The sequence below is a fragment of the Mesorhizobium sp. LEGMi-168a genome, assembly GCF_058312955.1.
Genome location: NZ_JBZEGV010000005.1, coordinates 110,001 through 167,671 on the forward strand (window position 1 = coordinate 110,001; position 57,671 = coordinate 167,671).

Here is a 57,671-nt window from a genome sequence, read left to right on the forward strand (position 1 = left end):
GTCGCGGCGCGATCAGCGAGATTGCTGCATTGGTGTTGAGTGGAGATGGTGAGAAAAGTCATTCGAAAATGAGTTTGCGTCGAGCCTAGTGCTTTGCGCCTGTTCTGTTTGACATCGTAAAGAGAAGATTTGTTCGAACTTCATGAGCCGGAAGGCTTCATGATTTGTCGCAAGGGACGCTCAATCCCTTGCATATGATGGGTTTGCCTAACCGCGCCCTCGAACCGATCTCGAGAAGCTGGTCTTTTTGTGCCAATTCCATTGAGATCAAGTCCCGCACAGGATTTGGTTTAAGCGACAATCCCTTCGGGATTGCGCGTGAGCGAGGATCTCTTCGAGATCGCGCGATGGGTATTGGCAATGAGAACGATCAAGTGTCTTAAGGGCAATTGGTGGATGCCTTGGCATGCACAGGCGATGAAGGACGTGATACGCTGCGATAAGCTACGGGGAGGTGCGAATACCCTTTGATCCGTAGATTTCCGAATGGGGAAACCCACCTAAGGTACTTGGAAAATCAGAGCGGCAGGGCAGCCGATGCGAAATCCCAAAAGGATTGAGCGTGAGGCGACGATCTCTTTGAGATCGCGCTGTTGCCGCTGTGGTTTCCAAGTATCGATAATAGGTAACTTACCCTGAATACATAGGGGTAAAGTGGCGAACGCGGGGAACTGAAACATCTAAGTACCCGTAGGAAAGGACATCAACCGAGACTCCGGAAGTAGTGGCGAGCGAACCCGGACCAGGCCAGTGGCGATTGAGAGACAAGCGGAACCTTCTGGAAAGTTGGGCCATAGCGGGTGACAGCCCCGTACGCGTAATGCGATCAATCGTCCTTGAGTAAGGCGGGACACGTGAAATCCTGTCTGAAATTGGGAGGACCACCTTCCAAGCCTAAGTACTCGTGCATGACCGATAGCGAACTAGTACCGTGAGGGAAAGGTGAAAAGCACCCCGACAAGGGGAGTGAAAGAGTACCTGAAACCGATTGCCTACAAACAGTGGGAGCCCGCAAGGGTGACCACGTACCTTTTGTATAATGGGTCAGCGACTTAGTGTGACGAGCAAGCTTAAACCGATAGGTGTAGGCGCAGCGAAAGCGAGTCTGAACAGGGCGTTCAGTTCGTCGCATTAGACCCGAAACCGAGTGATCTAGCCATGAGCAGGCTGAAGGTAAGGTAACACTTACTGGAGGGCCGAACCCATAACTGTTGCAATAGTTCGGGATGACTTGTGGCTAGGGGTGAAAGGCCAATCAAACTCGGAAATAGCTGGTTCTCCGCGAAATCTATTTAGGTAGAGCGTCGACCGAATACCCCAGGGGGTAGAGCACTGGATGGGCTAGGGGTCCTCACCGGATTACCAAACCTAACCAAACTCCGAATACCTGGGAGTACTAGTCGGCAGACACACGGCGGGTGCTAACGTCCGTCGTGAAAAGGGAAACAACCCTGACCTACAGCTAAGGTCCCCAAGTTATGGCTAAGTGGGAAAGGATGTGAGGATCCCAAAACAACCAGGATGTTGGCTTAGAAGCAGCCATCATTTAAAGAAAGCGTAACAGCTCACTGGTCTAAATAAGGGTCTTTGCGCCGAAAATGTAACGGGGCTAAAGCCATACACCGAAGCTTAGGGTTCGTGAGCAATCACGAGCGGTAGCGGAGCGTTCTGTAAGCTGATGAAGCCGTACCCGCGAGGGGCGGTGGAGGTATCAGAAGTGCGAATGCTGACATGAGTAACGTAAGGGGAGTGAGAGACTCCCCCGCCGAAAGACCAAGGGTTCCTGCTTAAAGTTAATCTGAGCAGGGTTAGCCGGCCCCTAAGACGAGGCGGAAACGCGTAGTCGATGGGAACCACGTTAATATTCGTGGGCCTGGAGGTAGTGACGGATCACACAAGTTGTCCAATCTTATCGGATTGAAAGGGCAGCGGAGTGGTTCCAGGAAATAGCTCCTCCTTATAGACCGTACCCGAAACCGACACTGGTGGTCAGGTAGAGTATACCAAGGCGCTTGAGAGAACTATGCTGAAGGAACTCGGCAAATTGCACGCGTAACTTCGGAAGAAGCGTGACCCTTTTCTGCGCAAGCAGAGGAGGGTGGCACAGACCAGGGGGTAGCGACTGTTTATCAAAAACACAGGGCTCTGCGAAGCCGCAAGGCGACGTATAGGGTCTGACGCCTGCCCGGTGCTGGAAGGTTAAGAGGAGGGGTGCAAGCTCTGAATCGAAGCCCCAGTAAACGGCGGCCGTAACTATAACGGTCCTAAGGTAGCGAAATTCCTTGTCGGGTAAGTTCCGACCTGCACGAATGGCGTAACGACTTCCCCGCTGTCTCCAGCATAGACTCAGTGAAATTGAATTCCCCGTGAAGATGCGGGGTTCCTGCGGTTAGACGGAAAGACCCCGTGCACCTTTACTATAGCTTTACATTGGCATTCGTAGTGGCATGTGTAGGATAGGTGGTAGGCTTTGAAGCCTGGGCGCCAGCTCAGGTGGAGCCACCCTTGAAATACCACCCTTATTACTATGGATGTCTAACCGCGGCCCGTTATCCGGGTCCGGGACAATGTATGGTGGGTAGTTTGACTGGGGCGGTCGCCTCCTAAAGAGTAACGGAGGCGCGCGATGGTGGGCTCAGAACGGTCGGAAATCGTTCGCTGAGTGCAATGGCATAAGCCTGCCTGACTGCGAGACTGACAAGTCGAGCAGAGACGAAAGTCGGTCATAGTGATCCGGTGGTCCCGCGTGGAAGGGCCATCGCTCAACGGATAAAAGGTACGCCGGGGATAACAGGCTGATGACCCCCAAGAGTCCATATCGACGGGGTTGTTTGGCACCTCGATGTCGACTCATCGCATCCTGGGGCTGGAGCAGGTCCCAAGGGTATGGCTGTTCGCCATTTAAAGCGGTACGTGAGTTGGGTTCAGAACGTCGTGAGACAGTTCGGTCCCTATCTGCCGTGGGTGTAGGAATATTGAAAGGATCTGTCCCTAGTACGAGAGGACCGGGATGGACGGATCTCTGGTGGACCTGTTGTGGCGCCAGCCGCATTGCAGGGTAGCTATATCCGGACGGGATAACCGCTGAAGGCATCTAAGCGGGAAACCCACCTTGAAACGAGTATTCCCTGAGAACCGTGGAAGACGACCACGTTGATAGGCCGGGTGTGGAAGAGCGGCAACGCTTGAAGCTTACCGGTACTAATAGTTCGATCGGCTTGATCGTTCTCATTCCTAATATCCATCTTGTTCTCACTCACGCTTGTTCCGCCCTTCGGGCGGCGCTACGTGGGTGCGGCGCATCGGCGCCGACGGTCGGTCGACCTTGCGAAGCTTCGCTTCGAAAGGCGCCGGGCTGAAAGAACATCCAAGGCACAAAGGCGACGATCCTTGGATCGCGCTTGAACAGCTTCTCGATTTGAACGTGCGTTTTGCCGACCTGGTGGTTATGGCGGAGCGGCTGCACCCGATCCCATTCCGAACTCGGCCGTGAAACGCTCCAGCGCTGATGGTACTTCGTCTCAAGACGCGGGAGAGTAGGTCGCTGCCAGGTCTGCCAAGCGCACGTTCATCTCAACATCCGGATCAAAGGATCCGGATGCAGACCAATCTTCTCGTTACGATAGTTGTGATGCATGTCGTTGCCCATTTTTGGGCGATATGCATAAGGCCCGCCAAACGGGATCCTGGGCCGCGCAAGCGGCCCTTTCATTTGGCGGTCTCTTGAATTCGGTAAGGTCAAACTTACCTTTATGGTTGGCGCGGGGTGGAGCAGCCCGGTAGCTCGTCAGGCTCATAACCTGAAGGTCACAGGTTCAAATCCTGTCCCCGCAACCAAATACAAAAACGGCCCGCCTCGCGCGGGCCGTTTTGGTATGCGGCTGTGGCGGCCGGTTGATTTCAGCTCTCATCAGGCGTTTTTACAGCTTCTCGATCTTTGCTTTGAGCGAAAGGGGAGGCACGCCAGTGCAAATAGCGTTGATGGCCTTCTCCAATTCGCGCCCGGTCACAATCCGGTTGGCACGGTGATCGTCAGCGAGGCCGGCACGAAGGTGTTCATCGCGTCGTTGTGTCAGCCAAGCACCGCGGGAGCGACCGCGATGTCGCCTAACCCGCCTGTCGCGCAAGATCCGGGCGAGCTCGCGAGAGATTCATTTCTCGAACGGAAAGACTGTTTCCCAGTCCTGTTTCATGTCGACCACAGTCCAGCCTCGCCCGGCTGCTTCGTCCAGGGCCTTGTCCAGCTTGCCGACCGGCGAATTGCGATCGTAGGCGTATTCTCGCTCGGCATCGGTGTGGCGCACCAGACCCATGAAGCGCGGGCCGGTTCCGGACGCGGTCCATTCCAGCATCTGTTGATCCCCGTCCGAATTGCCGAAGGCAAGTATGGGTTTGCGGCCGATGAACTTGCTGATGCCGACCGGCTTGCCCGGACCGTCGTCGACGAAATCGATTCCGGCTTCCTTGATCAAGGCCGGCTGGCCATCCGGCTGGATCACGAATTTGGTGGTCCCTGACGAGCCGACAATCCGTTCAGGTGGAATGCCGTAGACCTGCTCCATCCAGGGACGCATGAAATCAACGCCGCCTCCCGAAACGACGAATGTCTTGAATTCATTTTGCCGGAGGTATTCCAGCAGTTCCAGCATCGGCAGGTAGACCAGCTCGGTATAGGGACGGTCAAAGCGGGGATGCCGAGCGCTCTTTGTCCAATCGACAACCGCCTTGGCAAACTCATCCGTCGTCATGCCGGCATGCGTCACCGCCAGGATCTCGAGAATCCCCTTCTCGCCCGAAGCCATCAGAGCCTTCGGGTCGTTGGAAATCACGGATCTGAACGGTTCCTGCGTCTGCCATTGCGGATGCATAGGGGCGAGCGCCTTCACCCGGTCGAGGGCAAAGGCCAGTTGCGAATAGAATGGCTGCTCGGTCCACAACGTCCCGTCATTGTCGAAGGTGGCGATGCGCTCGTCCGCGGGGACGAAATCCGGCCCATCCGGTTTCGTCACGCGTGCGACGAAGTCGGTTATCGACTTCTTCGTATCACCATCGCGCCAGGACGGAAGCGCACCGGCTTCCGCTCGTGCGGTTCCGCTGGCCGGAATTGGCAGGCCGGCGGCCAGCAGGCCGCCGAGCACCGTTCGTCGGTCAACCACGGGTGCCATCGGCGGCAACAGGGCTGTTCATCGAACCACGACTTCGACGTAGACCCCGCCTGTTCTTGCGTAATAGACACCAGCGCAATTGTAGTAGTAAGCGCCGTAGTAGAGGCCATACACGCAGCCGGCCGGAAGCATGGCGATCTGCCTGCCGATGACGCGCCGCGTCGTGCGCCGGGCAGTGCGTCGGGCAACGCCGGCGTAGGAGAGCGGCGTCAGCGGCCGCCCTATCCTGGCCTGCGCCGATGAGACGGGATCAAGCAGCCCGAGCATTGGTATGTCCGAGGCCGGGCCCAACTCCGAGAGCAGGAAGGTTCCGAACAGCGAAACGGCCATCAACTTGCCGAATTTCCTCATTGGTCCTCTCCCGTATCCGCAGGGCTTGGCACTTCATCGATCTGGGCAATCTCGCTGAGGTCGACCTTTTTCGCGTCGGCTGGCGGCTGGAACTTGAAGTCGGCTCCTGCAACGTCGGCTCCGACCTTCCAGTCTCTCGTCTGCATGGTGTATTGCGGCGCCTGCGCGACATGCTTGCTGGTGATCACGTAGCGCCGGGGCACCGGCTGGTCTCCAGCTTGGATCCATATCTCCCAGTCGACGTCATGGCCCCGGAAAGCAAGATATTCGCACTCGACGCCGTCGACATAGGCGCTCGATATGTGCCTGGCGTCGGTCACGCCGTCCATCAGCGTATCGAACACGTTCGAGCTCAAAATGTCGGCTCCGGGAGGCTCGATGCCCGCGCTTGCAAGCCGTTCGCCGAGCTCGTCCAGGCTGCCTTTGGCCTCGACCTGACTATAGACGTTCAAATTCTTACCGAGGATCGACAAGGTCGTGCCGTCGAAGACCGTGTTGAGGTCGGCAAAGCCGCCGGTTCTGGTCACGCTGATCTTGTCGGGACGGGCGAGCGAGACGGTGCCGGAGCTCGCGAATTGGAGCTTCTGGAATTCGGGCGTTACGACTTCGATGGAGGAATCGTAGCTGAATGAGAGCGTCTGCTGCTTGGCCATGTAATCGGACATGGCCTTCAACAGATCGCGCGCATCATCGCCGGCGAAAGCACTCATCGGCGACAGGCAAGCGAGAAGCGAGCCCGTCGCCAGCAGCGTTGTGATCCGGGTTTTCTTCCTCATTTCGACCTCCATTCCGAATGCCCATGCGGCGTCATTTTCAGAAGGGCGCGCAAGGGCTTCAGCCTATGGCGCACACCTGTGATATCGAACGAACTCTTCCGGGAATTGCGGGTCGAACCGCTCAATAGTCTTGCCGTCGACTATCCTGAAGGAGACCGAGACACTGCTGAACATGATCGCGTCGCCGCAACTCAGCGACGCCGAGAATCCATCCTTGGTGCTGCGGATCTTCTGCGTTTTGCACACCGCGTTGGGCCCGACGACCTTGTTGCCCTCGACGATGATCCCGGTCGTCACCGATGCGGCGCGGTCCCGGAAATGGACCCGACCGCCTCTGTTTTCGAATGTCGCTGAACACTCGGTCCCATTCATCGTCCATGCGCCCTGGACGGCTTCCATCGAAGCAGCGATAGCCTGCTGGTTGACCATCTGCGCCGGCATGAGGACTGCGCAGATGGAGGCAATCGTGAAGATGCGGGCAAACGATCGTTCCATATTTTCTCGATCCCCGTTCGTTCGTATGCAAGCGAGCTTTCCTGGCCTCCAGCAAGAAACCGTACGGCTACGTTACTGTTACGCCGGTCGCTGCATAAGACTACGCCAAGCCGCGCAGACCACGGGAAGCTGGCCGCAACAGTAAAGTACTGGTGCATTCGGTTGATCGACGCCACGCTTCAGGCGCGGGTATTGGCGTGAATGGACTTCGCCATCCGCAACATGACTGCGGTGCACCCTCGCCGCTGTCCGCGTGCTTCGCATGATCCGAACCACATTGGGCCGGCCTATGCAGAACGACCTGGATCGTCGCGGGTTGATAAGACTGATGCTGAGGTTGCCTGCCTTGCGCGGCAGGCTGCAGATCCTGTGCGTGACGAAACCGGAAATGCTCAGTCTCTGCGGCGCATTCGAAGACGCCAGCAGCATGCTGGAGCGGCTCAGAAAGGAAGAGAGGTCCGACCGAGCCACGATCGCGGAATATGAAGACCTTTGCGCCGAGCTGGAAAACGACATCATCCGGATGTGCCAATAGGCGGCACGTAACGACTGCGGTCTCGGCCTGGCCTCACCCTCGCGGGACCGCAGAAGCCCGCATTGTAACTGTTACGTACTTTGCGCAGCGGTGTCGCCGTTCAAAGCTGTCGGCAAAGCGTGGATGATTCAGCGGAGAGGATCGCCCGGGGATGCCAATGAAACGCCTTCATCTCGTTGCCGCAGCGGCAATCCTGGCGACATGCTGCATGTCGCCTTCTGCTTTCGCCACCGAAGCCGCGATGGGGCGCTACATCACCGGCGTGTTCGCGACACCGTTGGCCGGCATCCTGCCGCCTGAGCCCGGCTTCTACTGGAACAGCTCCAACATCTATTATAGCGCGAATGCAGGCCGCGACCTGCAGGTGCCGGTCGGCAATCAGATACGTGCGGGCATGGAGGCAACAATCGTCGGCACTAGCTTCACTGGGCTCTGGGTGCCAGGTGTGGAGATAGCGCAGAACACGACACTGGCGCTTAGCCTGACAATTCCAGTCCAGTATATGGAGGCAAAGGCCTCGATCGGATTGATCGAGAGCAGGGACCACGACACCGCGATTGGCGACATCATGTTCGCGCCGACGATCGGCTGGCATTCGGGCAAGAATTTCCTTTCCGCCAGTCTACGCATCTACGCGCCGACAGGCCCCTATGAAGTGGGCCGCCTGACAAACATCGGCATGAATTACTGGACGTTCTCGCCGACCCTTTCCTACACCTATTTCGACATGGCGAAGGGCCTCGATTTCTCGGTGGTTGCCGGCGTCGACATCAACACCAGGAACCCGGACACCGACTACCACAGCGGCGCGATGGCGCATGTCGACGCCTCGCTGATGCAGTATTTCAACACCAAATTCGCCGTCGGCGTGTTTGCTTCCATCCTCTATCAGTTCCAGGACGACACGGGCGGCCTGGCCGACCAACTGAACGGCTTCAAGGGCCAATCCTACGCCATCGGTCCGATCGTCAAATACAATTTCGGCAGCGACAAGAATCCGGTCACCGCCTCGCTGAGCTGGGCGCCGGAATTCGGCACCAAGAACCGGCTGAAGAACGGCAACGGCGTTTACCTTAGCATCTCGGGCGCCTTCTAGGGCGTCATCCCGCGCGAAGGAGAGCATGTTGGCCAGGGGCGCTTTCATTGGAATTGTCCCGGTAGCTGTCCTCGGTCTCGCCGGTGGGGCCGCGGCGGACGATGCGGATGAGTTGGCCAAGAAGCTTTCCAATCCGATCGCCAACATGATCAGCCTGCCGCTGCAGAGCAATTTCGACTTCGGCGCCGGGCCGAAAGACCATGGCTTCGGCTATACGTTGAATGTGCAGCCTGTCATCCCGTTTTCGCTGAACGATCAATGGAATGTGGTGACGCGCACCGTCATCCCGATTGTCTACCGCAACTATATCCCAGGCGAGGACGACACCTTTGGCCTGGGCGACATAGAGGCGAGCCTGTTCTTCTCGCCCAAAACCGTCGGTCCCAGCGGCTTGATCTGGGGCATCGGACCGGTCTTCCTGCTGCCGACGGCGACAAGCGACTTTACCGGGACCGGGAAATTCGGGCTTGGCCCGACGGCAATCGCCCTGAAGCAATCCGGACCATGGACCGTCGGCGGACTGACCAATCATCTCTGGTCGGTGGCCGGCCAAGACGATCGCGAGGATGTCAGCCAGACGTTCCTGCAGCCCTTCGTCTCCTACAGCCTGGGCAAGGGGCGAACGGTTTCACTCAATACCGAGGCGAGTTACGACTGGATCGCGCATGAGTGGACGGTGCCGCTCAACATAGGCGTCTCCCAGGTGTTCAAGGTCGGCAGCCAGGCCATGAGCTTCCAGATCGGCGCCAAATACTATGCCGTGGCGCCGGAGGGCGCGCCCGAATGGGGCATCCGCACCACTCTGACGTTTTTGTTCCCCAAGAAATAACAGCTCAACAAGAAGCACGGCATTCGCGTGCCGTGACCGACGCCTCCATCGGAGAGCGTCGGCGACGTGCGGCCGACGGGCCCGAAGGCAGGGGCACCGAACTGCACCGTTACTGTTACGTACTTCGAATTCCTGCGCTCCACTTCACAGTATTCGGGCCGTGCCATTCGAACGTTCCATCGGTCAGGAGGTTGTTTATGAGCGCCGAGACCGTCACCAGCGCCTCCAATTCGGACAAGATCAGCGTCGAACTGTCGTCAAGACGGACCGGGATGTCGTTCCAGCGCACCCGCATGAGCGCCGACCGCACGCTGATGTCGGTCATCCGCACGGCCTTGTCGCTGATCAGCTTCGGCTTCACCATCTATCAGGTCTTCCAGAAGCTCAGGGACGCCGGCACGCTGGCCCATGCGGCGGCGCCGCGCAATTTCGGCGTCACCCTGGTGCTGCTCGGCATCCTGATGCTGGTCGTCGGCATCATCTACCATCTCCAGTTCATGATCGGCCTGCGCCACGAGCGTGACGCAATGCGCGATGCCGGGCTGATCCACGCGCAGAGCCGCTACCCCGTCTCCTTCACACTGATCACCGCCGTGATCCTGCTTCTGGTCGGCCTCGTGGCGATCAGCAGCATGGTCTTCAACATCGGCCCCTTCACCGATGGAACAGGCGGCTGAAGGGATCGCCGGACGCATCCTGACTTGATCAGAAATCCAGGGAGTTACACCGATGGCCAACGCACCCAAGACCGACAAGCCGAACATTCTCCTGATCTTCGCCGACGACATCGGCTGGTTCGACGTCGGCGCCTACAATCGCGGCATGATGGGCGCGCCCACGCCAAACATCGATCGGATCGCGAACGAAGGCGCCTTGATGACCGACCACTACGGTCAGGCGAGCTGCACGGCGGGCCGGGCTGCATTCATCACCGGGCAGATTCCCATGAGAACCGGGCTGACGACCGTCGGCATGCCCGGGGCGAAGCAGGGACTGCAATTCGAAGATCCGACCATCGCCGACCTGCTGAAGTCGCTCGGCTACATGACCTGCCAGACCGGCAAGAACCATCTCGGCGACCGGAACGAATACCTGCCTACCGTGCACGGCTTCGACGAGTTCTACGGCAACCTCTACCATCTGAACGCCGAAGAGGAGCCGGAACAGCCGGACTATCCGAAAGGCAACGAGAAGTTCAAGGAACTGTTCGGGCCGCGCGGCGTGCTCGAATGCAAGGCGACCGACAGGGACGACCCTACGGAAGACTCCCGGTTCGGCCGCGTCGGCAAGCAGACGATCAGGGATACCGGTCCGCTCACACGGGAGCGCATGGCGACGGTCGAGGATGATCTGCTCAATCGTTCGCTGGACTTCATCGATCGGGCCAATGATGCCGGAAAGCCGTTCTTTCTCTGGCACAACACCACCCGCATGCATGTGTGGACCCATCTCTCGAAGAAATGGGACGGCAAGACCGGATTGGGCCTCTACAGCGACGGCATGCAGGAGCTGGATTGGGTCGTCGGCGGACTGTTGAAGAAGCTCGACGACCTGGGCATTGCCGACAACACGCTGGTTGTCTTCTCGACCGACAACGGTGCCGAGCAGTTCACCTGGCCCGACGGCGGCACCACGCCCTTCCGTGGCGAGAAAGGTCTTGGATGGGAGGGAGGGTTCCGCGTGCCGTTCCTCATCCGCTGGCCCGGCAAGATCAGGGCGGGACAGGTATTCAACGGCATAACCTCCCATGAGGACGTGTTGCCGACCGTTCTGGCGGCGGTCGGGGTGCCGGACATCAAGGACAAGCTCCTGCAGGGGCACCAGGCCGGCGAAAAGACCTTCAAGGTCCATTTGGACGGCTACAACCAGCTGCCTTACCTCAGCGGCGAGGTCTCGGAATCACTCCGCCACGAGTTCTTCTACTACGGCGAGTCCAGCCTTTACGCGATCCGCTACAACAATTGGAAAGCGCATTTCATGCTCAAGGACGACTGGTTCGCCGGGCACGCCGAGGCGCCGACCGTGCCCCAGCCGGTCAACCTTCGCGCCGATCCGTTCGAGCATCACATGACCGCGCCCGCTTATCCCAACTACGCCGTCGACAAGCTGTGGACGACGCTTCCGCTTGCCGCGCTGGTCATGCAGCACCTGCAGACCTTCAAGGACTTCCCGCAGCGCCAAGGCGCCGCGGTCATCGATATGGATGCAATCGTCAAGCGCATCATCCAGGCCACGGCAAGCCGGCACGGGAACTAGCTGCGGCGGCCACCACGACAGGAAAAGGCGGACAACAGGGAGCAAGGAAATGGCCACCAACAAGCCCAACATTCTCTTCATCATGGCCGACGACATCGGCTGGTTCAACCTGAGCTGCTACAACCATGGCATCATGGGTTACCGTACGCCCAATCTCGACCGCATCGCGAGAGAAGGCGCGATGTTCACCGATTTCTACGGCCAGCAGAGCTGCACCGCCGGCCGCGCCGCCTTCATTACGGGGCAATCACCCATTCGCACCGGCCTGACCAAAGTCGGCATGCCGGGCGCCACGCTCGGCTTGAGCTTCGAGGACCCCAGCGTCGGCGAGTTCATGAAGCATTTCGGCTACGCCACTGGTCAATTCGGCAAGAACCATCTCGGCGACCGCAACGAGCATCTGCCCACGGTCCACGGTTTCGATGAGTTCTTCGGCAATCTTTACCACCTCAACGCCGAAGAAGAGCCGTACTACGACAACTATCCCAAGGACCCGAATTTCCGGAAGAAATTCGGCCCGCGCGGGGTGTTGAAGTGCAAGGCTACCGACAAGGACGATGCCACCGTCGATCCACAATTCGGCAGGGTCGGCAAACAGACGATCGAGAACACCGGGCCGCTTCCCAAGGAGCGCATGGAGACGGTGGACGAGGAATTCCTGGGGGCGGCGCTCGATTTTATCGATCGCAAGCACAAGGAGGGCTCGCCCTGGTTCTGCTATTTCAATCCGACGCGGATGCATGTCTTCACACATCTGAAGCCAGCGTCGAAGGGCAAAACCGGACTGGGCCTCTATCCCGACGGGATGGTCGAACTGGATGGCTATGTTGGTCAGCTCCTGAAGAAACTGGATGACCTCGGCGTCGCCGACAACACGATCGTCGTCTTCGTCACCGACAACGGCGCCGAGGTCATGACGTGGCCGGATGGCGGCGCCACGCCGTTCCGTGGCGAAAAGGACACCAATTGGGAAGGCGGCTGGCGTGTGCCCTGCGTCGTGCGCTGGCCAGGCGTGATCGAACCTGGCCGCGTCATCAACGACATCTGCTCGCTGCAGGACTTCATCCCGACTTTCGCGGCGGCAAACGGCGAACCCGACCTCGTCGAGAAGGTGAAGCAGGGCTACGCGATGGGCGGCAAGACCTACAAGGTCCATCTGGATGGTTTCAACCTGATGCCATTCCTTTCGGGCAAGGAGGAGAAGTCGCCGCGCGAGGGTTTCATCTACTGGAGCGACGATGGCGACTGCATGGCGATGCGTATGGGACGATATAAGGTCGTCTTTGCCGAGCAGCGGGGGGAAGGAATTGAGGTGTGGCGCGCTCCACTCTCGGCAATGCGCGTTCCTAAATTTTTCGATCTACGTGCCGATCCGTTCGAGCGAGGCGAGGAGAGCATCAGGTACAACGACTGGTTTCTCGAGCAGAATTTCCTGCTCTACATGGCTCCGCCGGTCGTCGCGCACTGGCTGGAAAGCTTCAAGGAGTTTCCGCCTCGAGCCAGAGCGGCCAGTTTCAGCATTGACAAGGTGATGGAGGCGATGCTGCCGAAAAATTGAAGAGGCACGTTCTGCAGCGAAGGGCCAAGAGCGAGGCCGGACGCAAACCAGTGTGACTGGGCAGTGGGACGGCGGGCAATCGCCGCCCCACGGAGGATGAAACTTCGTAAGGATGCAGGAGCAAGACTGTGCTCAAAGTAGTTCTTACCACATTCGTTTTGATCTATGCGTCCGCGGCCGGGACCCAAGGCCAGCCCATCGACAAGATCAACCAACGCCTCATCCAAAGCCGCGCCACGCAGGCGGTGATCTGGGGCATGCCGGCGGTGAACACCGAGCTCATGCGCCAGGAGATGCTGAAGGCCGGCGGCAAGGTCAATCAGATCATCTATTGGGGACGTCCGCTCGACTGGCGCAACCAGACGCTTACGCCCAATCCCGATACGCTCTACTTCATGGGCTTTTACGACACCAAGGCAGCCGGGCCGATGGTCGTCGAGATCCCGCCGGCGGACAGCAAAGGTTCGCTCAACGGCAATTTCGTTACGCTTTGGCAGACCGCAATGGAAGATGCCGGGCTGCTCGGCATCGACAAAGGCGCCGGCGTAAAGTTCGTGATCACGCCGCCGGGCTACAAGGACAAGGTTCCCGACGGCTTCGAAACGCTCGCTTCCGACACTTTCACCGGATACTTCCTGGTGCGGTCCAATCTGAAGAGCCATGGCGATGCCGACGTCCAGCGCTCGATCGACTACGCCAAGCAGGTCAGATTCTACCCACTGTCGAAGATTTCCGACCCTCCGGCGACCGTTTTCACCGACGTCAAGGATGCCAAGTTCGATTCGACGATCAAGTACGACCTGGGCTTCTTCTCCATGCTCGATGGTATCGTGCAAACCGAGCCGTGGATCGACCGCGACCGCGCGATGATCGACCAACTCCGCTCCATCGGCATCGAGAAGGGCAAGCCCTTCAAACCCGACGCCCAATCCTCGAAGCTGCTCGAGGCAGGTATCGATGATGCCCGGACGTTGCTGGCGGCTCGCTATGACGCCGGATTCCCTGCTTTCTTCGAGGGCACGCACTGGACGACGCCCAGCCTGCCCGAAGCCATCAAGGCACAGGCAACCACCTACGCCGATCCGGATGCCTACGCGCTCGACGCGCGCGGCGTCGCCTATACCTATGCCTATATCGGCATCAAACGGCTGGGCGTCGGCCAGTTCTATCTCATCAACATCAAGGACAAGGCCGGCCAAAGCTATGACGGCGGCAAGACGTACCGCCTGCACGTGCCGCCCAACGTCCCGGTCGAGCAATACTGGTCGGTCACCGCCTACGATCGGGAGACGCATGCGCTGATCAAGGGTGTCGACCGCGCCAGCCGTTCGTCGAACAGCGGCGAGTTGAAGGCGAACGCCGACGGATCGGTCGATGTCTATTTCGGCGCCGCGGCTCCCGAGGGCAAGCAATCGAACTGGGTGCCGACCGATCCCAAGCGCAATTTCGAGCTGATGTTCCGGCTTTATGCCCCGACCAAGGCGCTCTTCGACAAGGCCTGGATCCTGCCGGATGTCGAGAAAGTGAATTGAGCGTCCGTCGTTCGGAAACTTTCGAGTGAGGGAGATGCACCATGAAATTGACGTCCATTGCGCGCTTGGCCGTGGCGGCGCTGGCCGTTTTCATCATTCCGCGGGCGTATGCCGAAGGCGATGCCGTGATGGTTACGCCGGACAATTTCGTCCGGGCGGAGAGTGACCTCTATCTCGGCTCGACACTAAAGGATGCCGGTGGCCTTGGACGCTTCCTGCACCGCCGTGAACCCACACCTGTGGACCACCAGCCCGTGATCCGCATGAACCGCGACACGCTCTATTCCGGAGCGGTGTTCGACCTCGATGCAGGTCCGGTGACGATAACACTGCCGGACGCTGGCGACCGCTTCATGTCGATGCAGGTGATCGATGAGGATCAGTACACCCCACAGGTCATCTACGAAAAGGGACCGCACACGCTGACGAAGGAGAAGATAGGCACGCGATATGTTCTCACGGCCGTGCGCATGCTTGTCGATCCCAGCGATCCCGCGGATATGACGAAGGTCCATGCGCTACAGGACGCGATCAAAGCCGAACAGCCCGGCGGTCCCGGCAGGTTCGAGGTGCCGAAGTGGGACGCAGCCAGCCAGAAGAAGGTCCGCGACGCGCTGTTGGGACTTGCATCGACGCTGCCCGATACAGCGCATGCCTTCGGACAAAGGGGCGAGGTCGACCCTGTCCGGCGGTTGATCGGCGCTGCCGCCGCCTGGGGAGGCAACCCCGACAAGGATGCGATGTACCTCAACGTGACGCCGCCAAAGAACGATGGCGCGACCTTCTACACGCTCGATGTGAAGGACGTGCCGGTCGACGGCTTCTGGTCGATCAGCCTTTACGACGCAAAAGGCTATTTCAAGAAGAACAAGTACGACGCCTACAACGTGAACAGCGTCACCGGGGAAAAGGGAGCCGGCGGCGCGATGGACGTCCGCTTCGGTGGCTGCGACGGCAAGATTCCGAACTGCCTGCCGATCACAAAGGGCTGGAACTACATGGTTCGGCTCTACCGGCCGCGCGCCGAGATTCTCGACGGAAGTTGGAAATTCCCCGAGGCGAAGCCTGTGAACTGATCGCGAGAAAACCGTGGGCTCGACATCATGACGATCGCGCAACTCATTGCGGCGGCAATCAACCTCTCGATGGCGCTGATGGTGCTGGCGCTCGGGCTCCAGGCCAGTTGGCAGGACGCGGCCTCGCTTCTTCGCCAACCGGGCCTTCTGGCGCGGTCCTTCCTGTCGATGAACGTCGTCATGGCGCTTCTGGCGGTCGCGATGGCAGTGCTGTTCAACCTCGATCCGGCTGTGAAGCTTGCGCTCGTGGCGCTGGCCTTGTCACCGGTGCCGCCGATCCTGCCCGGCAAGCAGGTGAAAGCGGGCGGCACCACTTCCTATGTCGCTGGCCTGCTTTTATCGATGGCGGTGCTGTCGATCGCCGTGGTTCCGCTGGGTATCCTCATCATCAGCCGATGGTCGGGATTGGGGATCGCGGTGCCGGCCGGCAAGGTGGCTTCCGTCGTCCTCACCGGCATCGTCGCACCCCTGGTCATCGGTCTACTGATCCGCCAGTTCGCCCCTCATTTCGCCACCCGGGCGGCGCGGCCGTTGTCGCTGTTCGCGACGGTGCTGCTCATTGCGGCCTTCATCCCCGTTCTCATCAAGATATGGCCGGCGATGGCGGCCATGGTCGGCAACGGCACGCTCATCGCCCTGGCGCTGTTCACCGTGGTGGGCGTGCTGGTCGGCCACACGTTTGGCGGTCCGGAGCCGGACAACCGCACCGTGCTGGCGCTGGCCAGCGGGACGCGCCACCCAGGCGTCGCAATGGCCATCGCCACAGCGACCTTTCCCGAGGAGAAGACGGTGATCGCGGTGGTGCTGTGGCATCTGCTCGTCGCCGCGATCGTCTGCATCCCCTACGTCAAGCGGCGCACGCTCATGCATGCGGCCGAGCATCCGGACACACGGTGACGAGATGGACGATAGAGGACCGATCGGCAGCAGCCGGGATACCGAAAGCCACGCTGGCATGGTCTGGATCCCCGGCGGCGAATTCCTGATGGGCTCGCAAAAATTCTATCCCGAGGAGGCGCCGGTTCATCGCGTTCGGGTCGACGGCTTCTGGATGGACAGGTTCACTGTCACCAACCGCGATTTCGAGCGCTTCGTGGCCGCGACCGGCCATGTGACGCTGGCCGAGAAGCCGGCAAATCCGGACGATTATCCCGGCGCGCTGCCGGACATGCTCAGCCCCGCCTCGACGATGTTCAAGAAGCCGTCCGGACCCGTCGACATGCGCGACCACTACAATTGGTGGGTCTATGTGCGCGGCGCCAACTGGCGCCACCCGCGCGGTCCGGCCAGTTCGATCAGGAAGCTGATGGATCATCCGGTCGTGCATGTCGCCTATGAGGATGTCGAGGCCTATGCGCGCTGGGCCGGCAAGGAGCTGCCGACGGAAGCCGAATGGGAGTTCGCCGCCCGCGGCGGGCTGGACGGCGCCGACTATGTCTGGGGCGACGAGTTCACGCCGGGCGGTGTTCATATGGCCAACACCTGGCAGGGCGAATTCCCCTATCGCAACACGCTGGACGACGGCTTCGAATACACCGCGCCGGTCGGATCGTTTCCCGCCAACGGCTACGGGCTCAACGACATGGCCGGCAATGTCTGGCAATGGACGACCGACTGGTACCAGGATCACGCAAAGATCGACAGCCCGTGCTGCACCGCCGAGAATCCGCGCGGCGCCCAGCGCGACGCGAGTTTCGATCCGCGCCAGCCGGGCGTGGCGATCCCGCGAAAAGTCACCAAGGGCGGATCGCATCTGTGCGCCCCAAATTACTGCCGTCGCTATCGACCGGCAGCACGCATGGCGCAGCCGGTCGACACCTCGATCTCGCATCTCGGTTTCAGGTGCATCGTCCGCTCGGCGGTTGAGGGCCGCGGATGATGTTGAACGAATGGCTGAAGGACCTCACGGAACTTGCGACACCCGCCATCGATCTCCTGGCCCTGGTCCTGGTGCTGGCGGGGACCATAGAGGCCTTTGTGAACGGCATTCGCGTCATGATCGCCCATCCGGGCGAACACTACACAATTCGCTCGGTGTGGATGCGCCATGCCCGCTGGCTGGTTGCCGGCCTGACCTTCCAGCTCGCGGCGGACATCATCGAAACCTCCGTGGCGCCGAGCTGGGACGACGTCGGTCGCCTCGGTGCGATCGCCGTGATACGCACCTTCCTCAATTTCTTCCTCGAACGCGACCAGCGTGAGGTGCGCGAACTGCAAAAGGACGAGGCGGACAAGAGGCTGGCTTCGGCATGACGCCGGTTAGAGCGGTTCACCGTTTCACGGAAACGGCGAACCGCTCTATCTCCTTGTTTTGACGCAATTCCGGACGGAAGGCTACGGCGAAGTCGCCGAGCCCAACCGTTTCACACTTTTCCTGGAATTGCTCTAAAGCGCGTCGCATCGAAACGGATTCAGGCAACGCGCTTTAAATCTTTGTTTTGATGCATGTCGTTCTCCCAAAACCGCTGCGCACTTTTGGGGCGACATGCATTAAGGCCGGAAGTGAAGCCCCGCTTTTGCCAGTCCTGCCTCAAGCGACGTGATCAGTTCCGGGGCAAGGTGGCGGCTCGCCAGATCCTGGCGCAAGCGGCTGTCGAAATCAGGGCGGGCTTGGCGAATACCGGAAACGACGACGGACATCTCGTCCGCCCGACCCATCTTGCCGAGCGTGGCCGCCTCAAGGAGTTCGGTGAGATAGCACTGGGCGGCCGGCATTCGCTGAAGGCGCAGCAGCGCCTCGTCGAACGCGTTCTGTTGATAGGCGTTGAAGGCCAACGTCCATTCCGCGTCACTGGACGGCAATCCTTCAGCTTCCAGCACTTCACGGGCAAGCCTTGCCCCTTCGTCCCGTTTTCCCGCCGAAAACAATATGCGGGCGAGCTTCGCGGCTATCGCCATATTGTACGGATTGAGCTCAATGGCGCGCCGGCCGGCCGCTATTGCCGCCTCGACTTGTCCGTCACGGAACTCCACCATCATCTGGGCCATGAAGCTGCGCGAGGAGTCGGGCGCCAGGGACACGGCCTGGCGGGCGTGAATCCGAGCGATCTCGGTCAATTTCGTCGGCGCCTCGGGGGGGTCGATCGCGAGAAGCACCGCCGCCAGCATGGCGTGGGCGCTGGCGTCGTAAGGGCGCTGGTCGAGCGTGCGTCCCAGGCAGGTGCTTGCCTGCTGCAGGGACTGCGGCGATTGCGTGCTCAAGGCGAGGCCGGCCCGCAATATGCAGCCATTGCCGAGCGTGGGGTGCTGAAGATCGCGCGCGGTCTCGATGCTGTTGATCGCGCCGTCGATCGAGGCGATCCGGACCGCGAGACGCGAGACGAGCAACTCGACGGGATCGGCCGGCGACGCATTTTCCAGGCGAACCACCTCCATGCCGGATCGCAGGGCCTCTCCCGATTCCTGATCGACGATCTGCCACCAGATGGATTTCCGGAGCGCTTCGGCCTGGTATTTCAGACGCAGGAGATAGCGGTTGCGGGGCGCAGGGGCTGCAGATCTGGCGCCGCCTGTGCTTGCCGTATAAATGTCCGGCGTCGAAAGCCGCAACGTTTCGAAACGCGACAATGCAACCATGAGCGAGTCCCGCGCGGCGCCGGCTTCGCCGTCATTCGCGCCGTCCAGTTCGAGATCCACGGACACCGCCGGCCTGTCGGAAATCTCCTTGCTGCCCCAACTGTTGAGGAGGCCGAACCCGGCAAAAATCGCCGCAAAGAGCAGGGCCGCTCCGGCGAGACCCAGACTGCTTGCCGCGCCGAGCGCGCGGCGCACCCGCATTTGCCATGGACTGCGGGCGGTGTCGCCCCCTGCTTCGGTCTGGTACGTCGCGGCAGCGGCGCTGCCGTCCGTTTCGGACAAATCCCGAACATGCCGTGAAAACACCGGTACATATCGGCCCTTGGGCAGCTCGATGCAGACGTCCCGACCCTGCTCCCAGAGTTCATAGTAATGCGACAGGGCGGAGCGAAGCCGCGTTGCCTCGATCCGCACGATCGGATCGGTCGAAGCATCGAATGTCGGCGGGCGACCGAAGACGTCGACAGCGATTGAATAGGCCTTCAGAGTGCCTTCCCGGCCGGAAAAAAGTGCCTCGGAAACAAAGCGCAGGAACTTCTTGTTGCGTTCCGAGCACTGGAACCTCGGGTCCGCGAGGATCCTCTCGAGCTCATCGCGGGCTTCGGTCAGCGGAACGGTTAGGTACTGGTCGAACCGGGCGTGCTCTTCCCACCTTAAACCCATGACACGCTCCCCCTCAGTCTTTCACGGGCGCGGCGATCGAGTCGCATTCTCGATCGCAACCGAGCGGCCTTGATGAGCCGGGGCCCGTCGTAACGTTCGAAGCCTGCACAGTTCGAACTTGAGGTGACACGTGGTTGCCAGCCAGCATCGCCGATATCCATCGACGATCCGCAACCCTTCCGAGTTGCCTGTGCAACCAGCCGCAAGCTGCCTCTCAAGGCGTGTTCAGGCTAAACCCGGAAGTTGCTTTGGCGCTATGCATTTTGTGCCAGGTCGCGATTGGCTTTTCCCGAGTATGGAAGCGTCGACCTCGACATCGATCCGTGCTGGATCGGTCGGCTGCCGCTTTGGATATCAGGGAGTGCAACTATGTCTTTCATAGCCGGCGCAATGCATTTCAACCGCAAGTTTAACTATATGTGCCTTTAACGGTATGCACTTTGTGCCAAGAGGTGCTATAAATAAGAATACGGGGGGATGAAGGTTTGGCGGATCAACCTCATGTCCGATATTGAGCGAAACGTCTTAGAAGATAAGCAGTTTGCGGAGCCTGGCAAAAACAAGGATCATGTTTTTCCTGCCGATGCATCTGATTCGGCAGACTCCGTTCAACTCAACGTCCACACCTTCAAACTTCGGAACGCCGAAGACCTCCGAGAGGCGGTGCATGGCGCGGATCTGAAGATCGTGCAATTGGCGCCTGGCACCTTTGAAGGCCAGTTGACGCATGCACAGGTTGGGGACCTCTTTCTGAGCACCGGCGATTTCGGACCCGATGTGCGGGCACGCGGTGTCATGAACCCACAATCGGTAACGATCGGCATGATGCTGGAGAGCAGCGGCGAGGTCACGCAATGGGACTATGAGATCGTTCCCGGCGATGTGGTCGTGTTTCCGAAATCGGTCGAACAGGAAGGGCGTTTCACGGGTCACTCCCGCTACGCGACAATCACGCTCAGCGAAGAGGCGTTGGCGGCATACGCGGAGGGTGAGCCGGCGCTGCAGGATCCGCAATTCTGGACCAAGATATACCGGTTCCGCTCCTCGCCGTCGCTGCAAGCATTTGCTTGCCAAGAGATCGCGCAAAAGATCTCGCAGTTGCGGGAGGGAATGGTTCCGGTCTCCGGTGCAGGAAGACGTTATTTCCAGCGCACGCTCATCGAAGCCTTTGTCGCAGGCATAGTGGATGAGGTGTCGAACGAGCGAGACGAATGGCGCCGCAGCGGAGCGAAACTTGTCCGCGACGTCGAAGACTATGTCGATGGTCTCGGACTCGAAAGGCCGGTGCATGTTTCCGAATTGTGTTCGGCTCTCGTGGTGTCGCGGCGCACGCTGCACCGGGCCTTTCAGGATGTGCTCGGGGTAGGTCCCATGGCTTACCTGCGCCTGAGACGGCTGGCATCCGTTCGTCGTGCGTTGAATGCGGCAGGGCCGGCACATATCAGCGTCACGCAAGCGGCCCTTGACTACGGTTTCACGGACCTTGGGAGGTTCGCCGCCTTCTACCAGGAAATTTTCGGAGAACTTCCTTCCCAGACGCGTCACAAATGGATGGTTGCCTGATCCCGGCAAGGGCTGAGGCTCGTCGTTCGAGGATGGTCGTTGTGACTGTGACGGTCCAGCCGGCGAGCGATGGATATCGATTCTTACTGCCGCGCGATGATCGCGACGCCCGGCGCGTTCCTGGTTCGTAACAGTTACAGAATTGCCTTGGGTCTACCGATCATCAATGATCGCAAGAGCAGAGGTGATTGAAGCGAAAGAGTTCGCCCGAGGGGAAGAAGCGAATCCACATCCAGAACGAGACGATGCTGGTTCTGTCTTCCGGCTCTGTTGTCTCTTCTCATCAAGAACAGGATTGATCGCTGCCGCCGAAAGAAGGCAGTTCGTGACAGTTTGAATCAGGTGTCGACCTCAGGGCCAACACGAGCGTGAATGCATAGGAGGACCAACATGGCGGCGTGGCTCTCATTCCAGAAGGTGGCTCTGGCGGCAACCGCGGTCATGCTGAGCATTGAAGCTCACGCCGCCGACCTTGTCATTGCGATGCCGAACTGGTCGTCGGGCCAGGCGACGGCCAACATTCTGAAGGTTGGCCTTAAGAAGGAGTTCGGGCTCGATGCGGATGTGGTGGAGATGGGCACCCTTATCGCGTTCGCGGGCCTCGACACGGGAGAGGTCGACATCCACCCCGAGGTCTGGCTTCCCAACCTGAACAACCTCGTCAAGAAATACGTGACCGACGCAGGCACCGTCGCGATCAGCCCGATTGGCGTGCCGGCATGGCAGGGCATCTGCGCAACGCGGGTTGCTGCCGACAAATACGGCATCAAGGATATTTCGGACCTCGACAATCCGAAGAAGACCGCAGCGCTCGATACCGACGGCGATGGCAAGGGCGAGATGTGGATCGGCGCCGAGACATGGTCGTCGACCACCATCGAGCGTATCCGCGCCAACAGCTATGGTTATGCCAGGACGATGAGGCTGCTGGAAATGCCGGAGGATGTCGGCATGGCGGCGGTGGACGCCGCCGAAGCCACGGATCGCCCGATGGTTTTCAGCTGCTATGCTCCGCATGTGGTCTTCAAGCTGCACGACATCGTCCGCCTTACCGAACCGCCCTATGATCCGGCCAAGTGGAAGATCGTCCTGCCCTCGGAAGATCCTGCATCATGGCTGTCGAAATCGAGTGCGTCGGTAGGATGGGATACCGCCCACTACCACATCGGCTATGCGACAGCGCTGCGAAAGAAACATCCCGAGGTGGCTCGTTTCCTGGATCGCATCGACTTCAAGCCCGAAGAGGCGATCGAGATGAGCTACGCACTCCAGGTCGAACGACAGGATCCTTATGAATTCGCCGTGCAATGGGTGGCGAAGCACGAGGGTCGCGTCAAAGGATGGGCAAGGCCATGACCGCAGGCTCGAAGAAAGCAGGTTCCGCAAGGTATCCGAAAAGCTTCGCGCACATGCGGATGGCGCTTCTCGCGGCTGCCGGTCTTGCAGCCTCGGTTTCGATCGCCTTTGCCGGCGGAACGCAGGTGTACAACCCGCAGACCAGACAATGGATCGATTACGACCGTACCAAGGCCTACAAATATTACAGGCTTCACAAGCAGGTGCCGGAATCGTTCCGCCAGCAAGTCGTCAAGTTCCGGACCGCCGAGTTGCCGGGCACGATCATCATCGATGGCAACCAGCATTTTCTTTACCTGGTGCAACCAGGGCAGCAGGCAATCCGCTACGGCATCGGTGTCGGCAGGGATGGCTTCGGATGGGCGGGCATCGTGCGTGTCGGCCGCACCGCGGAATGGCCGACATGGACGCCGCCGGCGGAAATGGTTGCCCGCGATGCCAATGCGGCCAAATGGGCCAACGGCATGCCCGGCGGCCCGGACAATCCGCTCGGTGCGCGAGCGCTGTATCTCTATGAGGGTGATCACGACACCATCTACCGGATCCATGGCACGCCGGAGCCCTGGACGATCGGACTGGATGTGTCTTCGGGCTGCATCCGGATGAACAATGACGACATCGTCGACCTCCATTCCCGCATCAAGGTAGGGGCCAAGGTCATTGTGTTGATGCAAGGAGCGGCCCTCTTCAAGGGCGTCTGAATTGGCAAACCGGAGGGCTCGACCATGCCAACAGAGAGATACGGAAGGCAAAACCAGGCCCGGGCTCGGGCGTTCAGCTTGCTTCCAGTTTTCCTTGCGGCGCTGAGCGCGTGCACCAGCACGCCAACCCCGGACCAGATGTCGAGAACGACGCTGGAAACGGCGCCAGCCGATCTGCAACTGCTTTGCGCCAACGAGGCCGTGAAATCGAGCGGCGTCGATAGCAGCAAGGTGCTGCCCATGAGCTCGCGCAAACTCGATTCGACGAGCTACCAGGTCGAGCTCAATGTCGGCGGCAAGCCGACGAATTGCGTTATCGACAGCGACGGCAAGATCAGATCGGTTCAACCTGCCTAAAGCGCGTCGTATCGAAACGGATTCAGGCGACGCGCTTTAGGTCTTTGTTTTGATGCATGTCGTTGCCCCAAAACCGCTGCGCCCAACCAAATACCAAAACGGCCCGCCTTGCGCGGCTGTTCTCGTTTGTGGTGTCGGCATTTCCTGCGCCACCAAACGCCTTTTGTAACTCGACTCGACAAGCCATTGCGGCGATGGTCGCCTAACGCCCCGCTGCCATCTCCGGCCGCGTGGCTTTACGGCATGAGGAGCAGAAGATGCGGCAGGCACTGATCGTATGGGGCGGTTGGGAAGGGCACGAACCCGAAGCAGGGGCGCGAGTCGTCAAGGCGATGCTCGAGGAGGAAGGCTTCGCCGTGCGCGTGGAAAACACGACCGCGGCGTTCGCCGATCCGGCAATCGCCGAGCTCAGCCTGATCGTGCCGATCTACACCATGTCCAAGCTCGCCAAGGCCGAAGAGGCCAATCTCACTAAAGCGGTCGAAAACGGCGTCGGGCTCGGCGGCTATCACGGCGGCATGGGCGATGCGTTTCGCGAATCGACAGACTACCAGTTCGTGTGCGGCGGCCAGTGGGTCGCGCATCCCGGCAACATCATCGACTATCGGGTCAACATCGTGCGGCGCGACGATCCGGTCATGGAGGGCATCGACGATTTCGCCTACCGCTCCGAGCAGTATTACATGCATGTCGATCCCTCGAACGAGGTGCTGGCGACCACCACCTTCTCTGGCGACCATGCGCCATGGATCGACGGCGCCGTCATGCCGGTGGTCTGGAAGCGCCGGCATGGCAAGGGACGGGTGTTTTATTCATCGCTCGGCCATGTGGCCAAGGAGTTCGAGGTGCCGCAGATGCGCACGATCCTGCGCCGCGGACTGGTCTGGGCAGCGCGCTGAACATCGCTGCCGGCTGCTTTCTCAGTCCGACTCTCCGCCACGTTGCCCGGCGATTGGCGATATTCATCATATGAATATCCAATTTACATAAGACCTAACGTTTCATACAACAGACAGTAGCGTGCTTTCACCGGAGAGGATTGCGTGGAAACCATCGTTCCTTCGGATGCAATCGGCTGGATGCCTTCGGTCGACCAGGGTGGCGCAAGCGTGCACAACGCCGTCGTCAGCGTGCTTGGCAGCCGTATCCTGGGCGGGAACTACGCTCCCGGCGACGCCCTGCCGCGCGAGGACGAGCTCTGCGCCATGCTGGGCGTCAGCCGCACCTCGGTCAGGGAAGCGGTCAAGGTGCTGTCGGCCAAAGGCCTGGTCGAAGCCAGGCGGCGGGCCGGCGTGCGTGTCTTGCCGCGCGACAACTGGCGGTTGCTCGACCCCGTGGTGCTCGGCTGGCACCCGGCGATCCAGGACGACGAGGAGCTGGTTTCCGGCCTTCTGGAGGCGCGCCGCATCTTCGAGCCGGCGGCGGCCGAGCTTGCGGCCAGGCGAGCCACTGCCGCCGACCTCGCCGAGATCGAGCGCGCGGTGGTCGGCATGCGCGACAACATCCCCAATGATCTCAACGCCGTCTGCCAGGCGGATCTTGCCTTCCACAAGGGCGTCATCGCCGCCAGCCACAATGTCGTGCTCAAGGGGCTGGTCGGCATGCTGGAGGCCGCGCTGCGCGCCACATTTCTGGTCACCAATCCGTTGATGGAAGCGCAGTCGCGCGCGCTTTCCGCTCATGTCGCCGTGCTGGAGGCGATCCGTATCCGCGATACAGCCGGCGCCCGTGCCGCCATGAACAGGCTGCTCGACATCGCCGCCGACGATCTCCACGCCAGGGGCTGACATTTCCGCCTTGACGCCATTTTAGATCATATGATAACTCGCTTTCATATGATCTAAGTGTCGCCTGGGAGGAGTTGCGCTTGAAAATCGTGGCGATCACCACGCGCGTCGTGAACGCGGACATGCGCAACTGGGTGTTCGTGCGCATCGAGACCGACCAGCCGGGCCTCTACGGCTGGGGCGAGGCGACGCTGGAATGGAAGACCCAGGCGGTGGTCGGCGCCGTCAACGACCTGGCCCCGCTTCTGATCGGGCGCGATCCGCGCGACATCGAACAGGCGGTGCGCATCCTCAAGAAGCATTCGTTCTGGCGGCTCGGCGTCATCGGCATGTCGGCCGTTTCCAGCATCGAGCTGGCGCTTTGGGACATCTTCGGCAAATGGCTTGACCAACCCGTCTGGCGATTGCTCGGCGGCAAGGTGCGTGACCGGGTCAAGGTCTATACCCATCTCGGCCTCGGCGACATGCGCGCCGTCTATGAAACGCTCGACGCCGAGCCGCTGGTGCAGCGCGCCTCCGAGGTGGTGGCGAGAGGCTATCGCGCGCTGAAGGCCGTGTTCATCCCTTACACCCACTATCACGCCCCGCTCGCCGAGGTCGAAAAGGTCGGCCGCCTGATGGAGGCGCTGCGCAAGACGGTCGGGCCGGAGGTCGAGATCATGGTCGACTTCCACGGCCGCCCCGCCTCGGCTGCAACCGCGCTCGCCTATATCGACGCGCTGGCACCCTACCGGCCGATGTTCATCGAGGAGCCGCTGCCGCCCGGCGAAACCGGCGCGCTGGCGCAACTCGCCGCCAAGTCGCGCGTGCCGATCGCCACCGGCGAGCGGCTGATCGATCGTCCCGAATTCGACGATCTTTTCCGGGCAAGAGCGGTCGATATCGTGCAGCCCGACATCTGCCACTGCGGCGGCCTGCTCGAGGCGAAGAAAATCGCCGCGATGGCCGAGGCGGTATCCGTCGGCGTCGCGCCGCACAACCCGCTCGGCCCGATCGCCGGCGCCGCCGCCCTGCATTTCGCCGTCTCCACGCCCAACCACCTGATCCAGGAAGAAATGGTCGGCGCCGTGCCCTGGTATTTCGAGGTGGTTAAGGGACCGATCCGCATGGTCGACGGCTGCTGGCAGGTGCCGGACGCGCCGGGGCTCGGCGTTGAGGTCGATGAGGCGGTCGCCGACCGGCATCCCTACAGGCCGGAGGTCATGCACACCACTCATGCCGTCCTTGCCGACGGCACCATCGTGGACTGGTGACGATGGCCGGGCGTCTCAAGGACAAGGTGGCCATCATCACCGGCGCCGGCCGCGGCATCGGCGAGGCGACGGCGCGCGCGATGGCGGCGGAGGGTGCTGCGATCGTCGTGGCGGAGAAGGACGCGGCCACCGGAAAGAGCGTTGCCGCATCATTGGTCGAAAGCGGCGCGCGGGCACTGTTCATCGAGACCGATGTCGCCGACAGCAGCTCCTGCGAAGCCATGGCCGAACAGGCGCTCAGCGCCTTCGGCCGCATCGACGTGCTGGTCGCCAATGCCGGCATCAACGTGTTCCACGAGCCGCTGGAAACCACCGAAGAGGAATGGCGGCGCTGCTTTGCCGTCGATCTCGATGGCGTCTGGTATTCGGCGCGCGCGGTGCTGCCGGCGATGCGCGCCCAGAAGCAGGGTTCGGTCGTCGCCATCGCCTCCTGCCATTCCTTCGCGATCATCCCCTCGACCTTTCCCTACCCGGTCGCCAAGCATGGATTGCTCGGCCTGGTGCGCTCGCTCGGCATCCAATACGCGGCCGAAGGTGTGCGCGTGAACGCGATCGCGCCCGGCTATATCGAGACGCAGATCGCTGTCGACTACTGGAACACGTTCCCCGACCCTGAGGCCGAGCGCCAACGCACCTACGACCTGCACCCGCCGCGCCGCATCGGGCGGCCGGAGGAGGTGGCGATGACCGCGGTCTTCCTCGGCTCCGACGAGGCGCCCTTCATCAACGCCGCCTGCATCGTCATCGATGGCGGGCGCTCGGTTCTCTACCACGAATGAGGTTTCGCGCCGGCGGCCGGTCGCCGGAAACGTCTTCAAGCAGATCACGTCCCGCCGGCCGGGATCGACAGGGAGGAAAGCCAATGAAAAGCATGATCAGGGCATGCCTTGTGGCAGCAGCCACAGCCGCCGTCGCTTTGACGGTCCATGGCGCGGGCGCGCAGGACAAGATGAAGTTCGGCTACATCAACAAGATGGGCGACCATCCCTGGTTCGTCCGCGAGGTCAAGGGAGCCAAGGACAAGGCCGCCGAGCTCGGCGTCGACCTTCTGGTGCAGGACGTCCAGTTCGACGCCAACCTCGCCGTCACCACTTTCGACACCTATGTCGGCGACGGCGTCAAGGGCATCGCCGTGGTGGTGCCCGACCGCTCGCTCGGCCCGGTCGTCGCCGACAAGGCGAAAGCCGCCAAGATCGGGCTGATCGCGGTCGACGACGATATCGCCTTCGCCGACGGCACGCCGGTCGCCTATGTCGGCATGAACGCACTCAACATCGGCAAGCAGGTCGGCACCGAGATCGCCCGCATCGTCAAGGCCGAAGGCTGGGACAAGGACCTCTCCAAGGTGCGCGTCGGCTCGATCGAGGATCAGAAGGCCGACACCTGCATGCGCCGCAACAAGGGCGCCGAGGAGGCGCTGGTCGCGGCGATCCCGGAGATCAAGTCGCTCATCGTCTCGATCCCCTACGACAACACCATGGTCAACTCGATCGACGTGGTCTCGACGACGCTGACCGCCAATCCGGATGCCGAGAAGTGGATATTCTTCTCCTGCAACGACGACGGCGTGCTCGGCGGCGTGCGCGCCACCGAGAATGCCGGCATGAAGCCGGAGAACGTCATCGGTATCGGCATCGACGGCTCGCGCTCCTGCGAGGCCTTCGGCGCCGGCAAGCCCTCGGGCTTCCGCGGCACCATGTGGCTGGACAGCGCCAAGCATGGCGCCGCCGCCATCCAGGCGCTCTATGACCAGGCCACTGGCAAGGAGATGCAGAAGGACTACTTCCAGGACGCCACCCTGATCAGCGGCGAGAACTTCGCCAAGTTCAAGGACACGCTCGGTTGCAAGTCGTAGGCTTCTTTTTGGCCTCATTGTTGGCGACCTCACGGCGTGCGGCTTCATATGGAGCCGCACGCCGATGACCGTCCCCGTCGTTTCCGTCGAGAACGTCAGCAAGCGCTTCGGCGCGGTGCAGGCGCTGCGCGACGTTTCGGTTGCCTTCAATGCCGGCGAGATCACAGCGCTGATCGGCGAGAACGGCGCCGGCAAGTCGACGCTGATGCGCGTGCTGGAAGGCGAGCATCGCCCCGATGCCGGCCGGGTGCTGGTCGACGGCCAGCCGGTGCAGCTCAGCTCGCCGCGCGCAGCGCATGGCGCGGGCATCCGGGTCATCCACCAGGAGCCGGAAATCATCCCGGAGCTGACGGTGGCGGAAAACATCTTCATCGGCGACATCAAGGCGCGGGGTGGGCTGTTCCTCGACCGCGCCGATCTCGATCGGCGCAGCCTCGAGCTGCTCGGCACCTTCGGCGTGGTCGACGTGCTGTCGCCCGGCCGGCGCTGCCATGGCCTCAGCCCGGCGCTCAGGCAGCTCATCGAGATCATGCGGGCGCTCAGGCCGGGCGCACGGCTGCTTGCCTTCGACGAACCGACCTCGTCCTTGACGGAGGACGAGGCGCAGCGGCTGTTCCGCGTCATCCGGCGGCTGAAGGCCGACGGCGTCGCGGTAATCTACATCTCGCACCGGCTGCGCGAGATCATCGAGCTTGCCGACCGCTGCGTGGTGATGCGCGACGGCAGCCGTGTCGCCGACGAGCCGATCGACGCGCTCGACGAGCAGCGCATGGTGCGGCTGATGGTCGGCCGGCCGGTGAGCGACCTGTTCAATCGAAAGGAACGCGCGCTCGGGCCGGTTCGGCTGGCGCTGGAAGACGTCACCACACGCCGAGTCGAGGGGATCAGCTTCGAGGTGCGGGCGGGTGAGATCGTCGGGCTGGGCGGTCTCGTCGGCGCCGGGCGGACGGAAGTCGCGCGTGCCATCGTCGGCCTCGATCCGCTGCTCTCCGGGCGGATGGCCGTCGGTGGCCGGCCTTACAGGCCGCGCGAGCCGGCGGATGCGGTTGCGGTCGGCATCGGGCTGGTGCCGGAGGACCGCAAGCAGGAAGCGCTGCTTCTGATGCAGGCGGTGCGTGACAATGTCAGCCTCGTGGTGCCCGACAAGGTCTCGCGCTGGGGCTTCTTCAGCCGCAGGCGCGAGCGCGCGCTGGTCGCCCGCCACGTCGCCGAGCTCAGGGTGAAGACGCCGTCGATCGAGCAGGCGGTTGGCAAACTTTCCGGCGGCAATCAGCAGAAGGTCGTGTTCGCGCGCTGGCAGGCGCGAGGCCCGGCGGTGCTCATCCTCGACGAGCCGACGCGCGGCATCGACGTCGGCGCCAAGGCGGAGATCTACAGGCTCATCGAAAGCCTCGCCGACCAGGGACTCGCCATCCTGCTCATCTCCTCGGAAATGCCGGAACTGCTCGGCCTCGCCGACCGCGTCCTGGTCATGCAGAACGGCCGCATCAGCGGGGAGCTTCCGTGGCGCGAGGCTAGCGAGGAGGCGGTGCTGGCGCTCGCCATGCGCTCGGGCAAAGAGACAATCGAAAGGAGGGTATCGTGACCGATACCGCAACGGCTGGCCGCGAGAGCGCGCCGGCAAGCCTGTTCGGCCGCATCGGCGCGCAGAACATCAGCCTGCTCATCGCGCTTGTCGTGCTGCTGGCGATCTTCGGCGCGCTCAGGCCCGACGTCTTCTTCACGCCGCGCAACCTGATCAATATCGGACTCGCGGTCACCATTCTCGGCATCCTGGCCATGGCGCAGACCGTCGTCATTGTCTCCGGCGGGCTCGACATCTCGGTCGGATCGATCGTCGGCTTAAGCACCATGGTGCTGGCCGTCGCCGCCCAGCAAACCGGCTCGATCCCGGCCGGCATCCTCGCCGGTCTGTTTGCCGGGCTTATAGCGGGAGCGGTCAACGGGCTGATCATCGTCTACGGCCCGGTCAACGCGGTGATAGCGACGCTTGGAACCATGTCGGCCTTCCGCGGCCTCGCCTATCTGATGAACAACGGCAACTCCATCCCGATCACCGGCGACAGCCTGCGGGCGCTCGGCATCGGCACGCTCTTCGGCCTGCCCTTCGCCATCTGGCTGCTGATCGCCGCGATGGCGGCGTTCATCGTCTTCACCCGCGAGACGGTCGTCGGCCGCAACATCTATGCGCTCGGCGGCAATCCGACGGTGGCGCGGCTCGCCGGCATTCCGATCCGCCGCTACCAGATCTCGATCTACGCGATGAGCGGCTTCGCCGCGGCGGTGGCCGGCCTGGTGCTCGCCAGCCGCACCATGTCGGGGCAGCCGGCCTCCGGCAGCCAGGGGCTGGAGCTCGAGGCCATCACCGCCGCAATCCTCGGCGGCTGCGCGCTGCAGGGCGGCAAGGGTACCATCATCGGCGCCATGCTGGGGGTGCTGATCATCGGCGTCCTCAACAACGGCATGATCCTGACCAGCGTGCCGACCTTCTACCAGCTGCTCGCCAAGGGCGCGCTGCTGATCCTGGCGGTCATCGTCCAGGAGCGCCAGCGGGCGCGGTCGGGAGAGTAGATCGCCCCTGCGTGCGCTTAAACACTTTCGAGATAAGTCTCGATCTCGAAGTCGCTGACGTTGAGCGCAAAGGTGTTGAGCTCCTGGCGCTTGCAGGCGATGAAGCCGTCGCGCAGCACGGCCGGGAAGATTTCCGCCACGCGCGGCCCGGTCTCGAAAGCGGCGATCGCCGAGGCCCAATCCGGCGGCAGTTTGGCGAGCGTCAGCCCTTGCCCCTCGCCGCCGGTTGGCTCGCCGGGCGACAATTCTTTTTCGATGCCCATCAGCGCGGCACCCAGGATCGCTGCCAGCACCAGATAGGGGTTGGCGTCGGCGCCCGAGACGCGATGCTCGATGCGGCGCGCGGCGGAAGGGCCGCCCGGAATGCGGATCGCCACCATGCGGTTTTCGTAACCCCAGGCGACAGCGGTCGGCGCGTAGGAGCGCGGCCGCAGCCGCCGGTAGGAATTGAAATGCGGCGCGAACACCAGCGTGCTCTCGGCCATGGCGGCAAGCAGGCCGCCGACGGCATGGCGCATGGTGTCGGAGCCCTGGTCGCTGCCGTCATCGAAGATGTTGCGGCCTTCCTTGTCGACGACGCTGAAATGGACATGGAAGCCATTGCCGGCGCGCTCGCCATAGGGCTTGGCCATGAAGCAGGCGGCAAAGCCGTGCTTGCGCGCGATGCCCTTGACGGTGCGCTTGAAGAGCACGGCATCGTCCGCCGCGCGCAAGGCGTCGGGAACGTGGTTGAGGTTGATCTCGAACTGGCCGACGCCGTTCTCGGCGATCGCGGTGTCGACCGGAATGCCCTGCATGCGGCAGGCTTCGTAGATGTCGTGGATGAAGGCCTCAAAATCGTCGATCTCGTCGATCGAAAGCGCCGCGTCGGAATCGAGGCGCCGGCCGGTGACGGGAGAGACGGGGCCGACAGGTCGCTGGGATGTCGGGTCGACGAGATAGAATTCGAGCTCGGTGGCGGTGACAGGCGTCAGGCCGAGCGCCGCGTAACGGTCGAGGATGCGGGCAAGCGCGCGGCGCGGGTCGCCGAGATAGGGCGCGCCGGCCTCATCGGCGAGCCAGAGCGGCAGAAGCGCCGTCGGATGCGCCGTCCAGTTGACCGGCAGGATGCCGCGTCCGGTCCAATGGCAAAGCCCGTCGGCGTCGCCGGTCGAGAAGACCTGCGCATTGCCTTCGATGTCCTCGCCCCAGATGTCGAGCCCGATCAGCGAATAGGGCATGCGCAGCTTGCCTTCGAGCGCCTTGCGCGCCTGCTCGACCGGAATGCGCTTGCCGCGCATGATGCCGTTCAGGTCGCACACCGCGGCCCTCAGGCTCTGGATATCGTTCCTGCTTTCAAGCCAGTTCAAAACGTCCGCAATTGCATCGCCCAATTTCCAGCCCCTGGTTCTTTCTGTAGCCATTTTCGGCTACGATATCCATTTTTCAGCTTGTGAGTTCGTGAAGGCCGCCCTGGAGATTTCCGGGCAAGTTTCCTTCATTTTTTCAAGTCACTAGCTGGGGTATCGGGCGGCATTTCGGGTCCTTTTTCTGCGATCTGCGATCGCAACATAGCCGGCAGGCGACGGAAAGCCAAGGGGGCATTCGGTTTACTGGGTGGGCTGCGGCAGAACCTACGAGATGCCGGCGGGACAGCGCCCCTCTCTGTCCTGCCGGACATCTCTCCCACTTGGGGGGGAGATTGGCCGTCATCGGCGATTTCGCCAATTGCCGACGTCGCAGATGAGGCGGGGCGCCGGAGCTGCTGATCTCCCCCCTAGGGGGGAGATGCCCGGTAGGGCAGAGGGGGGCGCGAAGGATCGCCGACGTTCAGAAATGCTAATGCCGCAGTTCCGGGAACTTGATCTGCTTCAGAATGTGCGCGGCACCTTCGTCGATGTCGCGCACGATGGCCGCGCGGGCCCGGCCGCCGTCCTGGGCCTCGATCGCCGCCACGACCTCCTCGTGGTAGTCGATTTCGAGAATGCCGGCGAGGTCGTCCTCGAAACCGATGCGCAGATTGCGGAGAAAAGGTCCGACCTGCATCCACACCGTCTCGATCAGGAAGATCATCTGCTCGTTGCCGCAGTGGCGGTATATCGAGAATTTGAAGTCATGGTTTTTGCGCAGATAGTCGTCGATGTCGCCGCTGCGGGCGGCCTGGGTGAGCTCGGTGCAATGGCGGCGAATGGCGCGCAGATTGTTGCCGTTGATGAGCTTTGTCGCGAGTTCGGTGGCGGTACCTTCCAGGATGGTGCGCACGTCGGTCAGCTGCTGGAAACGATCGGCCGAGATCGTCGGCACCTCGACGCTGCCGTTCGGCATCGGGCTCAGCGCCCTGAGCGCCTGCAGCCGCATGAAGGCGCTGCGCACCGGCATGTCGCTGGTGCCGAGCTCCTTGGCGAGCTTGCGCGAGGTCAGCTTCTGGCCGGGCTGGAGCTGACCCGACATCAGCGCCCGCACCAGTTCCAGATAGACTTTCTCATGCAGGGGTACTGAGTCGAGGGCAGTCAGTTCGAATTGTGTTTTGTCGGCCATTGGCTATGCGCTACTTCATCCGTCCTGAAATCTGTCTGGTCACGCAATCTGCCGCCAGGATACCTGTCCGGCGGTTTCGAGCCGCACGATAGACGGTTAACGCGCGCCGCCGCAAGGGAGGCAGCCGGCCTGATGCCAGCCCTGAGTCCCGCTATCCAATGCGCGCGTCAATGATCTCAACGAAGCGCGCGAAGAGGCCGGCCTGCGACTTGATCTTGAGCTTGCGATAGATGTTGCGGCGATGGACCTTGACGGTGCCGGGCACGATCCTGAGCGCCCTAGCGATCGATTCCGTCGAATGACCTTGCAGCACTAGGTCGACGACCTGTTTTTCGCGCGACGTCAGCGACAGGCTCTTCCAGATATGCGCGCGGTCCAGTTCGTTGGCCGTCGCGACGGTCTCTCCCGGTGGCGGAGCCGCGATCTCGTCGGCAGGCAGAGCCGGCCAGCGCAGCTTGCAGAAGCCGACCACCGCCGGCGCCATGTCGCGCAGCAGCCTGGCGTCGGCGGTTCCGAACGGCCCCGAGGCGCGCAGTCGCATCAGCGACAGCACCAGCGCATCCTTGCCGGCCAGCGGCACGAAGAAGCCGACCTCCTCGGCGAGCCGGGTCTGGCTGTAATAGGAGCGGTAGTATTCGCTGGCATAGAAGCGGTCCGGCGCAAGCTCGCGCATGCGCCAGAAACCCTCCTTGCGCTCGATCGCGGCGTGATGGAAGGGATCGAGCAGATAGGGCCCTTCCTGATAGAGCGCGACGAAGATGTGACTCTCCGCCGGGGAGAAGGTCTCGAACAGCAATGGCGGCCGCGCAGCACCGCGATAGCCGAAGATCACGCAGTGATCGAAGCGGACATGTCCGCGCAGCCAGCCGACGATCGCCTTGCCGAAATGATCGCTGCCGGTCTCGCGCGTCGCAGCGATCACGGCGGCTAAGGCGTTGTAGTCGTCACTGCGGGAGGCAGCCAACTCATACCCCTCTAAACGATAAAATCGGCTAAATATACCACTCGCGAGGTATATACTAGTCGGCATTGGCTCTGCTAGCGTCACGAAATTGCCTCACGCTGTCGCTGGAGCCTGGCTTGACTGCAGTGCCCGATATCGAGTTTCGCGCGGTCACCAAGCGCTATGGCGCCGTCACCGCGGTCAGCGGCATCGACCTTGCCATCCCGCCTTCGGCTTTCGTTGCGCTGCTCGGCCCTTCGGGCTGCGGCAAGACGACCTGCCTGCGCATGATCGGCGGTTTCGAGCAGCCGAGCGAGGGCCAGGTGCTGATCCGCGGCCGCGACATGGCCGGCACGCCGCCCTACCGGCGTCCGGTCAACATGGTGTTCCAGCAATATGCGCTGTTCCCGCATCTCGATGTCGAGGAGAACATTTCCTACGGGCTGCGCCAGGCGAGGCCGCGGCTGTCGTCGCGCGAGATCTCCTCAAAGGCCGGCGAGGCGCTGGCCATGGTGCAGCTCGCCGGCTACGGCCGCCGCAAGATCCACGAGCTTTCCGGCGGCCAGCAGCAGCGCGTCGCACTAGCCCGGGCACTGGTCAACAAGCCGGCGGTGCTGTTGCTCGACGAGCCGCTAGCGGCGCTCGACAAGAAGCTGCGCACCGACATGCAGATCGAGCTGCAGAACCTGCAGCGCGAGATCGGCATCACTTTCGTGCTGGTCACCCACGACCAGGAGGAAGCGCTGTCGATGAGCGACTTCGTCTGCGTCATGAATGGCGGCCGCGTCGTCCAGCTGGGACAGCCGAGCGAGATCTATGACGAGCCCGCCGATCTGTTCGTCGCCGACTTCGTCGGCAAGACCAATCTGCTCAGCGGCAAGGTGGCCGGCCTTTCCGGCGACCTCGTCGACATCGCGCTCGCCGACGGCACGGTCATCGCCGCCCGCAAGCGGGTGCCGCTCAGCCGGGGCGAGGCCGTTTCGGTCAGCCTGCGGCCGGAATCGCTCAGCCTCTCTAAACCCGGAAGCGGCAGCCTCAAGGGCATCGTCCGCAACCGGATTTTCCTGGGCTCGACCGCGGAATACGCGATCGAGGTCCAGGGCATCGGATCGCTGCTCGCCAAGGCCGATCACGTGATCGGCCAGGGCAACCTTTTCAAGCCGGGCGAACCCGTCGCCATCGGCTTTGCCGCCGGAGCGCCGCTGGCGTTTCCCAGCACAAAGAACAACGGGACCAACCAGAGGGAAGACCAACATGTCGAAATCCTATCGTGACGGACTGCCGATAAGCCCCGAAAAATTCGTCGACCAATTGATGCGCCTGAAGCGCGGCTCGATCAGCCGGCGCGACTTCCTCGGCCTCACCGGCCTCGGTGTCGCCACCGCAGTGATGGCGCGCGAGCTCGGCATCATGCCGACGCCGGCCTTTGCTGCGGAAAACCTCGGTGACCGCATGTCGATCGCCACCTGGCCGAACTACCACGACCCGCAGACCTTCGAGAATTTCAAGGCCGAGACGGGCGTCGCGGTCGAGGTCAACGTCTTCGGGTCGAACGAGGAGATGCTGGCCAAGCTGCAGGCCGGCGGCTCGGGCTGGAGCCTGTTCGTGCCGACCAACTACACCATCTCGACCTACAAGAAGCTCGGCATCATCGAGCCGCTGGACATGGCCAAGCTCGGCAATTTCGACGGCTCGCAGGAGGATGCGCGGTTCACGGCGGAAGGCACGATCGACGGGACGATCTACGCGGTGCCGAAGAACTGGGGCACGACGGGCTTTGCGGTCAACACCAAGAAGCTTTCCAAGCCGATGTCGAGCTGGAAGGAGTTCTGGGACACCGCGATGGCGGAAGGCGATGGCCGCACCATGGTGCATGACTACCAGCTGACCACGATCGGCAATGCGCTGAAATATCACGGCTACTCGTTCAACTCGCTGAAGCAGGACGAGCTCGCCAAGGCCGAGGAGCTGCTGCTCAAGGTCAAGCCGCATCTCTTCGCGGTGTCGAGCGACTACCAGCCTGGAATGCGCGCCGGCGATGCCTGGATGACGATGTGCTGGACCAATGACGGGGCGCAGCTTCACCGCGACATTCCCGAGATCGCCTATGTGCTCGGCAAGGAAGGCGGCGAGATCTGGACGGATTTCTACGCCATTCCGAAGGATGCGCCGAACAAGCCCGCCGGCTATGCCCTGCTCAACTATTTGATGAACCCGAAGGTCGCGGTGAAGGAGCATCTAGCCAATGGCGCGCCCTCGACCGACGCGCGGGTCAACGCGCTGCTGCCGAAAGAGGTGCTGGACAATCCGATCCTCTATCCGGCCGCCGACCTTTTGAAGCCGCTCGAGTTCGGCGCCGCCGCGACGCTCACCGATCCGGGCCGCGCCGAGCTGATGGCGCGCTTCAAGTCGGCTTGACCGGCGCCAGCCATAAACCCGATCCAGACAACGAGACCGGCGGACGAATGTCCGCCGGCTCTGAACCGGTTTTCTCGATGCGCGGCAGTCTCTTTCGCAAAAATATCCTGACGGCGCTGCTGCTCGCTCCGGCGACGCTGTGGCTGGTCGTGTTCCTGGTGCTGCCCTTCGTCGCCATCGCCATCTTCAGCGTCGGCGAGCGGGCGCCCGAGGGCGGCTATCAGGCGGCGCTCACCTTCACGCAATATGCCAACCTGCCGGCGCGGGCGACCGCCTTCTGGAACACGATGGTGCTGGCGCCGGTCGGCGCGCTCGCCTGCCTGCTCGTCGCCTATCCCGTCGCCTATTATCTGGCGCTGCGGGCGCCGCAGCGCTGGCGGCTGATCCTGCTCGCGCTGATCGTCATTCCGTTCTGGACCAGTCTTCTGATGCGCACCTATGCCTGGATGTACATCCTTGGCGGGCGCGGCATCCCGGCGCTGCTCGCCTATGTCGGGATCGAGGATCTCAGGCTGATCAACACCCCGGGCGCGGTGCTGCTCGGCATCGTCTACGGCTATCTGCCGCTGATGATCCTGCCGATCTATGTCAGCCTCGAGCGGCTCGACCGCCGGCTGCTGGAGGCCTCCGCCGATCTGGGTGCGATGCCATTGTCGACATTTCTCGGCGTGACGCTCAGGCTGTCGTTGCCCGGCGTCATGACCGGCTTCTCGCTGGTGATGATCCTCTTGCTCGGCGAATATCTGATCCCGACGCTGCTCGGCGGCGGCAAGGTGTTCTTCATCGGCAACGCGCTGGTCGATCTCTTCCTGCAATCGCGCAACTGGCCGTTCGGATCGGCGATCGCCATCACGCTGGTGCTGGTCTCGGTCGTGGTGCTGATCGTCGCCAATCGCATCTCGACCCGGCTTTCGGGCGCACGCCGCGTGGACCTGATCTGATGCGCGCCTTCGTCGTTGCCGTCTTCGCTTTCCTCTATCTGCCGATCGCGCTGGTCGTGCTGTTCTCCTTCAATGCCGGTCATCATGCCAGCGAGTTCACCGGCTTCTCGGTGCAATGGTACGGCAAGGCGCTGTCCAACCCCTTCCTGGTCGAGGCGCTGAAGAACAGCCTGTTCATCGCCACCACCAGCGCTTTGCTCGCGGCCTTCTGCGGCACGGCCGCTGCGCTCGGCCTGCAGCGCGTCGGCGTGCGGACGCGGGCGCTCTTCGACGCGCTGCTGGGCGCCGCGATCGTCGTGCCCGGCGTCGTCATCGGCATCTCGACGCTGGTGGCGCTGGTGCAGCTCTTCGCCGTCGTCAACCCGTTCCTCGCTTCGCTGTGGCCGACCGACCAGCCGCCGCGGCTTGCGCTCGGCTACGGCTCGATCATCGCCGCGCATGGCCTGTTCTCGATGGCGCTGGTGACGATGATCGTCGGCACGCGCCTCAGCAGCCTCGACCGCAATCTGGTCGAGGCATCGAGCGATCTCTACGCCACGCCGCTGACGACGTTCCGCTCGATCGTGCTGCCGCAGATCATGCCGGCGGTGATCGCCGGCTTCCTGCTCGCTTTCACCTTCTCCTTCGACGATTTCATCATCGCCTTCTTCGTCGCCGGCGCGCAGACGACGCTGCCGATCTATGTCTTTGCCTCGATCCGGCGCGGCGTGACGCCGGAGATCAACGCCGTCGCGACCATCGTGCTCGCCGCGTCGGTCCTGCTCGTCCTGCTCGCCCAATGGCAGCTCGGCCGACGGAAACCATCGCCTTGAAAGACAAATCCATGATTCTGAAAGATCGCATCGCCGTGGTGACGGGCGCCGGGTCGGGCATCGGGCGCGCCGGCGCCATGATCATGGCCAGCGAAGGGGCTGTCCTCGTGATCGCCGACCGGGACCCGGCGGCCGGCGAAGCCACCGCGGCCGACATCCGCGAGGCCGGCGGCCGTGCCGAAGCGGTCGCCACCGATGTCGGCAGCGACACGGCGGTCGAAGAGCTCATCGCGGGAACGCTCGGCAAGCACGGCCGGATCGACATCCTGCACAGCCATGCCGGCATCCAGGTCGGCGGCACGCTGACCGAAGTGAGCACCGACGGCATGGACGCCTCGTGGCGGATCAATGTGCGGGCCCAGTTCCTGGCGGCGAAGACCGTCATGCCGGCGATGATCGCGCAGGGCGGCGGCGTCATCCTCAACACCGCCTCGAATTCGGGTGTCTTCTATGACCGTGAGATGATTGCTTACGCGACATCGAAGCACGCGGTGGTGGCGATGACCAAGCAGATGTCGCTCGACTACGCAAAACACAATGTGCGCATCAATGCGCTCTGCCCGGGCTGGGTCGACACGCCGTTCAACGAGCCGTTCATCGCCCAGATGGGCGGCCGCGATGCGATCGAAAACTATGTCCGGACCAAGATCCCGATGGGGCGCTGGGCGAGCGCTGAGGAGATTGCCGAAGCCATCCTGTTCCTCGTCTCCGACCGCTCCTCCTTCATGACCGGCCAGGCGCTGGTGATCGATGGCGGTGAGAGCATTGGCTGAGCTGGTCCAGTAAAGCGGACTTGCGCCCGCAGCGATGATCGGTCAAACCATAGGCTCCACCCTAGAGCGTTTCACCGTTTCACGGAAACGGCGAACCGCTCTATCCCTTTGTTCTTACGCAATTCCGGACGGAAGACCGCTCACACTTTTCCTGGAATTGCTCTAGTGAGACCCGTCATGCAAGCTGCAAAACAGCGATACCGCGCAAGGCATTCGATTTTTGCCGGCGGTATTTCTTTTGCGCGAGCGGGGTGCCACTGATCATGCGCTGCTGCCGCCACGAGAACCTGCAGCGTGCGGAGGAGACGAAGGTCGGCTCGCATGTCGTTCGTGACGGCTGGACCGAAGGAGTGCCAGGCGCTCTGAACCCGGCCTTTTGGCCGGCAACCAGGCGGGCGTCCGTCCTCGGATAACGCAGCTTACATAACGCCCTACCGGAACGGATGTGCCGCCGAAGCGATCTTCTCCTTCGTACGGACATGACCGATGCCTGACAGACAAGACACTTCACTCTCCAGCAGCGCCGATCCGCAAAGCTGGCTGACGACGCATGGAATAAACGAGGTCGAGTGCCTCGTGCCCGACGTGAACGGCGTGCTGCGCGGCAAGACCTTGCCGGCGGCCAAGTTCCTCAAATCGCTCGAGGATCGGGCGCTCTATCTGCCGAGCAGCGCCTTCCTGGTCGCCATCGACGGCCGCTATTCCGGCTCCATCGACGAGGGGTTCGCCTATCAGGACCCCGACATGCGGATGGTGCCCGACCTTTCGACGCTCAGCCTCGCACCGGGCGGCGGCGCCGGCAGGGCCTATGTCTTCGCCGACACGTTCCACATGGACGACCGGCCATGGATGGCCTCGCCGCGCCATGTGCTGAGGGCGGTGCTCGACCTCTATCGCCGGCGCGGCTGGCGGGCGGTGATGGCGCCCGAGCTCGAATTTTATCTGACGGCGCCAAATCCGGATCCGGACCGGCCGCTGACCGCGCCGGTCGGACGCAACGGCCGTCCGGAAAGCGTGCAGCATCCTTACGACATGCAGGCGCTGGAAGAGTTCGAACCGGTCATCCAGCGCATCTACGCGCACTCGGCCGCTGTCGGCCTGCCGCTCGACACGCTGATCCATGAATCCGGCACGGCACAGCTCGAGATCAATTTCCTGCATGGCGATCCGCTGGCGCTGGCCGACAAGGTGCTTTTGTTCAAGCGAATGGCGAGACAGGCGGCGCAGGCGAGCGGCATGCACGCCACCTTCATGGCCAAGCCGATCGCGGCGCAGGCCGGCAGCTCGATGCATCTGCACATGTCGATCATCGACGAGAAGGGCGAGCCGTTGTTTGCCGGCAAAGACGGTGACGACAGCGAGATGTTCGCGCAGTTCATCGGCGGCCTGCAGAAATACATTCCGGAGGTGATGCCGCTGTTCGCGCCCAACGTGAACTCGTACCGGCGCATCCGGCCGAACCACAGCGCGCCGGCCAATATCGAATGGTCGCATGACAACCGCTCCTGCGGCCTGCGTGTGCCGATGGGCGGCCGCGCCGCGCGGCGGGTGGAGAACCGGCTGCCCGGCGCCGACGCCAATCCGTATCTCGCCATGGCCGGCTCGCTGATTGCCGGCTATCTCGGTGTCGAGCAGAAGCTTGGCCGCTCGCCGGAAGCTTTCGGCAATGCCTATCGCAGTCAGAGCACGCTGCCAAAGACCATGGAGGAAGCGCTCGACCGCTTCGCCGCCTGCGAGCCGGTGCGGACACTGCTCGGCGAGGATTTCTTCCAGACCTATCTGCGCGTGAAGAGCGTCGAGCTCGACCTGTTCCAGACCGTGGTGACGTCGTGGGAACGCGACCATCTGCTGCTCAAGGTGTGACCCATGGCCCGTTCAACAGGTTTCAATTCCGGTCTCGATATCGGCAAATCCTATTACGTCGCGACCGCCAATCCGGCCCCGGACCATCCGGCTCTCATCGGCGATGTCGAAGCCGACCTGGTGGTGGTCGGCGGCGGCTGCACTGGGCTGTCGGCGGCGCTTCACGCCGCCGAGCGCGGCCTGAAAGTGGTGCTGCTCGAAGGTGGCAAGATCGGCTGGGGCGCATCCGGGCGCAATGGCGGCCAGATGATCCCCGGCCTGCGCAAGGGCGCCAAGGGACTGGTCAGGGCCTTCGGCCCGGAACGGGCGAAGGCGCTGTTCGACCTTGCCTTCGAGGCGAGGGACTTGGTGCTTGGTATCATCGAGCGCCATTCAATCGACTGCGATCTAAGGCTGACCGGTCATCTGGTCGGTGCTGTCAACGGCTCTGACATGCGCGACTTCGAGGAAGAAGCCGAGTGCCTCGCCAAGGTGATGAATTTTACCGATGTCGAAATCCTGTCGGCGGCTGAAGCGCGGCAGAAGGTGGACACGCCCTATCTGGGCGCGGTCTTGGAAAGGCTCGGCGGCCACATGCATCCGCTGAACTATACGCTGGGGCTCGCGCGCGCTGCTTCCGCCGCAGGTGTCGCCATCCACGAGAACTCGGTCGCTGTCCGGCTGGAGCGCGAGCCGTCCATCCGGGTCTTCACAGACAAAGGCTCGGTTCGCGCCAAGCATGTCGTGCTGGCCGGCGATGCGCTGCTCAAGGGGCTGGAGCCGCGCGTCAACAGCCGCATCATGCCGGTCGGCAACTACATCGTCGCCACCGAGCCTTTGGGCGAGCGCAATGTCATCCCGGCGAATGTCGCGGTTTCGGACACGCTGTTCGTCGTCAACTACTACCGCATGTCGGCGGACGGACGCCTGCTGTTCGGCGGCGGCGAGCGCTACACGCCTTCGCCGCCGGCCGACATCGCCGGCTTCGTGCGGCCGCATATGGAAAAGACCTTTCCGCAATTGCGCGGCTGCCGGATCGACCATGCCTGGGGCGGGCTGGTGTCGGTGACGACGTCGCGCCTGCCGCATGTCGGGCATTATGGCGAGGTCTATTTCGCGCATGGCTATTCCGGCAAAGGCGTCATTCTGTCGACGCTGTCGGGCAAGTTGCTCGCGGAAGCGATCACGGGCAACGCCTCGCGGCTCGACCTGTTCTCGACGCTGACGCCGCTGCCGTTCCCCGGCGGCACCGCGCTGCGCGGACCGCTCTATGTGCTCGGCATGCTGTGGTATGCAATGCGGGATCGCCTGAGGCACTGAAGCGCCGACTTTCCCCGCGGTGCCGGCATGGCTAAGGTCCTGACGCCGGGGATGAGTCCCCGGCGCCGCCGGCGTTAGCCATTGGCAATGGTCGCGGCAAGGGGAAGAGCGATGAACATCGAGCCCGGCCGACTGACGAAGAAGGAGCGACACGAGCTGATCCTGTCGGAAGTCCGTCGCTCGGCATCGATCCGCATCTCCAAGCTTGCGCGGCGCATCGGCGTCGCCGGCGAGACCATCCGCCGCGATCTCATCGAGCTCGGCGAGGCGGGGCTGATCAACCGCACCTATGGCGGCGCCACGATCTCGCTGATGACGTCGGAACCGGTGATCGCCGAGCGCGGCCTGACCATGGTCGAGGAGCGCGCCCGCATCGGACGGGGCGCCGCCGGGCTGGTAGAGAACGGGCGGATCGTAATGATCGACGGCGGCTCGACGACTTACGAGGTTGCGCGCAGTTTTTCCCAGCTAAAGCGGGATCTGACGGTCATCACCAATTCGATCGGCATCGCGTCGGTCGCCGGCGCCAATCCGAGTTTTCGGGTCATCCTTTGCCCCGGCACCTATGACAGCCGCGAAGCCAGTGTGCTCGGTGAAGACACGGTCGAATTCGTGCGCCGCTACAATGCCGACGTCGCCATCATCGGCGCCTCGGCCGTCAATGCCGAAGGGCCGAGCGATATGATCTCGGGCGCTGCGGCGGTGAAGCGGGCGATGATGGCGCGGGCGCTGTCGACGATGCTGGTCGTCACCAACGACAAGTTCGGCCGCAACAGCCTGGAACGCGTCTGCGCTTTGAGCGATATCTCCGACGTCGTCACCGACAGCGAACCGGCGGTCGAGCTGCGCGCCGCGATCGACGAAGCGGGCGCGGAACTGCACGTCTTCGCCGACACCTGAACGACAGAACTACGGCGACAGCCGTCAGGCCGGAAACAGGAAGGCCGACGCGGGATCGAAGAAGATTTGCCGGCTCGAAGCGGCATTTGCGCCGTCCGGCTCCGCCGCATCGGAAGTCGGCCTGACATCGATCTCGTCGCCCGAGGCGGTGCGGGCCACGACGCGCCGGCGGTCGCCGAAGAAGGCCGCGTCGACGATCTCGACAGTGAGCGAGGCGTTCCCCGGCACAGGCGTAAGGCGGAACGCTTCGGGCCGCACCATCAGCCTGGCTTTCTGGCCGCGATCGAGGGCTTGCGTGGCCTTCACGCCCTTGACGACCGAGCCGTCGGCCAGCCGCACCGTGGCCGCGCCGCTCTCGGTCTCAAGAAGCTCCGCCGGCAAGAAGTTGGAATTGCCGATGAAGCCGGCGACGAACTCGCTCGCGGGCCTCAGATAAAGATCCTCGCCGGTGCCGATCTGCTCGATGCGGCCTTCCCTGAACAGCGCAATGCGGTCGGAAAGATGCAGCGCCTCCTCCTGGTCGTGCGTGACATAGAGGATGGTGACGCCCGTCTCGCGGTGGATGCGGCGGATCTCTGCCTGGATTTCCTGGCGCAATTTCTTGTCGAGCGCCGACAGCGGCTCGTCCATCAGAAGGATCGGCGGATCGTAGGCAAGCGCGCGGGCAAGCGCGACACGCTGCTGCTGGCCGCCCGACAGCGCACCGGGATAGCGGTCGGCAAACTTTTCAAGGCGCACCAGCGCCAGCATGTCGGCGACCTTGCGCTTCACCTCGGCATCCGGCCGCCCGCGCACGCGCAGCGGAAAGGCGACATTCTCGGCGACGCTCAGATGCGGAAACAGCGTGTAGCGCTGGAAGACCATGCCGATGTTGCGCTTGTGCGACGGCACTGAGAGCAACGACTTGTCCTCTAAAAGCACGTCGCCGGAGGTCGGGTCCTGGAAACCGGCGATGGCGTAGAGCGTCGTCGACTTGCCGGAGCCCGACGGCCCGAGAAAGGTCAGGAATTCGCCCTTGGGCACATCGATGGTGACGTCATGGACGGCGATGAAGGCGCCGAACGCCTTTCTCACCGCGCGGATGGACAGGAATGGCCGGGTCATCTGGACAGTCTTCTACGAAGGAGTGCGGTCACGATCATCAGGCATAGAGTGAGGCCGACGAGCAGGCTGGAGGCGGCGGCGACGACCGGGCTCAAATCGGCGCGCAGGCTGCCCCAGATCTTCACCGGCAAGGTCTGCAGGGTCGGGCTCGCCATGAAGATCGCCACCACCACCTCGTCCCAGGAGGCGAGGAAGGCAAAGATCGCCGCCGAGAAGATGCCGATGCGGATCGAGGGCAGGGTGATGCGCAGCCTTGCCTGCAGCGGGCTGGCGCCACAGACGATCGCCGCGTCCTCGATGGATTTGTCAAAACCCTCGAGCGCGGTGGCGATCGGAATAATGGCGAAGGGCAGCGCCAGGATCGTGTGGGCGACGACGAAGCCGATCGTGGTGCCGGCGAGCCCAATGCGCAGGAAGAAGGCATAGATGGCGATGGCGAAGACGACCACCGGCAACACCATCGGCGTCAGCAGCAATCCGCGCAGGAATTGGCGTCCGCGAAACTCGCCCCTGACCAGGCTGAAGGAGGCGAGCAGGCCGATCAGCACCGCGAGGATTGCGACCATGGCAGCTATCTTGGCGCTGGTCAGCGCGGCGTCGATCCAGGCCGGATCGGCCAGCAATTCCTGATACCATTTCAGCGTCCAGCCGGGTGGCGGGAAGGCCAGCCAGCGCGACGAGCCGAACGACAGCAAGATGATGAAGATCACCGGCAGCAGGAGGAAAGCGGCGACCAGCGCGGTGAAGCCGGCGAGCGCCGCGCGCAGCCATCCGAGCCGGTCATAGTCGAGCAGCATCTCAAAGCCCTCCGGTGAGGCGCCTGGCGCCGACCAGCCGAAGCTGAATCGCGTAAAGCACCATGGTGACGGCGAGCAGCACGAAGGCGGCCGCACTGCCGAGCCCCCAGTTGAGCAGCGACTGGACGGTCTGGGCGATCATCTCGGCGAGCATCATGTTCGATGTCCCGCCAAGCAGGGCAGGCGTCACGAAATAGCCGAGCGACATGACGAAGACCATCAGCCCGCCGGCGGCGATGCCGGGAAGCGACAGCGGCACGAGGATGCGGCGGAACGCCTGGGCCGGGCTCGCGCCGCAAAGGGCGGCGGCGCGCAGCGTCATCGGGTCGATGGCGCGCAACGTGCCGACCAGCGGCAGGATCATGAAGGGCAGCATGATGTAGACCATGCCGATGGTGACGCCGGTGAGATTGTTGATGAGCGGCAGCGGCTCATGGATGATGCCGAGGCCCATCAGCGCCCGGTTGATCACCCCGGTGCGCTGCAGCAGCACCATCCAGGCATAGGTGCGGGTGAGCAAGTTGGTCCACATCGACAGGATGATGATGCCGAAAACGATCGAGCCGAGCGCCGGCGGCATGATCGCCAGCATCCAGGCGACCGGAAAGGCCACGACGACAGTGACGGCGGTGACGACGGCCGCCACCAGGAACGTGTTGAGGAACACGCGCACATAGGTGCCGCTGCCGAAAAGGGCTGCGTAGTTCTGCAGGCCGGGCTCTGGATCGGTGACGCTGCGCAGCAGCAAGGCGACCACCGGCACGATGAAGAACAGGCCGACCAGCGTCAGGGCCGGCAAGGCACCGCCGCTGCCGGTCGGCAGGCCGACAAAAGACTGGCGTCTGAGAGCATTCGCCGTCATGGGGCGTCCCTTTCAAACAGGGCGCGTTGCCGCGCCCTGCTCCTGTCGTGGCGGCTACTTGGTCTGCCAGGCGTACCAGCGCGTGGCGATCTCGTCGCGATGCTCGGCCCAGTAGTTCATGTCGAGGTTGATCTGGCCATCGACATGGGCGTCGGGCAGGCCCTTGACGACGTCGGCGGGCATTTCGGCCTTGGCCTTGGTGTTGATCGGCGCGTAGCCGCTCGCCTCGGCGAATTTCGCCTGGCCGGTCGGGCTGGTCGCGGCGGCGAGGAACTTCATCGCGCTGTCCTTATTCTTGGCGCCCTTCGGCACGACGAGAACGTCGGCGGCGGTGAGGTTCTGGTTCCAGGAGACGCCGACATCGGCGCCGTCCTTCTCCAGCGCGAAGACGCGGCCGTTCCAGAGCTGGCCGAAGGCGGCCTCGCCCGAGGCGATGAGCTGCTGCGACTCGGCGCCGCCGCCCCACCAGACGATGTCCGACTTGATCGTGTCGAGCTTCTTGAAGGCGCGGTCGAGGTCGAGCGGATAGAGCTTGTCCGCCGGCACGCCGTCGGCGAGCAGTGCGATCTCGATCACGCCGGGCGCCGACCATTTGTAGAAAGTCCGCTTGCCGGGAAACTTCTTGGTGTCGAACATGTCGGCCCAGCTTGCCGGCTCGCCGGAGACCGCGCCCTTGTTCCATGCCAACACGAAGGAATAGTAGAAGCTGCCGACGGCGTTCTCGTTGCTGAAGCGCGGGTCGAGATCGGCCTTGGGCACCGTCGCGAAGTCGATCGGCTCGAGCAGCCCATCCTTGGCGGCCTTGATGGCGAAGTCCATCTCGACATCGACGACGTCCCAGGTGACGTTCTTGGCATCGACCATGGCCTTCAGCTTGCCGTAGTCGGTCGGGCCGTCCTGCAGCACCTTGATGCCGGAGCTGGCCGCGAACGGCTCCGCCCAGGACTTGGTCTGCGCCTCCTGGGTGGTGCCGCCCCAGCTGGTGAAGACCATTTCGTCGGCCTTGGCGGCGGTCGCCGAAAGCAGTCCGGCGAGAACGCCGGCTAAGATCAGTTTCATGTCATTCTCCTCTGATTTCTCTGTTCCGTTTCTTGTTCTTGTCAGTGCACCCTCGTCATGCCGTTCTCAGCGCATGACGAAGGGATCGGGGATCGGCTCGTCCGAGGTCTTGATCCAGACCGATTTCGAGCGCGTGTAATCGCGGATGGCGTCCAGCCCGCCCTCGCGGCCGAGACCGGACAGGCCATAGCCGCCGAAGGGGACGAGCGGCGACACGGCGCGATAGGTGTTGACCCAGACGACGCCGGCATGGATGTCGCGCACCATGCGGTGCGCCTTGCCGAGATTTGAGGTGAAGACGCCGGAGGCGAGGCCGAAGGGCGTGTCGTTGGCGAGCGCCAATGCCTCGGCCTCGGTGTCGAAGGCAAGCACGCTGAGCACCGGTCCGAACAATTCCTCGCGCACGCAGGGCAGGTCGCTGGCGCCGGCGTCGATGATGGTCGGCGCGTAGTAGAAGCCGGCGCCGCTGTCGGGTCGCTTGCCGCCGGTGACCAGCTTGCCGCCGGCTACGAGGCTTTCGGCGACGATGGTCTCGATCCGGTCGCGCTGTCGCTGCGTGGCTAAAGGCCCCATCTCGGTCGCCGGGTCCTGCGGGTCGCCGATGCGGATCGCTTCGGCCTTGCGCTTCAGGCGGCCAAGGAATTCGTCCTTCACCGAACGTTCGATGAGCAGCCGCGAGCCGGCGACGCAGCTCTGTCCGGTCGCGGCGAAGATGCCGGCGACGACCGCATTGGCGGCGCTGTCGAGATCGGCGTCGGCGAAGACGACGACGGGGCTCTTGCCGCCGAGCTCCAGCGTCGTGTAGGCGAGGTTCTCCGCCGTGTTCCGGACGATGGCGCGCGCCGTCGACGGACCGCCGGTGAAGGCGACGCGCGCGACCAGCGGATGGCTGGTCAGGCGCCGACCGCAGTCCTGGCCGAAACCTGTGAGGATGTTGACGGTGCCGGCGGGAAAGCCGGCTTCCTGAACTAGCTCGGCAAAGGCGAGAAGCGGCGCCGGGCCGTCCTCGGAGGCTTTCAACACGACCGTGCAGCCCGCGGCGAGCGCCGGGCCAAGCTTGACCGCCGAGAGGAAGAGCTGCGAGTTCCACGGCACGACAGCCGCAACCACGCCGATCGGCTCGCGGCGGATGGTGACGTCAAGATCCGCCTTGTCGATCGGCACATGCGCGCCTTCGTGCTTGTCGGCGAGCCCGCCATAGTAGCGGTAATAGTCGCCGACATAGGCGATCTGGGCGCGGGTCTCGCGGATGATCTTGCCGGTGTCGCGCGTCTCCAGCTCGGCCAGGCGGCCGGCATTGGCGGCGACGAGGTCGCCGAGCCTGACCAGCAGTTTGCCGCGCGCGGTCGCTGTCATCGAGGCCCAAGGACCCGAGCGCAGCGCGCGGTGCGCGGCCTCGACGGCGCGATCGACATCGGCTTCGCTTGCCGCCGGCATCGTCGCCCAAGGCGCGCCGGTCGACGGATCGACGCTGTCGAAGGTGGCGGACGGCTCGTCGAAGCGGCCGTCGATGAAGTTCCTGAAAAGAGCGTCGGTCATGGAAGCTCGCGATCAGAGGAAGGCCGGCATCACCCGGTCGATGAACAGTTGCAGCGATTTCTTCTTGCGCTCGTGCGACAGGCCGCTGTCGATCCAGATCGAGTACTGGTCGTAACCGAGCGCCTCATAGGCCTTTAGCCGGGAAATGACTTCGTCCGCCTCGCCGATCACCAGGTTCTGGCGCATCTTGTCCGGCGCGTATTGCGGCATGGCGGCGATCTCGTCGGCGGTCAGCGGTTCCAATATGCCCTGGCGCACCGGCTTCTTGTTCTGGAACCAGGCGCCGAACTGGCAGTAGAAGCTCGACAGGTCCTGGCTGAGACGGTTCGTATCGGCCGCGTCCTCGGCGACGAATGTGTGCATCAACAGCATGATCTCCGGCCGTGCGATCTCCGGATGCGCATCGCAGGCGGCGTTGAAGCGCTGCATCAGGCTTGTCACCTCATCGTCGCCCGAAGCCAGCGGCGTCACCTGCACTTTGCATTGGTTGGCGACGGCGAAGTCGTGCGAGTTCGGGTCGCGCGCCGCCACCCAGATCGGCGGATAGGGTTTTTGCACTGGCTTGGGCGAGGAAGTGGTGGAAGGGAACTGCCAGAACTCGCCCGAGAATTCGAAGTCGCCATCCCAAAGGCCGCGGATCGCCGGGATCATCTCGCGCATGCGCTGGCCGGCGCCCCAGGCGTCGAGCCCGGGGAAGACGCGCTGGTATTCGTAGCTGTAGGCGCCGCGGGCGATGCCGATATCGAGACGACCGCCGGTGATGACGTCGGCCATCGCGGCTTCGCCGGCAAGCTTGATCGGGTGCCAGAAGGGCGCGATGATCGTTCCAGTGCCGAGGCGGATGCGGCTGGTCTTGGCTGCCAGATAGGCGATGTTGATGAAGGGATTGGGCGAGATGGTGAATTCCATCCCATGATGCTCGCCGATCCAGGCGGTCTCGAAGCCAGCCTCTTCCGCCAAAAGGACCAGCTCTCCCAACTCGCTCAGCAGCTCCGTATGCGGCTTGGCGAGATCGGTGCGTTCCATATGCACAAAGAGCGAGAACTTCATCCCTGGTCACCTGTATTGAGCGAAGCGGCATCAGACCGAGCAAGCGGCCGCACCTCGCCTTCGACCTCGTTGCCGACATAAACGCCGAACGCATCCTCAGTGCATTCGCGCACATAGCGGGCAAGCATGGAGCGAATGGCCGGATCGGCGATCTTCAAGGCGTCGACCGCGTCGATGTCGATCAGCCGGATGCCGCGATCACTCGATGCCGGCACATCGAACGTGCCGCGATAATAGACATGCGTGCGCGAGGCGTCGCCAGCATCGTCCCATACGGCGAAGAGGAAACCGAGCTGCGCCTCGATGGCTTTTGCGGTGAGAAGCCCGTTGAGGCTCTTGCCGTCGCTTGCCGAGCCAAGGCCCCGGCCGCGCGGCAGTTCGAGGAAGCCGTCCGGCGTTTCCAGGAACAGGATGCGACCGCCATTTTCGAGGATGGCGCCGACATCGGTGCCGGGCTGGGCCGCGGCCAATGCCTCCTGGCTGAGGCCGGGCGTGATGTAGGCGCCGCGGCAATAGCCGAGCGGCTGCGCCGAATTGTGCTGGAAGTCGCGGACGCGGCCGATGAGGATCGAATGATCGCCGGCCTCGACCAGCCGCTCCATGTCGCAGTCGAAGCAGGCGACCGAGCCGTCCAGAACGGGGCTGCCGGTTCGTCCCGGCTGCCAGTCGACCGAGGCGAATTTGTCCGGCGCCTTCGAGGCGAAGATGCCGGAGGCCGCTTTCTGGCTCTCATTCAGGATGTTGATGGCGAAGCTTTTTGCGGTCGCGAACACCGGATGTCCGAGAGCCTTGTGGGCGATGCAGACCAGGACCAGCGGCGGATCGAGCGACACCGAGGTGAAGGAGTTGGCGGTGAAGCCGCGCGGCTCGCCTTCCAGCCCGATCGTGGTGACGATGGTGACGCCAGTGAGGAAAGACCCCAGCGCGCGGCGGAACTCGCCGCTGTCGAAGCCGGCGTCTGTCGCTCCGTTGCCATGCTCGACCGCGTCGCCTTCGCCGAGGAAATCGACGATGTGGCGCGTGGTCAGGTCGGGCGCTGCCACCGCCATCATGTGCCGTTCACCGGGCAGCACAGTGCAGCGGCCCTGCGGCGCCAGTCGCGCCATGGCGGCGGACATTGCAGGCGAGGAATTCTTGTCTTCCGAGCCGGTGATGAACAGGGCGGGCACGGCAAGGGTCTGCAGTCGGTCGGCGTGATCGCTATCGGCACGGGCGAACAGGCGATAGGTGCGGGCGTAGCCTTCGGGATCGACCTCACTTAGTGCCGCCGCCGTCTTTTCGGCTGCCGCCATGAGCCCGGCGGGAACCGGATCGCCGAACCAGCGCGCAATGGTCTGCGCGGCACCTGCCGCGTCGCCGCGGCAGGTGAGGGCGGCGGCCCGCTCGCGGACTGCCGCGGCCAGTTCGGGCGGACGCCGGAACACGGCGTTGAGCGACACTATGCGGCTGACGCGCTCCGGCGCAAGCAGAGCCAATTCCTGCGCGACGAGGGCGCCCATGGAATGGCCGACGACCGACACTTTGTCGAGACCGAGATGATCGAGCAGCCGGATCGCTTGTCGGGCGTAGTCGGCCAGTTCCGGATTTTCTGGCGGCAGCGGCGAGCGGCCGTGGCCGAGCATATCGATGGCGATGACGTCCCAACGATCCGCCATCCGCTCGATCTGCGGCCGCCAGATCGCCGCGTTCATGCCGACGCCATGAATGAACAGCACCGGCGCGCCCGATCCGGCGCGGATGAAGCTGGTGCCGTCGGGCGCGGCTGCCCGGGTCCATTGAAGCGCGGCGTCAGCCATGCAGGTCGCCCACTTCCCTGAGGTCCTGGTAGCGGTCGCCGATGCGGTGATGCGGGCGGCCGCCGATCGAAGCGCCGAGCGCCACGACCAATTCGTCCGGGGCCGGCGCGTCGCCGATCTGGAAATGCACGGTCAGGTAATGCGAGCGCCGGCCTTCGTCGTTCTTGTCCATCAGCGGGATCATGATCGGCGTGTTCGGCCCGCCGCGCAGATTGGTGAAGGCAAGATAGGTCTTGGCGCCGACGGCGCGGCGATAGTGGTTGCCGAAGTGGAGCGTGTGGATCAGCGCCGAGGCATGCTCGATCTCGCCCGACGTGCCGCAGATGGCGGCCTTGCCGTAGCCTTCGATCGCTTCGCCCGAACCGGCGGCGGCGATGATCTCGCGGGTCAGGGTCTCTCCGAGCACGGGCGCACAGGCGCGGATCTCGGGTGAGAGGTCCTCGGTGAAGCCGCGACCCGCCCAGGGGTTCGTCAGCACGGCGGCAACGCCGATCAGGCGCAGCGGCCTGGGTGCTGCCTTGCCGCCTTCGATCAGCGTGTTCTCGGTGTAGGTGACGATCTTGCGAATGGCCGGCTGCATGAAAACCTCTGTCGGGGCGGCGCTCACGAAAAAGCGCCATTTTCTGTGTCGTCTTATGGTATACCATACTATGGAGCACCAAATACCTTGTCAATTGGCCATGGAATCTGTTTTTGTGGCGCCGCAGGGAGCAAGGACATGCAGGACGACACGCTTCGCATCGACCGCAGCGCCAAGACCTTGAGAACATTGGCTCTCGAGCGCATGCGCGAGGCCATCATGGATTTTCATTTTCAGCCGGGCGAAAGGCTGGTCGAGCGGCCGCTTTGCGACCAGCTCGGCGTCAGCCGCTCGGTTGTGCGCGAGGTTTTGCGGCAATTGGAGGCTGAAGGCCTCGTACAAATGATCCCCGGACATGGGCCGGCGGTGGCGAGGCCCGACCTCGGCCGCACCGACGAGATCTATGAGCTCAGAGCCCTGCTCGAAGGGATCGCGGCGCGTGCCTGCGCGCTATCGGCGACCGATGGCCAACTGGCTGTCCTCGAACGTGCGCTCGAGGCCCTTTTTGAGGCCTGGGCGTCCGGCAAGCCGCCGGCGGTGATGCGGGCGACGACCGGGTTCTACGAAGCGCTGTTCGAGGCCGCGGACAAGCGCGTCGCCTGGGAGATCGTCAGCGGGCTGAATGTGCGCATCAACCAGCTGCGCTCGATGACGATCGCATCAGTGAACCGGCGGGAGCCGGCGATCGCCGAAATGAATGCGATCATGAATGCGATCCGGGCGCGCAAGCCGGAGGAGGCGGAAGCGGCGGCGCGGCGGCATGTCGAATCCGCCTGGAAGATCGCCCGCACGGCGCTGCAGCCGCCAGACGCTTGAGGACCGCCTATGCGTGGAATGTTGCCCGCAGCCAGGCGGTGATCGCGTCGAAGTCGATCGGCTTCGTCGTGTCGACGTCGAAAAGCGGTCCGCGCCGCAGTGGCTCGGCGCGTTTGGCCAGCTCGATCAGCTCGGGGATGTAAGCCGCGCCCGGATGGCCGGCGGGCCTCTGGTCAAGCCGGGCGCCGTAGCGCTCGGCAAGGACCTCGCCGGGGGCATGGCACCAGATTTCGGCGGTCCGCTCGACGCCGGCTTTACGCAGATGATCCTCGAGAACGTCTCGCGGCTGGAAACCGAACCAGGCATCGACGACGAATGTGGCGCCCGCCGGAGCTTCGCCGACAACGGACCAGATCGCCTGGTAGCTGGCGCGGCCAAGCGTGCGGTTGAATTCCCGGTCGGCGCCGCCGAGTATTTCGAGGAACGGGTTCTTGACCGTGTCGAGCGCCAGCAGAGGCCAGCCCATGCGGTCGGCGATGCCGCGCGAGACGGTGCTCTTGCCGCTTGCCGGGATACCGTTGACGAGCACGGCGCGCCTCGGCGATGGCGTGCCTGCCTTCGCTTTGAGCGCCTGCAGGCCGGCGCCGATCACGCCGGCGTCGTCGCCCAGCATGGCCGGCTCCACCTGGCATTGATACCAGGGCGCCAGCGCCGGCGCATGGGCAAGCGCCCGGTGCGCCGCCCGGCCCAGGCCGCCGCCCAGCAGGACAAGGTCGGGGTCGAACATGGCGACAGCCGAATCGATTGCCGCCCGCAACGGCTTGGCCCAGGCCTCCAATATGCCGCGCGCCGTGCCGTCGCCGGTCGCGTCGCGAGCAAAGAGCAGATCGACGGAGACACCCTGCCCCAGGCCGGCGCGCGCGATGTGGCGGCCGAGCGCCGTGCCCGAACTGGTGGTCTCGACGCAGCCGCGCCGGCCGCAGGCGCAGATCTCGCCGTTGACATCGACGCTGATGTGGCCGAGCTGGCCGGCCGTCGCGCGCCCGCGCATGATGTGCCGATCTTGAGCGACGGCGCCGCCGATGCCGGTGCCGATGGTGAACATGACGACATTGTCGTGCCCCGCGGCCGCCCCCAGCGCCATTTCGGCGACCAGCGCCATGTTGCAGTCGTTGTCGAGCACGACGGGCTTGCCGGCCATGCTCTCCAGCCGCTGTTGCAGGGCGACCGAGGCGAGGTCGACGTAGCCGCCCGACAGCACCGCGCCGCGCCTTGCATCGACGCGGCCGGGAACGCCGACGCCGATGGCCGCCACCTCGGGCGTATCGAGAAGGCGCACCATGTCGGCGATGCGGCCGAGCACCAGTTCCGGATCGGGCGCGCTTTTCTCAGCGACGCGCTTGAGGATTTCACCCGCGCCCGAGATGCGGGCGGCACGCAGATTGGTGCCGCCGATATCGATCCCGATGGCCATCGACCTTTGTGGCATGACGTCCTGTGCGTTGCTGAGCGCAGATCTCGAAAGGCGCGGCTCAGGCGGAGCCGGAAGCCCGTTCCTCGCGTCTGCCTACAATGCTCTAAGCGGCTTTCCGCCGATAGTGCCCGATCACCGCCTGGATCTCGCGCAGTCGCGGCACGGCGATGGTCTTCAGCCTTTCGCGCTGGATGTCACGGTCGAGCGAGATGCAGTCCTTCCACAGCGAACGGCCGGCGATGACGCCGGACGCGCCGTTCTGCATAGCGATCTCGACCTGGCCGAGGAAGGTCGCGTGGTTGACGCCGGCCGACAGTACCGCCCACGGCACCTCGCCCGCCATCGTGGTGATGTTGGCGCAGGCCTCGGCCGTGCCGGGATAAGGAAGCTTCAGCACCTTGGCGCCGCACTCCAGCGAAATCCTCGTGCCTTCCTCGACGAGCCAGGGCGTCTTGGCCGCATAGTCCTCGGGGCTTTCGCCCTCGAGCTGATAGGTCAGGAACTCGACGACCAAAAGCAGGTCCTCTTTGCCGAAGTCGGCGATGCACTGGCGCAGGATGGCGATGTTGTGCTCGTTGGCTGCGGGCTTGTCGGCCCTGAGGTAGACCATGATCTTGCCGCCGGTGCCGCCCAGCTCGCGCACGCGCCGAGCGTCGATGCCGGGAACGAGGCGCGACAGGCGGTAGCCCTCGGGCGAGACATCGAAGCCGGAGGCGTCGAGGCCGATGAGCAGCGCGGTGTCGCGGTTCAGCACGCCTTCGTCGACCACACGCGGCACGGCGCAAAGCGGGTCGAGCAACACGCAGGACGCGGCGCTGGCGAGGTAGCGCGTGATGTCCGCCTTGGTATCGCCGAGCATGTCGTTGGTGATCTTGGCCTGCTCGGCCGGGTCGGACGCCAGCAAGGTGCGCATGCCGCCGCGCTGGTCGCAGGCGATGGCCACCATGGCCCCGTCCGGTCCGCAGATTTGCTGGTAGCCGCGCAACTCCGCAGTGGTCATCTTCGTCATGGTCTTTTCGTCCGTGTTAGGCGCTCTCTCGCCGAGGGCGCGGATCAGGAATGTTCAGTTTCACCCGCCGGCCGGCGGGCGATTTTTGCCGCCTTGATGTGCCTTCGGCTGCTGAACAAGCGGCCTCGCCAGCGCCGTGACCTCAAGTTGCGGGTTCGCCGGATTTGCGCGATAACTCCCGTCGGCGTATGTGCGTGTAACACGTTGCTGAAAGGAATTGCAAGCTGTCTGCCTCTCCCATCCAGGATGCGACCGCATCGCGCACCATGCTGCACACGGTCGCCAAGCTGCATTACGAGGCGGAGATGTCGCAGGTCGACATCGCGCGGCAGCTCGGCGTCTCGACGGCGACGATCTCGCGCCTGCTGCAGCGCGCGCGGGCCGAGGGCATCGTGAGGATCGAGGTTATCGATCTGGTGACGCCGGAGGACATCACCAGACAGCTGATCGACCGGCTGGCGCTTCGTGACGCCGCGGTGATCGAGACGCCGTCGGCCGGCGCGCTGACGGCGCTCTCCGCTCCGCTCGGCGGCCTGCTCAAGCAGGCGCAGCTGGCGGCCGGCTCCGTGGTGGCCATCGGCTGGGGACGCGCAGTGCGCGAGGTGATCCGGGCCGGTCTGCCGCGTATTCCGGGCGTTCTCACCGTCGCCGCCACCGGCGGCATGCAGCAGCACGCCCCGCATTTCCAGATCAACGAGTTCGTGCGGCTTGCGGCCGAGGAGTTCGGCGGCACGCCGCACTTCATCCATGCGCCCTATCTGCCGTCGAGCGAGCTGCGCGACGTCTTCCTTGGCGATACCGCGATCCGCGATGCCGTGGCGCTTTGGGACCGGACCGACGTCGCGATCGTCGGCGTCGGCCTGCCGCATGCCATCAACGCGCCGGAGGCGAGCGCCGCGACGCCGAGCGAGCAGGCGCTGGTCCACGCGGCGGGCGACGTGCTTCGGCATTATTTCGATGCCGAGGGCGCGCTGATCGCCTGGGAAGGGGAGGGCCGGATGATCGCGATGTCGCCGGCACAGCTTCGCGCCGCGCCGCTGGCGATCGGCGTCGCCGCCTCGCCGGAGAAGGCAACCGCGATCATCGGCGCCGTCCGCGCCGGGCTCATCAATGCCTTGGTGACGGACACGAAGACGGCGCAGGCCATCCTCGACACTCTGCCGTCTCGTTAAACCGCTGGCAGCCGGCCAGTGCAGGTCGCCGGCGAAATCAGTTGTGTCGCCGCAAGCTCGGAGCAATAGTCCGCCGGGGCCTCTTCAGAGCAGGCAGATGCTGTCCGGTGCGAAAAAGCTGTCGCTGCAACCTCGGAAAAACCGAGTTGCAATTTATTTCTGCAAAGTGTTACAAGTTTGTGCGCTCGGCTTGGACGAACCCCCGAGTGGCGCAGTTGCTCAACGAGACTGCGGCTAATGGCCGGTCGGCTTCGACCGGCTGACATATCGACCGGAGGGCGCTTGGGAGGAAAGCTGCCCGCGACAGCAGACAGGCGTTCCCGGCCGTCGGCATCCCGAGCGGATCGGCGGCCATTCCAGTCACTTGCAATGGCAAATCTGCCAACCACAAAGAGGAGGAGTTCATGAAGAAGATCGTTGCCGCGCTCGCGGCGCTCGCCGTCAGCGCCACGGTGCTGATGGCGCCCGCGCAAGCGCAGGACAAGAAGTACACCATCGCGCTCATTCCGGGCCTGACCACCGACGGTTTCTACATCACCATGCGCAAGGGCGCCCAGGCGGCGGCCGACGCGCTCGGCGTGAACCTGGTTTTCCAGGGCGCCCCGGACTTCAACCCGGTCACCCAGGTGCCGGTGCTTGACGCCGTCATCGCCAAG

The 57,671-nt window shown here is 63.3% G+C and carries 51 protein-coding genes, 1 tRNA gene and 2 rRNA genes (1 of these 54 only partly in view); 36 read left to right on the forward strand and 18 right to left on the reverse strand.

The annotated features are described in order from the left end of the window. Positions 1–368 precede the first annotated feature (368 nt). The 3 genes from AC4FWB_RS09290 (at position 369) to AC4FWB_RS09300 (ending at position 3,837) form a co-directional block, all read left to right on the forward strand. Positions 369–3,226, forward strand: a 23S ribosomal RNA gene (locus AC4FWB_RS09290). A 212-nt stretch (positions 3,227–3,438) separates the two neighbouring features. Further along, positions 3,439–3,553, forward strand: a 5S ribosomal RNA gene (rrf, locus tag AC4FWB_RS09295). Positions 3,554–3,760: 207 nt separating this feature from the next. Next, positions 3,761–3,837, forward strand: a tRNA-Met gene (locus tag AC4FWB_RS09300). Between the two features lie 314 nt (positions 3,838–4,151). On the opposite strand, the gene AC4FWB_RS09305 is transcribed toward AC4FWB_RS09300, so the two are convergent. From AC4FWB_RS09305 to AC4FWB_RS09320, 4 genes are all read right to left on the reverse strand, one after another. Next, positions 4,152–5,165 (reverse strand): HAD family hydrolase, encoded by a 1,014-nt coding sequence (locus tag AC4FWB_RS09305; RefSeq protein ID WP_491025893.1) that lies wholly within the window; start codon positions 5,163–5,165, stop codon positions 4,152–4,154. A gap of 18 nt (positions 5,166–5,183) precedes the next feature. Next, a complete protein-coding gene (locus tag AC4FWB_RS09310) occupies positions 5,184–5,516 on the reverse strand; it encodes a hypothetical protein (RefSeq protein WP_491025697.1) in 333 nt (110 codons plus the stop codon). Further along, positions 5,513–6,292 carry a DUF2092 domain-containing protein gene (locus AC4FWB_RS09315; RefSeq protein WP_491025699.1) on the reverse strand — a complete coding sequence of 260 codons (780 nt, stop codon included), beginning with the start codon at positions 6,290–6,292 and terminating at the stop codon, positions 5,513–5,515. Before AC4FWB_RS09315 ends, AC4FWB_RS09310 begins: the two co-directional genes overlap by 4 nt. 63 nt (positions 6,293–6,355) lie before the next feature. Next, entirely contained in the window at positions 6,356–6,787 is a 432-nt protein-coding gene (locus AC4FWB_RS09320) for a hypothetical protein (protein WP_491025700.1), read from the reverse strand. 346 nt (positions 6,788–7,133) lie between these two features. On the opposite strand from AC4FWB_RS09320, the gene AC4FWB_RS09325 reads away from it, so the two are divergent. The 11 genes from AC4FWB_RS09325 to AC4FWB_RS09375 all read left to right on the forward strand — a co-directional run bounded on the left by AC4FWB_RS09325 (position 7,134) and on the right by AC4FWB_RS09375 (position 17,922). After that, positions 7,134–7,322: a hypothetical protein gene (locus AC4FWB_RS09325; protein ID WP_491025701.1), complete on the forward strand. Its 189-nt coding sequence runs from the start codon at positions 7,134–7,136 to the stop codon at positions 7,320–7,322. 157 nt (positions 7,323–7,479) lie between these two features. Beyond that, entirely contained in the window at positions 7,480–8,418 is a 939-nt protein-coding gene (locus tag AC4FWB_RS09330) for a SphA family protein (RefSeq protein ID WP_491025702.1), read from the forward strand. A gap of 25 nt (positions 8,419–8,443) precedes the next feature. Next, on the forward strand, positions 8,444–9,247 hold the full coding sequence (locus AC4FWB_RS09335) for a transporter (protein ID WP_491025703.1): 804 nt from the start codon (positions 8,444–8,446) through the stop codon (positions 9,245–9,247). 197 nt (positions 9,248–9,444) lie between these two features. Continuing rightward, positions 9,445–9,924, forward strand: a complete 480-nt coding sequence (locus AC4FWB_RS09340) for a YidH family protein (protein WP_491025704.1) — start codon at positions 9,445–9,447, stop codon at positions 9,922–9,924. A gap of 52 nt (positions 9,925–9,976) precedes the next feature. Further along, complete coding sequence (locus tag AC4FWB_RS09345; RefSeq protein WP_491025705.1) at positions 9,977–11,503, forward strand: arylsulfatase; 1,527 nt, start codon at positions 9,977–9,979, stop codon at positions 11,501–11,503. Positions 11,504–11,552: 49 nt separating this feature from the next. Continuing rightward, on the forward strand, positions 11,553–13,061 hold the full coding sequence (locus AC4FWB_RS09350) for an arylsulfatase (protein WP_491025707.1): 1,509 nt from the start codon (positions 11,553–11,555) through the stop codon (positions 13,059–13,061). Between the two features lie 128 nt (positions 13,062–13,189). Next, positions 13,190–14,593: a DUF1254 domain-containing protein gene (locus AC4FWB_RS09355; RefSeq protein WP_491025708.1), complete on the forward strand. Its 1,404-nt coding sequence runs from the start codon at positions 13,190–13,192 to the stop codon at positions 14,591–14,593. A 41-nt stretch (positions 14,594–14,634) separates the two neighbouring features. Then, positions 14,635–15,669, forward strand: coding sequence for a DUF1254 domain-containing protein (locus AC4FWB_RS09360; protein WP_491025709.1), 1,035 nt, complete (start codon positions 14,635–14,637; stop codon positions 15,667–15,669). Between the two features lie 27 nt (positions 15,670–15,696). Then, positions 15,697–16,566, forward strand: coding sequence for a bile acid:sodium symporter family protein (locus AC4FWB_RS09365; protein WP_491025710.1), 870 nt, complete (start codon positions 15,697–15,699; stop codon positions 16,564–16,566). A 4-nt stretch (positions 16,567–16,570) separates the two neighbouring features. After that, a complete protein-coding gene (locus tag AC4FWB_RS09370; protein ID WP_491025711.1) occupies positions 16,571–17,548 on the forward strand; it encodes a formylglycine-generating enzyme family protein in 978 nt (325 codons plus the stop codon). Then, positions 17,545–17,922: a DUF1622 domain-containing protein gene (locus tag AC4FWB_RS09375; RefSeq protein WP_491025712.1), complete on the forward strand. Its 378-nt coding sequence runs from the start codon at positions 17,545–17,547 to the stop codon at positions 17,920–17,922. The genes AC4FWB_RS09370 and AC4FWB_RS09375 overlap by 4 nt, the downstream gene beginning before the upstream one ends. A gap of 237 nt (positions 17,923–18,159) precedes the next feature. Here AC4FWB_RS09375 and AC4FWB_RS09380 read toward each other — a convergent pair whose 3' ends face one another. Next, complete coding sequence (locus AC4FWB_RS09380) at positions 18,160–19,908, reverse strand: tetratricopeptide repeat protein (RefSeq protein ID WP_491025713.1); 1,749 nt, start codon at positions 19,906–19,908, stop codon at positions 18,160–18,162. Between the two features lie 501 nt (positions 19,909–20,409). On the opposite strand from AC4FWB_RS09380, the gene AC4FWB_RS09385 reads away from it, so the two are divergent. The 11 genes from AC4FWB_RS09385 (at position 20,410) to AC4FWB_RS09435 (ending at position 31,351) form a co-directional block, all read left to right on the forward strand. Beyond that, on the forward strand, positions 20,410–21,471 hold the full coding sequence (locus AC4FWB_RS09385; protein WP_491025714.1) for a helix-turn-helix domain-containing protein: 1,062 nt from the start codon (positions 20,410–20,412) through the stop codon (positions 21,469–21,471). A 390-nt stretch (positions 21,472–21,861) separates the two neighbouring features. After that, entirely contained in the window at positions 21,862–22,827 is a 966-nt protein-coding gene (locus AC4FWB_RS09390; protein ID WP_491025715.1) for an ABC transporter substrate-binding protein, read from the forward strand. Positions 22,828–22,880: 53 nt separating this feature from the next. After that, positions 22,881–23,528, forward strand: a complete 648-nt coding sequence (locus AC4FWB_RS09395) for a L,D-transpeptidase (RefSeq protein WP_491025894.1) — start codon at positions 22,881–22,883, stop codon at positions 23,526–23,528. Positions 23,529–23,606: 78 nt separating this feature from the next. Next, positions 23,607–23,885, forward strand: coding sequence for a hypothetical protein (locus tag AC4FWB_RS09400; RefSeq protein ID WP_491025716.1), 279 nt, complete (start codon positions 23,607–23,609; stop codon positions 23,883–23,885). A 257-nt stretch (positions 23,886–24,142) separates the two neighbouring features. After that, positions 24,143–24,784: a ThuA domain-containing protein gene (locus AC4FWB_RS09405; protein WP_491025717.1), complete on the forward strand. Its 642-nt coding sequence runs from the start codon at positions 24,143–24,145 to the stop codon at positions 24,782–24,784. Positions 24,785–24,928: 144 nt separating this feature from the next. Then, positions 24,929–25,672: a FadR/GntR family transcriptional regulator gene (locus AC4FWB_RS09410; protein ID WP_491025719.1), complete on the forward strand. Its 744-nt coding sequence runs from the start codon at positions 24,929–24,931 to the stop codon at positions 25,670–25,672. Between the two features lie 89 nt (positions 25,673–25,761). Continuing rightward, positions 25,762–26,925: a galactonate dehydratase gene (gene dgoD, locus AC4FWB_RS09415; protein ID WP_491025895.1), complete on the forward strand. Its 1,164-nt coding sequence runs from the start codon at positions 25,762–25,764 to the stop codon at positions 26,923–26,925. 2 nt (positions 26,926–26,927) lie between these two features. Next, positions 26,928–27,704, forward strand: coding sequence for an SDR family oxidoreductase (locus AC4FWB_RS09420; RefSeq protein WP_491025720.1), 777 nt, complete (start codon positions 26,928–26,930; stop codon positions 27,702–27,704). Positions 27,705–27,787: 83 nt separating this feature from the next. Next, positions 27,788–28,780, forward strand: coding sequence for a substrate-binding domain-containing protein (locus tag AC4FWB_RS09425; RefSeq protein WP_491025721.1), 993 nt, complete (start codon positions 27,788–27,790; stop codon positions 28,778–28,780). Positions 28,781–28,844: 64 nt separating this feature from the next. After that, a complete protein-coding gene (locus AC4FWB_RS09430) occupies positions 28,845–30,365 on the forward strand; it encodes a sugar ABC transporter ATP-binding protein (RefSeq protein WP_491025722.1) in 1,521 nt (506 codons plus the stop codon). Further along, positions 30,362–31,351 carry an ABC transporter permease gene (locus AC4FWB_RS09435; RefSeq protein WP_491025724.1) on the forward strand — a complete coding sequence of 330 codons (990 nt, stop codon included), beginning with the start codon at positions 30,362–30,364 and terminating at the stop codon, positions 31,349–31,351. The genes AC4FWB_RS09430 and AC4FWB_RS09435 overlap by 4 nt, the downstream gene beginning before the upstream one ends. Before the next feature lie 17 nt (positions 31,352–31,368). Here the strand turns inward: AC4FWB_RS09435 and AC4FWB_RS09440 are convergent, their stop codons facing one another. From AC4FWB_RS09440 to AC4FWB_RS09450, 3 genes are all read right to left on the reverse strand, one after another. Continuing rightward, positions 31,369–32,724 (reverse strand): glutamine synthetase family protein, encoded by a 1,356-nt coding sequence (locus AC4FWB_RS09440; RefSeq protein WP_126097750.1) that lies wholly within the window; start codon positions 32,722–32,724, stop codon positions 31,369–31,371. 445 nt (positions 32,725–33,169) lie between these two features. Next, positions 33,170–33,868, reverse strand: a complete 699-nt coding sequence (locus tag AC4FWB_RS09445; RefSeq protein ID WP_491025725.1) for a GntR family transcriptional regulator — start codon at positions 33,866–33,868, stop codon at positions 33,170–33,172. A gap of 151 nt (positions 33,869–34,019) precedes the next feature. Next, positions 34,020–34,832, reverse strand: coding sequence for a LuxR C-terminal-related transcriptional regulator (locus AC4FWB_RS09450; protein WP_491025727.1), 813 nt, complete (start codon positions 34,830–34,832; stop codon positions 34,020–34,022). A 116-nt stretch (positions 34,833–34,948) separates the two neighbouring features. Between AC4FWB_RS09450 and AC4FWB_RS09455 the strand changes: the two genes are divergently transcribed. From AC4FWB_RS09455 to AC4FWB_RS09490, 8 genes are all read left to right on the forward strand, one after another. Continuing rightward, positions 34,949–36,085 (forward strand): ABC transporter ATP-binding protein, encoded by a 1,137-nt coding sequence (locus tag AC4FWB_RS09455; RefSeq protein WP_491025728.1) that lies wholly within the window; start codon positions 34,949–34,951, stop codon positions 36,083–36,085. Beyond that, a complete protein-coding gene (locus AC4FWB_RS09460; RefSeq protein WP_491025729.1) occupies positions 36,066–37,229 on the forward strand; it encodes an ABC transporter substrate-binding protein in 1,164 nt (387 codons plus the stop codon). Before AC4FWB_RS09455 ends, AC4FWB_RS09460 begins: the two co-directional genes overlap by 20 nt. Positions 37,230–37,306: 77 nt before the next feature. Further along, complete coding sequence (locus AC4FWB_RS09465) at positions 37,307–38,170, forward strand: ABC transporter permease (protein WP_491025730.1); 864 nt, start codon at positions 37,307–37,309, stop codon at positions 38,168–38,170. After that, complete coding sequence (locus AC4FWB_RS09470; protein WP_491025732.1) at positions 38,170–38,982, forward strand: ABC transporter permease; 813 nt, start codon at positions 38,170–38,172, stop codon at positions 38,980–38,982. Before AC4FWB_RS09465 ends, AC4FWB_RS09470 begins: the two co-directional genes overlap by 1 nt. An 11-nt stretch (positions 38,983–38,993) precedes the next feature. Continuing rightward, positions 38,994–39,755 carry an SDR family NAD(P)-dependent oxidoreductase gene (locus tag AC4FWB_RS09475; protein ID WP_491025733.1) on the forward strand — a complete coding sequence of 254 codons (762 nt, stop codon included), beginning with the start codon at positions 38,994–38,996 and terminating at the stop codon, positions 39,753–39,755. Between the two features lie 486 nt (positions 39,756–40,241). Continuing rightward, entirely contained in the window at positions 40,242–41,618 is a 1,377-nt protein-coding gene (locus AC4FWB_RS09480) for a glutamine synthetase family protein (RefSeq protein ID WP_491025734.1), read from the forward strand. Between the two features lie 3 nt (positions 41,619–41,621). Continuing rightward, the gene (locus tag AC4FWB_RS09485) at positions 41,622–42,917 is read left to right on the forward strand and encodes an NAD(P)/FAD-dependent oxidoreductase (RefSeq protein WP_491025735.1); all 1,296 of its coding nucleotides are present in this window, start codon (positions 41,622–41,624) and stop codon (positions 42,915–42,917) included. 111 nt (positions 42,918–43,028) lie between these two features. After that, a complete protein-coding gene (locus AC4FWB_RS09490) occupies positions 43,029–43,817 on the forward strand; it encodes a DeoR/GlpR family DNA-binding transcription regulator (protein WP_491025736.1) in 789 nt (262 codons plus the stop codon). Between the two features lie 24 nt (positions 43,818–43,841). On the opposite strand, the gene AC4FWB_RS09495 is transcribed toward AC4FWB_RS09490, so the two are convergent. From AC4FWB_RS09495 to AC4FWB_RS09530, 8 genes are all read right to left on the reverse strand, one after another. Next, positions 43,842–44,921, reverse strand: a complete 1,080-nt coding sequence (locus AC4FWB_RS09495) for an ABC transporter ATP-binding protein (protein ID WP_491025737.1) — start codon at positions 44,919–44,921, stop codon at positions 43,842–43,844. Beyond that, positions 44,918–45,718, reverse strand: a complete 801-nt coding sequence (locus AC4FWB_RS09500; RefSeq protein ID WP_491025738.1) for an ABC transporter permease — start codon at positions 45,716–45,718, stop codon at positions 44,918–44,920. The genes AC4FWB_RS09495 and AC4FWB_RS09500 overlap by 4 nt, the downstream gene beginning before the upstream one ends. Position 45,719: 1 nt before the next feature. Then, entirely contained in the window at positions 45,720–46,580 is an 861-nt protein-coding gene (locus AC4FWB_RS09505) for an ABC transporter permease (protein WP_491025739.1), read from the reverse strand. A gap of 54 nt (positions 46,581–46,634) precedes the next feature. Beyond that, positions 46,635–47,639, reverse strand: a complete 1,005-nt coding sequence (locus AC4FWB_RS09510; RefSeq protein ID WP_491025740.1) for an ABC transporter substrate-binding protein — start codon at positions 47,637–47,639, stop codon at positions 46,635–46,637. Between the two features lie 66 nt (positions 47,640–47,705). Next, positions 47,706–49,178: an aldehyde dehydrogenase gene (locus tag AC4FWB_RS09515; RefSeq protein WP_491025741.1), complete on the reverse strand. Its 1,473-nt coding sequence runs from the start codon at positions 49,176–49,178 to the stop codon at positions 47,706–47,708. A gap of 12 nt (positions 49,179–49,190) precedes the next feature. Further along, the gene (locus AC4FWB_RS09520; protein WP_491025742.1) at positions 49,191–50,228 is read right to left on the reverse strand and encodes an LLM class flavin-dependent oxidoreductase; all 1,038 of its coding nucleotides are present in this window, start codon (positions 50,226–50,228) and stop codon (positions 49,191–49,193) included. After that, on the reverse strand, positions 50,225–52,024 hold the full coding sequence (locus AC4FWB_RS09525) for an alpha/beta fold hydrolase (protein WP_491025743.1): 1,800 nt from the start codon (positions 52,022–52,024) through the stop codon (positions 50,225–50,227). Before AC4FWB_RS09525 ends, AC4FWB_RS09520 begins: the two co-directional genes overlap by 4 nt. After that, positions 52,017–52,604: an amino acid synthesis family protein gene (locus AC4FWB_RS09530; protein WP_491025744.1), complete on the reverse strand. Its 588-nt coding sequence runs from the start codon at positions 52,602–52,604 to the stop codon at positions 52,017–52,019. The genes AC4FWB_RS09525 and AC4FWB_RS09530 overlap by 8 nt, the downstream gene beginning before the upstream one ends. 138 nt (positions 52,605–52,742) lie before the next feature. On the opposite strand from AC4FWB_RS09530, the gene AC4FWB_RS09535 reads away from it, so the two are divergent. Continuing rightward, on the forward strand, positions 52,743–53,420 hold the full coding sequence (locus AC4FWB_RS09535; protein WP_491025745.1) for a GntR family transcriptional regulator: 678 nt from the start codon (positions 52,743–52,745) through the stop codon (positions 53,418–53,420). Between the two features lie 7 nt (positions 53,421–53,427). Here AC4FWB_RS09535 and AC4FWB_RS09540 read toward each other — a convergent pair whose 3' ends face one another. Together AC4FWB_RS09540 and AC4FWB_RS09545 are read right to left on the reverse strand one after the other, a co-directional pair. Then, complete coding sequence (locus tag AC4FWB_RS09540) at positions 53,428–54,834, reverse strand: ROK family protein (RefSeq protein WP_491025746.1); 1,407 nt, start codon at positions 54,832–54,834, stop codon at positions 53,428–53,430. Between the two features lie 103 nt (positions 54,835–54,937). Further along, entirely contained in the window at positions 54,938–55,843 is a 906-nt protein-coding gene (locus AC4FWB_RS09545; RefSeq protein WP_491025747.1) for a tagatose-bisphosphate aldolase, read from the reverse strand. 266 nt (positions 55,844–56,109) lie between these two features. Here AC4FWB_RS09545 and AC4FWB_RS09550 point away from each other — a divergent pair, with 266 nt between their 5' ends. Together AC4FWB_RS09550 and AC4FWB_RS09555 are read left to right on the forward strand one after the other, a co-directional pair. After that, the gene (locus tag AC4FWB_RS09550; RefSeq protein WP_491025748.1) at positions 56,110–57,015 is read left to right on the forward strand and encodes a sugar-binding transcriptional regulator; all 906 of its coding nucleotides are present in this window, start codon (positions 56,110–56,112) and stop codon (positions 57,013–57,015) included. 404 nt (positions 57,016–57,419) lie between these two features. After that, positions 57,420–57,671: the beginning of an ABC transporter substrate-binding protein gene (locus AC4FWB_RS09555; RefSeq protein WP_491025749.1), read on the forward strand. 726 nt of this gene lie beyond the right edge of the window; only the first 252 of its 978 coding nucleotides appear in the window; the start codon lies at positions 57,420–57,422; the stop codon falls past the right edge of the window.

Coding starts and splice junctions, on each gene's coding strand:
- AC4FWB_RS09305 (WP_491025893.1), bottom strand. CDS start 5,165: ATGGCACCCGTGGTTGACCGACGAACGGTGCTCGGCGGCCTGCTGGCC.
- AC4FWB_RS09310 (WP_491025697.1), bottom strand. CDS start 5,516: ATGAGGAAATTCGGCAAGTTGATGGCCGTTTCGCTGTTCGGAACCTTC.
- AC4FWB_RS09315 (WP_491025699.1), bottom strand. CDS start 6,292: ATGAGGAAGAAAACCCGGATCACAACGCTGCTGGCGACGGGCTCGCTT.
- AC4FWB_RS09320 (WP_491025700.1), bottom strand. CDS start 6,787: ATGGAACGATCGTTTGCCCGCATCTTCACGATTGCCTCCATCTGCGCA.
- AC4FWB_RS09330 (WP_491025702.1), top strand. CDS start 7,480: ATGAAACGCCTTCATCTCGTTGCCGCAGCGGCAATCCTGGCGACATGC.
- AC4FWB_RS09335 (WP_491025703.1), top strand. CDS start 8,444: ATGTTGGCCAGGGGCGCTTTCATTGGAATTGTCCCGGTAGCTGTCCTC.
- AC4FWB_RS09340 (WP_491025704.1), top strand. CDS start 9,445: ATGAGCGCCGAGACCGTCACCAGCGCCTCCAATTCGGACAAGATCAGC.
- AC4FWB_RS09345 (WP_491025705.1), top strand. CDS start 9,977: ATGGCCAACGCACCCAAGACCGACAAGCCGAACATTCTCCTGATCTTC.
- AC4FWB_RS09350 (WP_491025707.1), top strand. CDS start 11,553: ATGGCCACCAACAAGCCCAACATTCTCTTCATCATGGCCGACGACATC.
- AC4FWB_RS09360 (WP_491025709.1), top strand. CDS start 14,635: ATGAAATTGACGTCCATTGCGCGCTTGGCCGTGGCGGCGCTGGCCGTT.
- AC4FWB_RS09365 (WP_491025710.1), top strand. CDS start 15,697: ATGACGATCGCGCAACTCATTGCGGCGGCAATCAACCTCTCGATGGCG.
- AC4FWB_RS09370 (WP_491025711.1), top strand. CDS start 16,571: ATGGACGATAGAGGACCGATCGGCAGCAGCCGGGATACCGAAAGCCAC.
- AC4FWB_RS09375 (WP_491025712.1), top strand. CDS start 17,545: ATGATGTTGAACGAATGGCTGAAGGACCTCACGGAACTTGCGACACCC.
- AC4FWB_RS09380 (WP_491025713.1), bottom strand. CDS start 19,908: ATGGGTTTAAGGTGGGAAGAGCACGCCCGGTTCGACCAGTACCTAACC.
- AC4FWB_RS09385 (WP_491025714.1), top strand. CDS start 20,410: ATGTCCGATATTGAGCGAAACGTCTTAGAAGATAAGCAGTTTGCGGAG.
- AC4FWB_RS09390 (WP_491025715.1), top strand. CDS start 21,862: ATGGCGGCGTGGCTCTCATTCCAGAAGGTGGCTCTGGCGGCAACCGCG.
- AC4FWB_RS09395 (WP_491025894.1), top strand. CDS start 22,881: ATGCGGATGGCGCTTCTCGCGGCTGCCGGTCTTGCAGCCTCGGTTTCG.
- AC4FWB_RS09405 (WP_491025717.1), top strand. CDS start 24,143: ATGCGGCAGGCACTGATCGTATGGGGCGGTTGGGAAGGGCACGAACCC.
- AC4FWB_RS09420 (WP_491025720.1), top strand. CDS start 26,928: ATGGCCGGGCGTCTCAAGGACAAGGTGGCCATCATCACCGGCGCCGGC.
- AC4FWB_RS09425 (WP_491025721.1), top strand. CDS start 27,788: ATGAAAAGCATGATCAGGGCATGCCTTGTGGCAGCAGCCACAGCCGCC.
- AC4FWB_RS09430 (WP_491025722.1), top strand. CDS start 28,845: ATGACCGTCCCCGTCGTTTCCGTCGAGAACGTCAGCAAGCGCTTCGGC.
- AC4FWB_RS09445 (WP_491025725.1), bottom strand. CDS start 33,868: ATGGCCGACAAAACACAATTCGAACTGACTGCCCTCGACTCAGTACCC.
- AC4FWB_RS09460 (WP_491025729.1), top strand. CDS start 36,066: ATGTCGAAATCCTATCGTGACGGACTGCCGATAAGCCCCGAAAAATTC.
- AC4FWB_RS09465 (WP_491025730.1), top strand. CDS start 37,307: ATGCGCGGCAGTCTCTTTCGCAAAAATATCCTGACGGCGCTGCTGCTC.
- AC4FWB_RS09470 (WP_491025732.1), top strand. CDS start 38,170: ATGCGCGCCTTCGTCGTTGCCGTCTTCGCTTTCCTCTATCTGCCGATC.
- AC4FWB_RS09475 (WP_491025733.1), top strand. CDS start 38,994: ATGATTCTGAAAGATCGCATCGCCGTGGTGACGGGCGCCGGGTCGGGC.
- AC4FWB_RS09480 (WP_491025734.1), top strand. CDS start 40,242: ATGCCTGACAGACAAGACACTTCACTCTCCAGCAGCGCCGATCCGCAA.
- AC4FWB_RS09485 (WP_491025735.1), top strand. CDS start 41,622: ATGGCCCGTTCAACAGGTTTCAATTCCGGTCTCGATATCGGCAAATCC.
- AC4FWB_RS09490 (WP_491025736.1), top strand. CDS start 43,029: ATGAACATCGAGCCCGGCCGACTGACGAAGAAGGAGCGACACGAGCTG.
- AC4FWB_RS09495 (WP_491025737.1), bottom strand. CDS start 44,921: ATGACCCGGCCATTCCTGTCCATCCGCGCGGTGAGAAAGGCGTTCGGC.
- AC4FWB_RS09500 (WP_491025738.1), bottom strand. CDS start 45,718: ATGCTGCTCGACTATGACCGGCTCGGATGGCTGCGCGCGGCGCTCGCC.
- AC4FWB_RS09505 (WP_491025739.1), bottom strand. CDS start 46,580: ATGACGGCGAATGCTCTCAGACGCCAGTCTTTTGTCGGCCTGCCGACC.
- AC4FWB_RS09510 (WP_491025740.1), bottom strand. CDS start 47,639: ATGAAACTGATCTTAGCCGGCGTTCTCGCCGGACTGCTTTCGGCGACC.
- AC4FWB_RS09515 (WP_491025741.1), bottom strand. CDS start 49,178: ATGACCGACGCTCTTTTCAGGAACTTCATCGACGGCCGCTTCGACGAG.
- AC4FWB_RS09520 (WP_491025742.1), bottom strand. CDS start 50,228: ATGAAGTTCTCGCTCTTTGTGCATATGGAACGCACCGATCTCGCCAAG.
- AC4FWB_RS09525 (WP_491025743.1), bottom strand. CDS start 52,024: ATGGCTGACGCCGCGCTTCAATGGACCCGGGCAGCCGCGCCCGACGGC.
- AC4FWB_RS09530 (WP_491025744.1), bottom strand. CDS start 52,604: ATGCAGCCGGCCATTCGCAAGATCGTCACCTACACCGAGAACACGCTG.
- AC4FWB_RS09535 (WP_491025745.1), top strand. CDS start 52,743: ATGCAGGACGACACGCTTCGCATCGACCGCAGCGCCAAGACCTTGAGA.
- AC4FWB_RS09540 (WP_491025746.1), bottom strand. CDS start 54,834: ATGGCCATCGGGATCGATATCGGCGGCACCAATCTGCGTGCCGCCCGC.
- AC4FWB_RS09545 (WP_491025747.1), bottom strand. CDS start 55,843: ATGACGAAGATGACCACTGCGGAGTTGCGCGGCTACCAGCAAATCTGC.
- AC4FWB_RS09550 (WP_491025748.1), top strand. CDS start 56,110: ATGCTGCACACGGTCGCCAAGCTGCATTACGAGGCGGAGATGTCGCAG.